The sequence below is a fragment of the uncultured Gimesia sp. genome (assembly GCF_963976445.1).
In the GTDB taxonomy this organism is placed as follows: Bacteria; Planctomycetota; Planctomycetia; order Planctomycetales; family Planctomycetaceae; genus Gimesia.
Genome location: NZ_CAXBKP010000008.1, coordinates 173015 through 230685, shown reverse-complemented (window position 1 = coordinate 230685; position 57671 = coordinate 173015). Strand labels below are relative to the sequence as shown.

General features: G+C 48.8%; 48 protein-coding genes and 1 tRNA gene (2 of these 49 running past the window's edge). 16 read left to right on the top strand and 33 right to left on the bottom strand.

Annotated features, from left to right (window positions below; all coding sequences use genetic code 11):
* Positions 1–850 carry the start of a PQQ-binding-like beta-propeller repeat protein gene (locus AAC022_RS11660; RefSeq protein WP_339731080.1) on the bottom strand. The gene continues 2837 nt to the left of window position 1, outside the view, so 850 of the gene's 3687 nt are visible here — the first part of the coding sequence; its start codon is at positions 848–850; its stop codon lies off the left edge, out of view.
* Between the two features lie 298 nt (positions 851–1148).
* On the opposite strand from AAC022_RS11660, the gene AAC022_RS11655 reads away from it, so the two are divergent.
* The 3 genes from AAC022_RS11655 (at position 1149) to AAC022_RS11645 (ending at position 5306) form a co-directional block, all read left to right on the top strand.
* A complete protein-coding gene (locus AAC022_RS11655; protein WP_339731078.1) occupies positions 1149–2543 on the top strand; it encodes a DUF1501 domain-containing protein in 1395 nt (464 codons plus the stop codon).
* A 175-nt stretch (positions 2544–2718) separates the two neighbouring features.
* Entirely contained in the window at positions 2719–3081 is a 363-nt protein-coding gene (locus tag AAC022_RS11650) for a helix-turn-helix transcriptional regulator (protein ID WP_339731077.1), read from the top strand.
* On the top strand, positions 3078–5306 hold the full coding sequence (locus tag AAC022_RS11645; RefSeq protein ID WP_339731076.1) for a hypothetical protein: 2229 nt from the start codon (positions 3078–3080) through the stop codon (positions 5304–5306). Before AAC022_RS11650 ends, AAC022_RS11645 begins: the two co-directional genes overlap by 4 nt.
* 46 nt (positions 5307–5352) lie before the next feature.
* Here AAC022_RS11645 and AAC022_RS11640 read toward each other — a convergent pair whose 3' ends face one another.
* Positions 5353–7269, bottom strand: coding sequence for a PAS domain S-box protein (locus AAC022_RS11640; RefSeq protein WP_339731075.1), 1917 nt, complete (start codon positions 7267–7269; stop codon positions 5353–5355).
* A 410-nt stretch (positions 7270–7679) separates the two neighbouring features.
* Between AAC022_RS11640 and AAC022_RS11635 the strand changes: the two genes are divergently transcribed.
* Positions 7680–8750, top strand: a complete 1071-nt coding sequence (locus tag AAC022_RS11635) for a hypothetical protein (RefSeq protein WP_339731073.1) — start codon at positions 7680–7682, stop codon at positions 8748–8750.
* Positions 8751–8852: 102 nt separating this feature from the next.
* Entirely contained in the window at positions 8853–9137 is a 285-nt protein-coding gene (locus AAC022_RS11630) for an antibiotic biosynthesis monooxygenase (RefSeq protein ID WP_339731071.1), read from the top strand.
* Positions 9138–9161: 24 nt separating this feature from the next.
* Here the strand turns inward: AAC022_RS11630 and AAC022_RS11625 are convergent, their stop codons facing one another.
* The 3 genes from AAC022_RS11625 to AAC022_RS11615 form a co-directional block, all read right to left on the bottom strand.
* A complete protein-coding gene (locus tag AAC022_RS11625) occupies positions 9162–11384 on the bottom strand; it encodes a right-handed parallel beta-helix repeat-containing protein (RefSeq protein WP_339731070.1) in 2223 nt (740 codons plus the stop codon).
* 77 nt (positions 11385–11461) lie between these two features.
* A complete protein-coding gene (locus AAC022_RS11620; protein ID WP_339731069.1) occupies positions 11462–12661 on the bottom strand; it encodes a hypothetical protein in 1200 nt (399 codons plus the stop codon).
* The gene (locus AAC022_RS11615; RefSeq protein ID WP_339731067.1) at positions 12651–14120 is read right to left on the bottom strand and encodes a hypothetical protein; all 1470 of its coding nucleotides are present in this window, start codon (positions 14118–14120) and stop codon (positions 12651–12653) included. The genes AAC022_RS11620 and AAC022_RS11615 overlap by 11 nt, the downstream gene beginning before the upstream one ends.
* Before the next feature lie 278 nt (positions 14121–14398).
* Between AAC022_RS11615 and AAC022_RS11610 the strand changes: the two genes are divergently transcribed.
* Together AAC022_RS11610 and AAC022_RS11605 are read left to right on the top strand one after the other, a co-directional pair.
* Complete coding sequence (locus AAC022_RS11610) at positions 14399–15484, top strand: SUMF1/EgtB/PvdO family nonheme iron enzyme (RefSeq protein WP_339731066.1); 1086 nt, start codon at positions 14399–14401, stop codon at positions 15482–15484.
* Positions 15485–15665: 181 nt separating this feature from the next.
* Positions 15666–16505 (top strand): SGNH/GDSL hydrolase family protein, encoded by an 840-nt coding sequence (locus AAC022_RS11605; protein WP_339731065.1) that lies wholly within the window; start codon positions 15666–15668, stop codon positions 16503–16505.
* A 53-nt stretch (positions 16506–16558) separates the two neighbouring features.
* Here AAC022_RS11605 and AAC022_RS11600 read toward each other — a convergent pair whose 3' ends face one another.
* From AAC022_RS11600 to AAC022_RS11510, 19 genes are all read right to left on the bottom strand, one after another.
* Positions 16559–17044, bottom strand: coding sequence for a DinB family protein (locus AAC022_RS11600; protein ID WP_339731062.1), 486 nt, complete (start codon positions 17042–17044; stop codon positions 16559–16561).
* Between the two features lie 17 nt (positions 17045–17061).
* The gene (locus tag AAC022_RS11595) at positions 17062–18201 is read right to left on the bottom strand and encodes an FAD-dependent monooxygenase (RefSeq protein ID WP_339731061.1); all 1140 of its coding nucleotides are present in this window, start codon (positions 18199–18201) and stop codon (positions 17062–17064) included.
* A gap of 178 nt (positions 18202–18379) precedes the next feature.
* Positions 18380–22030 carry a carboxypeptidase regulatory-like domain-containing protein gene (locus AAC022_RS11590; RefSeq protein ID WP_339731059.1) on the bottom strand — a complete coding sequence of 1217 codons (3651 nt, stop codon included), beginning with the start codon at positions 22028–22030 and terminating at the stop codon, positions 18380–18382.
* Positions 22027–22425, bottom strand: coding sequence for a BlaI/MecI/CopY family transcriptional regulator (locus tag AAC022_RS11585; RefSeq protein WP_339731056.1), 399 nt, complete (start codon positions 22423–22425; stop codon positions 22027–22029). Before AAC022_RS11585 ends, AAC022_RS11590 begins: the two co-directional genes overlap by 4 nt.
* Positions 22426–22807: 382 nt before the next feature.
* Complete coding sequence (locus AAC022_RS11580; protein ID WP_339731055.1) at positions 22808–24478, bottom strand: J domain-containing protein; 1671 nt, start codon at positions 24476–24478, stop codon at positions 22808–22810.
* Entirely contained in the window at positions 24478–25179 is a 702-nt protein-coding gene (locus tag AAC022_RS11575; RefSeq protein WP_339731054.1) for a hypothetical protein, read from the bottom strand. Before AAC022_RS11575 ends, AAC022_RS11580 begins: the two co-directional genes overlap by 1 nt.
* A 40-nt stretch (positions 25180–25219) precedes the next feature.
* Positions 25220–26065, bottom strand: a complete 846-nt coding sequence (locus tag AAC022_RS11570; protein WP_339731052.1) for a site-2 protease family protein — start codon at positions 26063–26065, stop codon at positions 25220–25222.
* 57 nt (positions 26066–26122) lie between these two features.
* Positions 26123–27796: a hypothetical protein gene (locus tag AAC022_RS11565; protein WP_339731051.1), complete on the bottom strand. Its 1674-nt coding sequence runs from the start codon at positions 27794–27796 to the stop codon at positions 26123–26125.
* 27 nt (positions 27797–27823) lie between these two features.
* On the bottom strand, positions 27824–28501 hold the full coding sequence (locus AAC022_RS11560) for a hypothetical protein (RefSeq protein WP_339731050.1): 678 nt from the start codon (positions 28499–28501) through the stop codon (positions 27824–27826).
* Entirely contained in the window at positions 28498–28704 is a 207-nt protein-coding gene (locus tag AAC022_RS11555) for a hypothetical protein (protein WP_339731048.1), read from the bottom strand. Before AAC022_RS11555 ends, AAC022_RS11560 begins: the two co-directional genes overlap by 4 nt.
* Positions 28705–28707: 3 nt before the next feature.
* Positions 28708–30444: a molecular chaperone HscC gene (locus AAC022_RS11550; RefSeq protein ID WP_339731046.1), complete on the bottom strand. Its 1737-nt coding sequence runs from the start codon at positions 30442–30444 to the stop codon at positions 28708–28710.
* A gap of 347 nt (positions 30445–30791) precedes the next feature.
* On the bottom strand, positions 30792–32054 hold the full coding sequence (locus AAC022_RS11545; protein ID WP_339731044.1) for a hypothetical protein: 1263 nt from the start codon (positions 32052–32054) through the stop codon (positions 30792–30794).
* Between the two features lie 90 nt (positions 32055–32144).
* Entirely contained in the window at positions 32145–33119 is a 975-nt protein-coding gene (locus AAC022_RS11540; protein ID WP_339731043.1) for a carboxypeptidase-like regulatory domain-containing protein, read from the bottom strand.
* A gap of 1 nt (position 33120) precedes the next feature.
* The gene (locus AAC022_RS11535; RefSeq protein WP_339731042.1) at positions 33121–33468 is read right to left on the bottom strand and encodes a PadR family transcriptional regulator; all 348 of its coding nucleotides are present in this window, start codon (positions 33466–33468) and stop codon (positions 33121–33123) included.
* Between the two features lie 84 nt (positions 33469–33552).
* Positions 33553–36534 carry a thioredoxin-like domain-containing protein gene (locus AAC022_RS11530; protein WP_339731041.1) on the bottom strand — a complete coding sequence of 994 codons (2982 nt, stop codon included), beginning with the start codon at positions 36532–36534 and terminating at the stop codon, positions 33553–33555.
* Positions 36535–36631: 97 nt separating this feature from the next.
* Positions 36632–37012, bottom strand: coding sequence for a hypothetical protein (locus tag AAC022_RS11525; RefSeq protein WP_339731040.1), 381 nt, complete (start codon positions 37010–37012; stop codon positions 36632–36634).
* 146 nt (positions 37013–37158) lie between these two features.
* Positions 37159–37587, bottom strand: coding sequence for a contact-dependent growth inhibition system immunity protein (locus AAC022_RS11520; RefSeq protein WP_339731039.1), 429 nt, complete (start codon positions 37585–37587; stop codon positions 37159–37161).
* Between the two features lie 3 nt (positions 37588–37590).
* Positions 37591–37953 (bottom strand): secondary thiamine-phosphate synthase enzyme YjbQ, encoded by a 363-nt coding sequence (locus tag AAC022_RS11515; RefSeq protein WP_339731038.1) that lies wholly within the window; start codon positions 37951–37953, stop codon positions 37591–37593.
* A 424-nt stretch (positions 37954–38377) separates the two neighbouring features.
* On the bottom strand, positions 38378–38812 hold the full coding sequence (locus tag AAC022_RS11510; protein ID WP_339731037.1) for a secondary thiamine-phosphate synthase enzyme YjbQ: 435 nt from the start codon (positions 38810–38812) through the stop codon (positions 38378–38380).
* A 268-nt stretch (positions 38813–39080) separates the two neighbouring features.
* Between AAC022_RS11510 and AAC022_RS11505 the strand changes: the two genes are divergently transcribed.
* Entirely contained in the window at positions 39081–39785 is a 705-nt protein-coding gene (locus AAC022_RS11505; RefSeq protein WP_339731036.1) for a recombinase family protein, read from the top strand.
* A gap of 141 nt (positions 39786–39926) precedes the next feature.
* On the opposite strand, the gene AAC022_RS11500 is transcribed toward AAC022_RS11505, so the two are convergent.
* Positions 39927–41279, bottom strand: coding sequence for a protein kinase (locus tag AAC022_RS11500; protein ID WP_339731033.1), 1353 nt, complete (start codon positions 41277–41279; stop codon positions 39927–39929).
* A 435-nt stretch (positions 41280–41714) separates the two neighbouring features.
* Here AAC022_RS11500 and AAC022_RS11495 point away from each other — a divergent pair, with 435 nt between their 5' ends.
* Positions 41715–42413 carry a hypothetical protein gene (locus AAC022_RS11495; RefSeq protein ID WP_339731032.1) on the top strand — a complete coding sequence of 233 codons (699 nt, stop codon included), beginning with the start codon at positions 41715–41717 and terminating at the stop codon, positions 42411–42413.
* Between the two features lie 57 nt (positions 42414–42470).
* Here the strand turns inward: AAC022_RS11495 and AAC022_RS11490 are convergent, their stop codons facing one another.
* The 3 genes from AAC022_RS11490 to AAC022_RS11480 form a co-directional block, all read right to left on the bottom strand.
* A complete protein-coding gene (locus AAC022_RS11490; RefSeq protein ID WP_339731031.1) occupies positions 42471–43064 on the bottom strand; it encodes a recombinase family protein in 594 nt (197 codons plus the stop codon).
* A 3-nt stretch (positions 43065–43067) separates the two neighbouring features.
* Positions 43068–43235, bottom strand: coding sequence for a hypothetical protein (locus tag AAC022_RS11485; RefSeq protein ID WP_339731030.1), 168 nt, complete (start codon positions 43233–43235; stop codon positions 43068–43070).
* Positions 43236–43401: 166 nt separating this feature from the next.
* Positions 43402–43659: a hypothetical protein gene (locus AAC022_RS11480; protein ID WP_339731029.1), complete on the bottom strand. Its 258-nt coding sequence runs from the start codon at positions 43657–43659 to the stop codon at positions 43402–43404.
* A gap of 565 nt (positions 43660–44224) precedes the next feature.
* Between AAC022_RS11480 and AAC022_RS11475 the strand changes: the two genes are divergently transcribed.
* The 4 genes from AAC022_RS11475 to AAC022_RS11460 are packed head-to-tail and all read left to right on the top strand — an operon-like array spanning position 44225 to position 48977.
* Complete coding sequence (locus tag AAC022_RS11475; protein ID WP_339731028.1) at positions 44225–45139, top strand: hypothetical protein; 915 nt, start codon at positions 44225–44227, stop codon at positions 45137–45139.
* A 4-nt stretch (positions 45140–45143) separates the two neighbouring features.
* Positions 45144–47009, top strand: a complete 1866-nt coding sequence (locus AAC022_RS11470; RefSeq protein WP_339731026.1) for a hypothetical protein — start codon at positions 45144–45146, stop codon at positions 47007–47009.
* Positions 46993–47934: a hypothetical protein gene (locus AAC022_RS11465; RefSeq protein ID WP_339731025.1), complete on the top strand. Its 942-nt coding sequence runs from the start codon at positions 46993–46995 to the stop codon at positions 47932–47934. The genes AAC022_RS11470 and AAC022_RS11465 overlap by 17 nt, the downstream gene beginning before the upstream one ends.
* Positions 47931–48977 (top strand): methyltransferase, encoded by a 1047-nt coding sequence (locus AAC022_RS11460; RefSeq protein WP_339731024.1) that lies wholly within the window; start codon positions 47931–47933, stop codon positions 48975–48977. Before AAC022_RS11465 ends, AAC022_RS11460 begins: the two co-directional genes overlap by 4 nt.
* 58 nt (positions 48978–49035) lie before the next feature.
* Here the strand turns inward: AAC022_RS11460 and AAC022_RS11455 are convergent, their stop codons facing one another.
* The 3 genes from AAC022_RS11455 to AAC022_RS11445 all read right to left on the bottom strand — a co-directional run bounded on the left by AAC022_RS11455 (position 49036) and on the right by AAC022_RS11445 (position 50852).
* Positions 49036–49719 (bottom strand): hypothetical protein, encoded by a 684-nt coding sequence (locus AAC022_RS11455; RefSeq protein ID WP_339731023.1) that lies wholly within the window; start codon positions 49717–49719, stop codon positions 49036–49038.
* Between the two features lie 311 nt (positions 49720–50030).
* Positions 50031–50135, bottom strand: a tRNA-OTHER gene (locus AAC022_RS11450).
* On the bottom strand, positions 50127–50852 hold the full coding sequence (locus tag AAC022_RS11445; protein ID WP_339731021.1) for a hypothetical protein: 726 nt from the start codon (positions 50850–50852) through the stop codon (positions 50127–50129). Before AAC022_RS11445 ends, AAC022_RS11450 begins: the two co-directional genes overlap by 9 nt.
* A 751-nt stretch (positions 50853–51603) precedes the next feature.
* Here AAC022_RS11445 and AAC022_RS11440 point away from each other — a divergent pair.
* Together AAC022_RS11440 and AAC022_RS11435 are read left to right on the top strand one after the other, a co-directional pair.
* On the top strand, positions 51604–52233 hold the full coding sequence (locus tag AAC022_RS11440) for a hypothetical protein (RefSeq protein ID WP_339731019.1): 630 nt from the start codon (positions 51604–51606) through the stop codon (positions 52231–52233).
* A gap of 247 nt (positions 52234–52480) precedes the next feature.
* Complete coding sequence (locus tag AAC022_RS11435) at positions 52481–54064, top strand: recombinase family protein (protein ID WP_339731017.1); 1584 nt, start codon at positions 52481–52483, stop codon at positions 54062–54064.
* 274 nt (positions 54065–54338) lie between these two features.
* Here AAC022_RS11435 and AAC022_RS11430 read toward each other — a convergent pair whose 3' ends face one another.
* Together AAC022_RS11430 and AAC022_RS11425 are read right to left on the bottom strand one after the other, a co-directional pair.
* Entirely contained in the window at positions 54339–55181 is an 843-nt protein-coding gene (locus AAC022_RS11430) for a class I SAM-dependent methyltransferase (protein WP_339731016.1), read from the bottom strand.
* Positions 55182–55713: 532 nt separating this feature from the next.
* Positions 55714–56685 carry a hypothetical protein gene (locus AAC022_RS11425; RefSeq protein ID WP_339731015.1) on the bottom strand — a complete coding sequence of 324 codons (972 nt, stop codon included), beginning with the start codon at positions 56683–56685 and terminating at the stop codon, positions 55714–55716.
* A gap of 316 nt (positions 56686–57001) precedes the next feature.
* Between AAC022_RS11425 and AAC022_RS11420 the strand changes: the two genes are divergently transcribed.
* Positions 57002–57671, top strand: partial view of a DUF1559 domain-containing protein gene (locus tag AAC022_RS11420; protein ID WP_339731014.1) — the 5' portion only. Its footprint extends 209 nt past the window's final position; the window shows 670 of its 879 coding nt (coding positions 1–670); it begins with the start codon at positions 57002–57004; its stop codon lies beyond the right edge, outside the window.

Sequence of the window (57671 nt, the reverse complement as noted above, 5' to 3'; positions counted from 1 at the left end):
TCCGGAAAGTCGAGCCGCCGTGAAAAATGTAGGGGCCCACGGAGGAGACATGATAATTCGTCGCCCGGTTTCCATATTTATGTGTGATGAATTGATCGGTCTTGAGATCGAGGCAGGCGGCGACCGAGCGGCCGCAGGGAATCAACAGTCGGTCGCCATTCTTGACGAGATAACCTTGTGGTGTGATATCTTTGAGCGTTTTGATTTCGTGTTTCGGTGGCGCGAGTGCGGCGCCGGTTTCGGCATCCAGTGTGTAAAGGAAAGTCCCTTCGAACGGCCAGACGCCACAAGTGAAATAGATCTTGCTATCCGAGAGGACCGCGCCGCCTCGAATGGGCCAGACCGAAGCGAGCCGTTCGTTCGCCAGCGCTTTGCGGTGATTGGGAGCCGCCTGAAATTTCCAGCGCAGACTGCCATCGTCTGAATTGAGGCAATAAAAATGACCATCGTCGGCTGAGAAGTACACATTCTTTCCGGAAACAAGGGGCGCAAAACGGACGGGGCCGTTCGCATGAAAACGCCACTTTTGCGCACCGGTGGAAAGATCAAAGGCGGTCACGCTATCGTTGCGGGAAGAGCCGACGAACAAGGTTTGCCCGGCGATCACCGGTTCATAGTGTGCGTCGAATTGAATCCGCGGGTCTTCAGGCCAGGCCGGCTTGAGCGGTCCCAGTTGGCGTGACCATTGTAACTGCAACTCATTTGGAAGCTGTTCGGCAGTCACCGCCGTCCGCTGTGCATTGTTTCGCCAGGTCGGCCAGTCGGCGGCTGACGCAGAGGAAGAGAGGATGATACCACTCAGAAAACAGAAGCAGAAAGAACCAGCCAAACGTACCACGAAGGAAGACATGCACAAACCCCTGAATGAAACATATTAATGTCTGACAGCCGACGATCAATCAGCAATCGCTGATCTATTAAACTAACGGAGTGAGAATCGTTTTAACAGGCACGTTTGTCGGCTTCATCATAAATTCACTCGTGTTTCATCTTGTAATCTCGATTCACTCGGAGTGAATCAAAGCGATTGAATCCCTTTAACGGCAGTGATTTATCGCAATCCCCTCTTTTCTCTGGATAGCATAAACAAATATTGATATATTGGTCGATAACTAAAGCAGGCGATTTCCATTGGCTCAGGCAAAATCATGCTTTCTTTCTACGAAAACAACGGAATTTCTGGACGACGTGAATTTCTCCGCGTGGGAGGTCTGGCGTTAGGCGGCTTGACGCTGCCTGGCTTATTGTCAGCGAAAGCGCAGGCGGCCGGTTCGGGGAGACTGCTGAAAAATAAGTCAGTCATCTTTCTGTTTATGCACGGCGGCCCCAGCCAGATTGAAACTTTCGATCCCAAGATGGATGCGCCCGCAGGCATCCGCAGTGCCACAGGCGAAGTCACCACCAAAATTCCTGGGGTGACCTTTGGTGGCACGTTCCAAAAACTGGCACCACTGGCCGATCGGATGTCCGTCGTGCGTTCGTACCGTACAGGCGACAGTCGCCACGATATCAAACCGATTGTGCACAAGGACACGCTTGATGCGAATCTGGGCGCACTCTATTCGCGCGTGGTGGGTGCAAATCATCCTGAGAATGGCATGCCAACGAACGCCGTTCTATTCCCGCAGGCCATCGACGACAAAATGATGCCGGCCATTACGAAGTTTGGCAAGTTCGATTCGCACGGCTTGATGGGCAGTGCGTATGCACCGTTTGTGCCTGGTGCCGGCGGCGATATGCAGTCGAATATGTCATTGTCGATTCCCCAGAATCGGCTCGATGATCGTCGGCTGTTACTCTCGAAGCTCGATCGTGCTCGCTGGGCGGCGGATAAAAGCGAATCGTTCGCCGCGTCGTCGCATCTGCAGCAGCAGGCCTTTGATGTTATTCTGGGTGGCGTTTCGGAAGCCTTTGATTTATCAAAAGAAGATACCAACATTGTAGCGCGGTACGATACAGCGCCCCTCGTCAAGCCGGAACAGATCAGCACGCGCTGGAAAAACTACAAACGCTATATCGACAATGCACAGTCATTGGGGAAACTGTTGTTGATGGCCCGCCGCCTCTGCGAAGCTGGCTGTGGATTTGTGACGATCACGACGAACTTTGTGTGGGACATGCACGGCGACAAAAATAATGCCGGCGTTGAAGAGGGCATGGACTACATGGGCGTTCCCTTCGATCATGCGGTTTCAGCCTTTATGGAAGATGTACGAGACCGCGGACTCAGTGATGATATTCTGCTGGTCTGTTCGGGAGAGATGGGCCGCACACCGAAAATGAACACTCGCGGCGGCCGCGATCACTGGGGCAATTTATCGCCGTTGATGCTGACTGGCGGCGGCTTAAACATGGGACAGGTCATCGGCCAGTCCACTCGCCACGCCAGCGAACCACAGACCGAACCCATCGAACGCAAAGATCTGGTCACCAGCATCATGCACACGCTGTTCGATCTGGGCGAACTCCGCATCACCCGCGGCGTCCCCAGCGAACTCGTGCAGGTCGCCACCGCGGGTAACATCATTCCCGGCTTGTTCTAAGCGGTTTTCCATATCTGCGATGCATTCATAAAGCATTCTCAGTAACGCACTTTCCGCTGCGCGTCCCTTCGAGTTTTTCTCTTGTGAAATTAAACCTTGACTTACATACTATGTCACGCATAGTATGTGCTTAGCTGAGTCGAGCCAAGGGTTCAATCGATTGAAAGGAACTGCCATGCGAGTCGAACGGGAACTGATGCGCGGCGCCGGTCCGGTGGCTGTATTAAAGCTGCTGGAAGAGGGTGCCAAATACGGTTACGAACTAGTCGAAGCCCTGTCCGAACAGACGGGTGGCGTACTCGACATGGGACAGTCGACACTCTATCCCTTGCTCTATAATCTACAATCGCAGGGACTGATTCGACCAAGCTGGCAGGAATCCGACAGCGGCCGGAAACGCAAATATTATTCGTTGACCCCGAAAGGTAAAAAGCGGCTGGCAAGTGATACAGCCCAGTGGCAGGCGGTGGCAACCGCGATGCAGAGCCTGGGAATTCTGCCGGAGGCACTCCCCAAATTGAGAGGGGGTGAGGCATGAATACTCCCAAATCTGGCAATCAACGTTGGCGTAAAATACTACAGACTCCCATTTCAGATCTGCTTTGTGGTCGCATCACTGGCGCACAAACTCCGCTGGAGCGACAGGATACCGCGTCGTTACCCGACAGTGTTGTCGATGCCATTCGCGCGATCACGACGCGACTGAGCGGACGCCGTCGCTCAAAGACAGCGCAACAACTTGTGAAGTCTTGCAAAGGACTTCTGCTGGAAGGCTGTGCTGAAACACAACTGGTCGATCAACTCAGTGAACCAGAAAGCATTGCGGCACTCATTCAAGTGACGGGAAAAACAGACTGGATTCTGCAGACACCGCTACCCGCCCGCTTGTGGCCGACAGTCCATGCGCTCGTTGGTCAAAAGCGCGTTCGTAAAACTGCTGCGCGTCAGATGCTCAGTCGAGTTTGCCGCAGCCTGCAGTGGCAGCTGGAAGCAGGGCGGACTCCCGAAACATTGATACAGACCAACGGCGATGTGATCTCGCTGGGTGGATTGATGTATGAGACGCAATCATTGGCGCCGCTGTTGGATTTTAGTCTGCCTGAGAGTCTCGGTTCTGTCGTACTCGATGTCGTAAAACGGACGCGTCTCTGGCGAGGCGAGAAATTGGATACGGCCCGCGAACTCTGTGCGCATTTTGCCGATGGTTTGGAAAAAGGCGAAACGGAGGCAGCGCTGATCAAGTCGTTTGGTTCTCCCAAAACTGCGGCGCGACTGATCCGTCGCGCCTGTCTCAGGAACCGTCCCTTTGTGTGGCGCGCCTGGAGAAGAACGTGGCAGGCGGCGGCTACCATGCCTGCTGTTGTGCTGGTGCTATGGACGATTCTGACAATGCGATTCATGGTCGCACAACCGACTGTCAATTTCGATATCATTCAAGAAGTGGATGATCTGAGCCGCTCCATTCCAAAGCAGGACCGAGCGTGGCCCCTCTATCGTCAAGGTCTGACAAAGCTGACGCCGAAAGCAAGAGAAAATTTCTACGACATTCGGAAGGCATTGGACGAAGGCCCTGCGAGTGAGCACTGGCCTGAAGCAAAAACCTTTCTAACGAAACATTCAGACGCACTCGCGCTCTTTTTGGCAGCAACAAGCCGACCGAAACTGGGATTCATCAATCGAGATCCGGAAAACAGCCCCTGGTTGCAGAATCAACATCATGAAGCATCATATGTACTGAACTCTCCAGATCCGACGAAGACGAATATGTCAATTCTCTTACCGCAGATGCAGGACTTGGGGTTTCATGTGTTGCCAATGCTGACTGGTGCGACTCACCTGGCCGTGGAGCAGGGAGACAAAGATCGTTGTCTGCAACTTCAGCTTGCGCGTTTTGCGCTATTGAATCATTATAGCCAGGCCGGGCCCTATCCAATCTGTCAGATTGGTACGAATGGACTCACTGGGAGAATAGCGCAAGACATCGCAAAACGAGTGATAGAATCGCCTGAGTTTTTTGATGACCAACAGTTGGAGGCACTTTTTCAGAAGCTGCTTATGACACAGATAAAACAGCCTGATTTCAGGAGGGCTGATGAGCGGCTATTCATCGATGACTTCCTGCAGAAAATTTATACTGATGATGGAAATGGCAACGGACGATTTACCCCACGTGGTTTCCAGGTTCTACAAAATCTGGTGCATTTTTCGCCTGAAAGGCAGGCACTGTTCGAGTCGATTTTTGTGGTTCCCGCTGACCCCAGGAAACAAGAAACTCATGTGACAGAGACTGCGACGTTTGATGTGCTGTCCGCTCCCGTGGCGGCGATGATTGCAGACAGAAAAGAGATGCAGAATGAGCTGCTCTATTTGAATGAACTGGTGTGGAAAGCAAGAATCAATCTCAACGCTGATGATTTGTCAGCAAAGACTGCGTACCTTACTGAGTATCAGCGGTTAATGGATTCGCCGCATTTGCGACTGAAGTATCTTCCGGCATTAATCTTGATGCCGGATGAACTCCCCTCAGACTATTGGACTCACACAGGAAGGTATCAAGTCCAACGTGATGCAGCGCTGGTCCTGATCGCAGCCGAACGCTATCGAAGAGGGCATGGTCAGTTTCCTCAAACGATTGAAGAACTGGTTCCCAAGTACTTGCCTGATGTCCCCATCGATCACTACACCGGCAAGCCGCTTCAGTATTCTGTCAAAGACGGGCGACCGGTGATTGATTCCGTCGGGCTGAAGCCGGACGAAAATTGAATAAAGTGATCGCGTTCGCATAGTGGCGCTCAGAATGTGAAGTCGATCAGTCCTGTTCGATGATCTGGCGAACTTTGACGGCGAGTTCATTTCTTGAGAATGGCTTCTGCAGGAAAAAGATGTCATCATTGATCACGCCATGATCGGCGATGATATTGACCGTGTAGCCGGACATAAACAAGACTTTCAGGTTGGCTATGATGGCTTTCAGGTTGTGATATAAGTCTCTGCCATTCATTTCCGGCATCACGACATCGGTGACGAGCAGGTCAATCGTACCCTGAAATTCCTGGGCGATATGAATTGCTTCACGCGGGCTGCTTGCGACTAATACTTCGTAGCCAAGTGATTCCAGAATTTCTTTGCTGACCTTGGAAAGCATCGGTTCGTCATCAATCAGCAAGATGACTTCATCAATTCCATGGGGCGGCTGAGAAGTACGTCTGGTGGCTTTCGATTTTATGCCGGATTGTTGCCGTGGGATAAATAGCTGGAACGTAGAACCTGTACCGGGTTCGCTGTCGACGTGAATAAATCCGTTGTTTTGTTTAATGATGCCATATACGGTTGCCAGGCCCAGGCCGGTCCCTTTGCCGTTTTTTTTTGTCGTGAAGAAAGGTTCAAAAATATTGAGCAGCGTAGTTTCGTCCATTCCGGCTCCGGTATCACTCACGGCGAGCATGATATATTTTCCAGGAAGGTAACCCGGATGCGCGGCGCAGAACGCTTCATCAAATTCAATATTTTTCGTCTCAAGCGTAATTTTGCCGATCCCGGAAATGGCATCACTGGCATTAACACACAGGTTTGCCAAAATTTGGTCTACTTGTGACGGGTCCATCTTTACCAGACCCAGTCCCGCTCCCGGATGCCAGACGAATTCGATGTCTTCGCCGATCAGCCGTCGCAACATTTTAATCATGTCTTCGATGGTCTCGTTCAAGTCCAGCAACTTAGGAGCAATCACCTGTCGGCTGGCAAAGGCCAACAACTGTTGAGTGAGCTCGGCCGACCGCTCGGCCGCGTTGTGAATTTCCGTCAAATGTTCATAGAGAGGGTTCGTTGAGTCGATGTCCAGTAGCGTCAAGCTGACGTGGCCTAAAATGACATTCAGCATATTGTTGAAATCATGTGCCACTCCGCCGGCCAGTCGGCCGATCGATTCCATCTTCTGTGCTGCCGCAAACTGTTCCAGCAATTGTTTATTTTCTACCTCAAGTTCTTTTCGTTCTGTGATATCCTCGGTGAGAATCACAATACCGCCAATGGAGCCATTGGATTCATGCCATGGCTGGATCACCCAGTGTATCCATTGCACCGAACCATCATCGCGTACGAATTGTTCCTCGTCATGTAAGACGGCGCCGGCCAGCCCCTGTTGATGTGCGATTTTCCAGTGCTGGGGGATTTCGGGAAAGATATCATAATGCGATTTACCCAGCAGGCAGTCACTACTGATTTTGTAATCTTCGAGCCAGCGCCGACTCGTTGCCAGATAGCGCATATTACGATCAAACAGCGCGATGGCGACAGGCGCGTTTTCAATAAACAGCTGCAAATCTTCCTGGCTGAGTCCGAGTTTGGGCTGATTGGATTGCGTATAAATCATAAAGAGGGCACCGATGATGGCCCCTTTGTCATCTTGAATGGGCGATACATTTCCAGTGATGAGTTGCGCCGCACCATCGCGCGTCAGGAGCGAACTGTGGTTGCCGATGCTCACACAATCGCCTGTTTGCAGCACCAGCTCCAGCAGTGGTTTGAGATCCATGTCTGCCTGTTCGTTCGCCAGCCGTAAGACCTGAGACACTGGCTTGCCTTCCGATTCTGCCTGCTTCCAGCCTGTCAGTCGTTCGGCCGCCTTGTTGATTAAAATCACCTGGGCTCCGGCATCGACGGCTATGACCGCATCGACCATATTGAGCAGCGCAGCACGATTCCAATCCAGGTTATGGTGATTCATAAAACAATTCCATTTTATAACGAACCTTCTGCCAGATGAGGAAGTAAATTAGTGACGGTCCCCGATCTGCACTGTAGGTATGCATTCTAGGTATCTAGTGAAGCGGATTGTGAAGGGTATGCTGAAGTTAGTACGGCAGTACCAATGAAAACGCGAACTATCAATATAACGCGCAACTCCTGGTTCGAAAAATAAAAAAGAACGGTATTAGAAATAACAGACAGAATATCACGAAAAACACAGACTTGCCGGTCCAGCAGATTTAGAGAGAGTAACCAAAAATGGTGTCTCAAACTTCGATCAATTACTGTATGCGAAATTCATGCTGCATGGTAGCCGCCTTCGTACTGAGTTCTGTTAATCCGGTATCGGGGTGGATATATCGACCAGTATTTGCAGACGCTCCTAATGTGAAAACGATCATCAGGGAATGGGAAACGGCAGCGAATTCCGTGCGTTCACTTCACATTCGAATGGAAGGCGTCAATTCCCAACGTGCCTTCGAACTGGCGGGTGGTGTTCCCGTGGCGGGCGGCCAGCAAATGACCGACATGCCGCGAGAGATTGAATATTGGTTGCACGCCGCTGACAACCGGGAACGATATCATAAAATCTATATCGGCCCCTCTTCCGACGGCTTAATCCCTTTAGAGTTTACGGTTGTGAATACAAAACGGGAACAGCGGTTATTAAATCCTGGCGGAGTCGGGTTGAATCCGTACGACGAACTTAAAATCAAAGCGCCGGCTGGTGTGCGGGACTTTGAAATCAATGCACTGCGAATCCTTCTCAACAGAACAGGCTCCGGTGAGCCTTACTTTTCTCAATACGAGTTTGCTCTTCTGAAAGAGACGACACAGGAAATCAATGGCATCAAACATCAGGCCATCGAATGTCCTGAGAAACGCGGGGTCCGAATCTGGTTCCAGGCAGCCGCGCCGTTTCGCATCTCCCAAATCGAACTCGGACTGCGCGACCGCAAAGGCTTTGGACATACTGAGTATCGTTATGATTATCAAGATCCCCGACAGCAGCAAGACGTTCCTGATTTCCCAATACTGAAGGCGGTTGAGATCAGCGGCTATGATCCCTCTGGTAAACTTCGGCAACATTTACGGTCTACAATTGCCGAGTGGAATTTGAATCCGCAACTCAGCGATGAGCAGTTTCAAATCGAACCCGACACAGGCGCGATGATCGCCGATAACACGACCACTCCTGAAACGAACTATATCCGTCTCGCCGATGGCACGAACCGACGACTGGAACGCCACGAATTAAGTCGTGATGCATTTCTTCAACTTTCTGCTGATGCGAAGCGGAGTCCGATTAGAGCAGAAGTTCTCCTGGTAGAAGAAAAAATCCGAACAGCAGTGAAATCAAGTTACTGGCAACACATCGTTCTGGTGATTTTAGTCATGAGTCTCTTGCTGTACTTGTTTCTCTTCTGGCGTCGCCGTGCCAATCGATGTCAGCACTAGCAAACGACTCCTGCATCGTACTATTGCGTCCTCAGCGGTCCTGCATTACTATTGGACCACCATCCTTACCAATTATCAATATCTATAGAGGGGCTACGAACCATGATCACTGTCGGCATGAACTATCACGTACTCGAAGGCAAGCAGCAATCATTCGAAGACAAATTTGCCGCTGTAATCGAGGCACTTGAGGCCGCTGAAGGGCATGAAAATTCGAACTTGTGGAAAGACGTCAGCGACGACGCCTCGTATATGATCACCAGCGAATGGTCCGACGAGCAGGCATTTAAAGACTTCATCCAGAGCGACGCCTTCCGCGACGTGACCAACTGGGGCAAAGAGCAGATCCTCTCCGACCGACCCCGGCACAAGATTTACAAGCACTAAATTGAAGACGGTCTAAAAGCCCCATCAGTTGATGGGGCTTTTTTCAGGCAACTTTCGCCGAAATTCATCTTGAAACAGCCCGATCTTGTCGAAAGGAATCGGTTCGAAAGATGCTTTCTGTTTCAGCAAAGTTGTATCCTGCTGTAAGGTCAGCTTGCCGTTTGATTCTTGTACGATGCCCAGTGGAATCGGTTTGCCTGACGTACCTGCCAGATTGGAAAATCCTTTCAGATCCTTGGTCATGGCGACTCCGCTGGAAGCGCCACTCGTATTCACGGCAAGGTTGTTCTCGATCTCGAATTTATCCAGCAGCTCTTTGACATGGCCGCCGAAGTTACAGACTTGTTGCGTGCAGTTCACAAACACATTCCGCTGGATCGGGTTATACAACGGCTCCCGCGGCGAGTCGGTCATGATCTTTGCCAGATGGGGGTAGCGCGTGCTCCAGGGGGGATTCTTATAATTCATCTTTTCCGCTTTGGCTTCCAGATTCCAGCCAGCAGACTGGGGGTTGTTCCACTGTTTCCAGGTCATGCCTCGTGAATCGATATGCAGACCAATCGCACAGTCGATCACCAGGTTATTGAGAATCGGATTATCGCGGCCCCCGCCGATCATGATCGCCCGCCCCGAGCGATAGAACACGTTTCCTTCCACCGTGTCGCCGCTGTCACAGTCGTCCAGGTAGACGCCCATTGTATTCACATGCGTGGCATCGCCGCCGCCCAGATTGTGGATGAAGTTGTGACGCAAAATATTCCCCTGACTGGTCCAGTCACGTCCGGCATAAAACGCACCAGAGTCGCCGGTCTCCATCACGACGCGATAGATTTCGTTTCGCTCAAACCGATTTTCGTTCCCGCCATACAAAATCGCATTATGCGGCGCGTCATGAATACAGTTGTTTTCCACAATCTGACCGCAGCCATGCACGCCAATGCCCGGTGCATACGTGCGCTGAAACAGACCATAATCGTGAATGTGATTATTAATCGCACGGTTGTTGGCGGGGATCAGCTGTTTGCGATCGCCGCCCGAGAGTGAGATGCCCCTGGTTCCCAGATGATACAGGTCACAGCTGCGGATGGTATTATTTTGACCGGTCACAGAAATTCCGCTGCTTCCTAGATTCGCGACGACACAGCCGACCACTTCGACCTGTTCTGTATTACGCAGGTCAATACCCATGCCATGACTATATTCGATGTTCAGCCCCTCAAACCGCATGTGATGGGCACCGTTAATTTTTAATAACGGATCAGTCAGCCGAGCCAGTACAATGGTCGCGCCGTCCAGTTTCTTTGCGGGATAAAAATAGAGCTGCATCTGCTTTCGATCCAGATACCATTCGCCCGGCGAATCCAGTTCTTCTAGCGCGTTGAGCGCGAAGAAACGTCGCTCTTTGGACCCCCAAGTGCCTCCCATGATGCCGTAAGTGTGAGGCGCTGCCAACTTGATCACGTTCTGTTTCGGATCGTAATCGGCGACTCGAATCACCTCATCGCTCCAGTCGTGCGTCCAGTATCCCAAGAGCCAGACCCCATCTTCCAATTTCCAGCGGGCCGGTCGCGGATCATCGAATACAAACGAACCGGGGTGCAGTTTGTGTTTTGCCGGGTCTTTCGCTTTCGAATCAGGCAGGCCTTTGTCGATGACTTTGATAAACGTCGCCCAGCCTGCATTCTTTGCATTCACGTTCGGCCAGCGGGCCAAAGTCATCGGCGCTCCGTCCATGTACAACCAGGGACCGACGGGCACCCCCCGATAAGAGGGCTTGAACTCCGCAAAGGCACCACGCGACACAGGCGTCAGGTTATAGACACGCACATGGTTTCGTGCAGATTCTGGTATCCGTTTTAAAATCGTTTCATCGCTCACAGTCTGAAATAACGCAGGGTCAAGTGTCACACCCCCCTGAATGCGAACTTTGCCGGGTTGAGTGGCCCGATAGACAACAGGTGCGTCTTTTGTGCCGCCATCGTTCTTTTCAAATGTCAGAGACTTTTGAAATTCATACACGCCGGGTTCAATATGCACGGTGACCGCGTCACCCGGTTTCGCCTGCCCATTATTACGTGCTTCACGAATCAGATCGCGCGCCTGCGGAATCAACCGCAGCGGCTTTTCCTTGCTGCCGTCCCCGTTCAGAGGGGCATCGGCTCTGACATAGAGATTCAGCTCCGCCTCGCTACGATATGTCATACTGAGAACAAGCAGACCAGCCAGAATGATGGGAAACGTTTTCATAAGTGTTACCTGAATTCCAGTCAAAGTAAAAATTTAATTGAGCTTGGAATATAGGTAGACAGACTCTCAACGTCAAACTACTTTCCTTTGCGGATTTCACTGTGAACTTGGTCCAGAACATGCCGATGAAACAGATGACCGAAACCGGCTTTTTCCAAGCGGTATATGAGTTCATTCTTGGCACAGGCCAGTTTCTCAGCACAGGCGTCGAGAGACCAGTTGCTGTCTGCCAGTTGCATCAACAGGTAGGCACGTCGGCACTGTGCCGCAGACAGACGATACGATTTCAAATACTCCAGCGTCCCGTTTTTTCTCACAATGGCTTCGCCGATATGGTTTTCTGCTTTCGGGTTCAGTTCCGTCATAAAACGCTGCAGATGAAATGGTCCCATGCGGTAAACCATCTCGTTCCGAACCGGACAGCCTAGCAGATTATTTGACATCAGCGAATGCAGTTTCGACCAGTCAGACCGCACGCGCGCGACTTCGTTACGCAGGTCTTTCAACGACTGAACGTTGCGGGCATCGATTGCATCCGGATGAAGTCGATTCTCTTCTGCGTACAGCCCGTAGAAATAGAGTAATTCACCATACTCATCGGTCAACAGCGTCTCATGCAACGCACGATAATCATCGGGGTGAGGCACGATGAATGCCGAGGCCAGCGCGTCGCCGACAAAGACCAGTGAACCCACCTGGTTTGTATGAATTTCGAACACGCGCAGTGCATCTTCCAACCCTTTGAGCCAGCGACCCGGGATCGAGGTTTCACAGCGCGGACTCAATCCATCGCGGATCGCTTCCCGAGAGTACTCTTCCCAAATAATCTGGGGGCCACCAAAATGCAGAGAGAGAAAACCTTCCAGGGAAACATCCATCGGCAAAAACCGCAGGCGGTTCCGATTTTCACGGGCGCGCATTTTTTTCATGACGCGTGCCGTCATAAAACCCAAGTCGTGAGCTTTACCATCACTGGTTTTCGTCGATTTATTGGATCGGATCTGCGTACCGTAGGCGACCGCCGGCGAACCATCGTCCGACCAGTCTGCGATAAAGGCATGCGGGATGTAAGAATAATACGCCGTTTTATTGTCGATTTGGACAGCGGCGATGTCTTCATAATAGGGACGTTTCGTCAGACGCAGATCTTCGCGCAGCTGTTTGCGCAGCACGGGTACCAGCCGCACGCCTCCCAGCACCTGAGACGGTGCGAGTGTCAGGCCTTTGAGAGAAATCGTCTCCAGACAGTCTGTTGCTTTTGATTTGTTATGTTCCATCTGAGTGAAGCATTCTATTGACACGAAATGCCAGATACTCTTCGAGTTCATCCAGCGTTGCAGCCCCGGCGGTAAATTTGGCAAAACCTAGCATGGTGGGTATGTCTTCCGCATCGCGCAGGCCGACTGTCGGGATCGTTGCTCCCAAACGACGGGGTGCGTAATGATCGGCATCGAATACCGGATTCATGTGTACGATCTCCGGCGTCTCTGCTTTCCCAATCGCGTTTCGGTACACGCAGGCAACCTGATCGACGAGTTGAGGCGGATCGTTTTCGTATCCGTCAGACACAATCACAATCAAATCCGGCTGCCATTCCAGTGCATCGAGCAGCGGTTCCGCGAGGGCCGTCTGACCTGCTGCATGCGTCAGAATTTCAAACGATTGGTCTTCCCATGCGGGTGTCCAGAAAGCCCGATATTCGGTGGCCGCACTGCGCAGCAGATAACTGGCGGCCAATGAGACAGCCAGAGGCCGATTGCGTTTTTCACGGCTCCCCGCTGCAGAACGACTGCGGTCAAGAATCGTTGCTACGCGACCCAGCGACAGCGGCGCGCGAGTCAACGTTTTCTCGGCAGCAGATTCCAGAGCAGCCTGCAGTTCATCGGCTCGCTGCACACGTTCACTCTGCTTTAAAGAGAGTATATACAGAGCCAGCTTCGTCAGGCCAGCACGACTCAGATCGAACTCGATCTGGGCACCTTTTGTCCGCGCAGCAGTTGCCTGAAAACGCAGTTTCTCCGTGGCTGTCATTTTCGGTTCGATTTTATTCAGGAACACATCACGGGGGACTTTGTGTTTTTGAGCAAGTGATTCTGCCACGGTAAACGGTAACTCATAAATGGCGGCCGCACTGTATTGTGCCTGGCGATACTGGTTAAGTAACGGCATCGTGTACGGCTTTTGATTGGACCGATCAAACAGGAAACGTCCGACTTCCTCATTTAGACGAGAATGGACGTGCGTCGCAGCGGCCCGATATTTGTTGCGATATTTAATTGCGTCAAATTCGGGGTCACGCCGCCAGTTTAGATAGGCTTTAATCACGGCCCGTGTCCGTCGGTTGTTCACACGATTTTTCTGCAGACGCGCAAACAGAGCGTAAACTCGGTTGGCGGGCAACCCGTGCAGCGCAACAGCAATCAACGCACCTTCTTCAGTACGCTGTTTGAGATCAGCGGGCGCACCAGCCTGGAGTAGGTTGAAAATGATCTGCAACTGGTTGAAATGATTGATGCCCGCTGCCAGCGTCCGTGAATAAAGCAGCCGATAGTTAATTAGGACGTATTGATGCAGAAACTCAATCGATACAGACATTCTGTATTGGTCCGTGTAAAACTCATTCTGACGCGTGGCTGCGAAACAGGCGTTGATAAACATCACCAGGTCTTCCCGCTCGCACTGTTCGCGCAGTTGCTCTCGTTCCGTAGACGTTGATTGAAATTTCCCGTCTGTCACAACAACATTTTCCAGATAAAGAAAAAAGTCCGTTCGGGGAATAAACGCAGTGACGGGCTGTTAAGCTTCAAAAACTCATGCGGAAGTCACTCCAAAGTCCCACGAACGGATGTATGAGTATCCCGCACCAACGCGGGAGATACAAGCTTAGATTATATGACAGTTAAGAGAGAAACAAAGTTCGCCAAATTCTAACAGGCAGTTGACAGCCCGCTTCAGTCTGGTACGATTTTTCTTATACCCACTGCTTGAGCATCCCCATAAAAGGAACCCACCCGATGAGAATCTCAAAGCCCTTTCGTCTGCTGTTGTCGGTCTGCTTCATGATGTCTGCTTCTAGTGCGATGAGTAGTGAAGTAACGGCCGCCGATGCTCCGAAACAGGGGACAGCAAAACAGGTGGACCTGGGTAGTGACGTCTCTCTGGAAGTCGTTTACATTCCGTCGGGCAAATTCAAAATGGGCAGCACGCCAGAAGAGAAAGCCTGGGCGACCGGCATTGAAGGGGGCGCGACGCCGGGCACCGTGCGGGAATCGTACGAAGGGGAGCAGCCGCGGCCGATGCAGGTCAAGGATGGGTTCTGGATGGGCCGCACGGAAGTCAGCGTGGGGCAGTTTAAACGTTTCATCGAGGAATCCGGTTATGTGACTGACGCTGAAAAACCGGACGGCGAGACACAAGTCTTTGATCCCGAATGGAAGATCACCGCCAAAGCGCCGCCGCATCCCTGGATCTCTGTGAAAGACAAAAGCTGGCGCGATCCGAATTTCGGGTTCCCGCTGCGAAACAGTTATCCAGTCGTCTGTGTGAGCTGGAATGACGGTCGCGCGTTTTGCAAATGGCTCACGGAACGCGAACGCAAAGCAGGCCGACTGCCGAAGGGGCTGGAATATCGCCTGCCGACCGAAGCCGAGTGGGCCTATGCCTGTCGGGGTGGTAGTAGCGAGAGCCATTACTTCTGGTGGGGCAATGATCTGCGCGACGGCGAAGGCCGCTTGAACATTTCCGCTGTCGACTTTCTGCCCGGCCGCAACAAAATCTGGCCACTGGCGAATGCACCGTGGAGCGACGGCTTCGCCTTTGTTTCGCCAGTCAATCAGTACGGAGAAAAAGGTCGCAACAGTTTCGGACTGGCCGACATGTGCGGCGGCGTCTGGGAGATTGTCCTTGATGACTTCGATCCCCAAGGGGGACACGAAGAACTGTATGTCGTCAAGCAGAACCCGCGTCCCGTCTGTCGCGGCGGTAACTACTTCGATGTTCCGGGCAACGCCCGCTGCGCCGTGCGGTTAGGTCTTCAGGGGCCCGGTTATTCCGATTCCCGTGACGGCTTTCGGATCTGCCTGGGTGTGCCCCGCCGGTAAAGGTTGTTTCCGTCGGTGAGTGACGAATTGAATTACTGAGCGTTCCGATCTCACCACAGACCTCGTGTGTTTTCTCAAGAAATCGTCTTGGAAATTGAATTCACCCCACCGGTAGAGCATAATGAAATGCATGCTCCCCATTTGAGACCTTCCCAAACTTCCTTTGAACAGGACTGCTCTGATGAACTTACTGCGAAACCCGTTGATGAAAACTGCTTTCTCTCTACTCATTCTGACAACGTTCTTTTTGTGGCAGCCTTTGCTGGCGCAAGCCGAGCATGAGGGAAAAGTTCAGATTCTCTTACTGGGGGACAGCACGGCGGAAGGCAGTATTCCCCGACGACTCAAGCCGGAAGGCCCGCATCTGGAAAAAGTTCTCGAACAACTCCTGGCGGCGGAAGGGGATCTGCCGGCCTGTCATGTGGTCAATTCCAGTCTGAGTGGCGAATATATTCGGCGGCTGTTCGATTCGGGTCGCTATGATCGCGATGCCGCCAAGCTCCCGGGGCTGGATTATATCTTCATCCGTTACGGCTTGAACGACCGGGCGCGGCGGGAGAACTTCACCGAAAACTTCCCGAAAGACTTTCACGAATTACTCGCACGATTGCGCAAAGATCATCCCAACGCCGTACTGGTTCCGATGACCGTGATCCCTTTTGCCAATGAAGAGGACAGCAAGAAAATTAACGACCTGGTGTTCCAGGTTGCCAAAGAAGAAAACCTGGAAGTGTTTGACATCTATCCGCGTTATGCCGCCGAACTGAAGAAGGGACATAACATGCTCAACTATCGTCGATATCCGCTGGCGAAAGTACCTGAAAAATATCACGCGCTGGTCAAGCCGTTCGTCTCAGGCGATCGGGTGGTAGTGATGGCCAACGAACTCGATCCGATTCTGGGAGACCTGCCGGGCTGGTACGGCGATCGACATCCAAATCTCGCAGGCTACAATGTAATCGCCGACGAAACTGCGAAGTACCTTGCGACAAAACTGCGAAAACAAAAGACGGCTGAATAATAGAACTTTGTGTGACGAACCGGGAGGCAGATATCGAAAGTGGAAATCTTTTATCATCCCCGTTTCGTATTGTTTTCCCAGCTGAAAACGTCGCCCTCGGGCAGTTCTTGAACACCCGAAAGCCGCAGCATATAGAGCACCTGGGCGCGGTGGTGCATGCTGTGGGTGATGATGTGGGCGAGGGCGGTGCCGAAGGTTTTTTCGCGGGGTGGATCGTCGAGGTGGTCGGTCCAGAGATGGTCCCAGCCATTTTCTGCCTGGACTTTGACGGCGATGGACTGCAGTCGGTTTTCGGCGACGGATAAGCGTCCGCGCATGCCCTGAATCGTTTGATCTGTTTGTCGTTCAATGGGATCGCCGGCCATGAGTGCCGACCAGATTTCCATGTTGCTGATGATATGGTTCAGCGTCGCGCGGAGCGTGCGGTGGCCGATATCGAATTGTTGATCGAGTTGTTCGTCTGTGAGCGTGGCGCAGATCTCGAGCAGTTGGCGTGTGGTCCAGGCATCGTGACCTAATAATCGATCAAGTAAGTCCATGGTGATGTTGGTTTCTATTAAATCGGTTCGTCAAAGGCTTTCGCAATGGAACTGGCGAGTTGTTCCAGCGAATAAAATTTCGTCGCGACGTCGCGGATGTGGGCGACAGTGGCGGATTTGATGAACATCATTTTGGCTAAATGACGCGAATCACTTTGCGTGCTTTCCACCCGATGCTTGCGGCGTTTGACATAAAGCGACAGGGCGTGTTCCAGAAACTGGTTGTTCGTACGCGAAAGTTCATCGGCGAGGACGGCCGCGGACTCCATCGCCATCGAAGCGCCGATGCCCGCGGTGGGCAGGAAGCCGGCGGCGGCATCGCCCAGCAACACCACGCGGCCGCGAGCCCATTCTTTCGAACGGACGTCGGAGAGTTTCCAGAAGAACAGGTCTTTGCTGTCGTCGGGCAGAGCAGACAGGCAGATGTCAACGAGTTCTCCCATGCCGGAGAACTGTTCGCGGATGCGTTTTTGTCGTCCTGGTCCCGGCTCTGCAAATGCGCCGTCGATGGGTGCGCCGGCGTAGACGCCTGCGCCGTTGATTGTGGGATAGATGCCGAAGAAGCGGCCTGCACCCCAGTGTTCGACGAAGGTCTCTTTCGGAACCGCATTCACGTCGACCCACCAGACCCAGCCGCCCCAGTTCGTGTGGTAGTAGGGCTGTTCGCCGAAGGCGAGGCTGCGAACTTTCGAATGCAGTCCGTCTGCACCGACGACAAGGTCGAAGGTTTCATTTGAGCCATCGCTGAAGGTGACGTCGACTGCTTCTCCCCTCTGGTTGATCGCTTCGATGGCGGTATTAAAGCGGATGTCGGCGTCTCCGAGTGCGGTTTGCAGCAGTTTGATCAGTTGTGGCCGCGTGCAGCTCAGGTTGGGACCAAAGCGGTCGGCGATGGGCTGCATTGACCAGTTCTTAACGAGCGTGCCGTGATTGTCACGAACTTCGTAATGTTTGCATTCGATGGACGTGGCGGCGAACTGTTCATAGAGACCCAGGCCATGCAAGACCCGATAGCCGAGCGGCCAGAGGCCCAGCATGTAACCAGCGTGGTCAAAGTTGGCCGCTCGTTCGATGAGTGTCGCCTGCATGCCTCGCTGTTTGAGTAAAGCGGCGAGCGTCATGCCCCCAATGCCGGCACCAACGATCAGAATGCGCATGATCCTTTTCTCCGTAAAAGGGGATGTGTTTTATCCGTTCGACTTACTGTAGCAAATAGGAGTGACTTAATGCGAGGTGAAAGGCGAAAACAATCTGCGCGGTTTATTTTTTCTACCACGAAAGGCACGAAAAACACGAAATGAAAGCAGAGTCCAAAGCGGCGTGAGGACACGAGAACTATTTTTGCAGTGTCAGCGTGCCGAGATCCACGGGGGCTGCTGTATCATTTATTTTACTGGCAGGTACGGAGATCTGAACCTCTTTTAATTTACCGGCAAGATTTTTAGAGTGCCACATCTTTAACACATAGTCTCCTGCAGGGACATCGTCGATATGAAACGAACCATCGATGTCAATGCTGACCGTGAAGTACGTGTTTTCTGACTGCAGTTGTAGATACGCTTCATACGCAATTCGCCAGGCATTGTACCGTTCGGGATCTTCGAAATCCTGTTTTGTCGTCAACGGGGCCGGTGGTGGCGGAAGAGCGCCTTCGAGTGTGAGCAACTCCATATTCCAGAAGACCTTTCCGGAATAACTGGCAGGCGGCGCCAGTTTGCCGATGATGCGCCGCCCCGTGCCTCCGAGTTCGAGTGTGGTGGTTTTATCAGGGAAACAATCTACCTTCGTTCTGCGTGACGATGTGACCTCGCTCGTCCCTTCATTAACCATGAATGTGATCTCACGCCCCACACGGCATTTGCCGGGAAAGACGCGGTCAAAAACGAAATGCCCGTTTTCATCGGTTGTGACTTCATTGCCAGTGAAGATGTGCGGCCCCTCGTCGTTGAATGTATTGATGCCGTTGTAAAATAGTGTCAGTCTAACATGGGGGGCGACCTGCTTCCCCACGCGGAATGTTCCTTCAAGTCGTGCCCAGGGAGTCAGTTCCACGGGATTGGGAATCGGGCTTTCGTCGGACTTAAGGTGCGCGAATCCGGCGGAATGCAGGATGACCAATTGAAACGGATCATTTCGTGGTGGGATATGAAAATAGCCGGCCGCATCGCTCTTGAGCCGCGTGGCATATGTCTGACTGTTACCGAACTTGCCTTCCTTGATACTAATTTGCGAACCTGTGACACCGACGACAATTTCAGCATCCGCGGCGGGCTCGCCTGTCGCGGTCAGAATCGTTGCAGCAATGTCTTTGGCAGGTGCGAGTGAAAAGTCGAAGTGCACATTTTCCTCGTCTGGCTTGAAAGCACGTGAGGTCGTGACTTCATAGCCGTCTGCTTCGATGCGTACGAAATTCGCTGGCTTATCGCGTGTCACACGAAGTTGATATTTACCATCAAGCGACTCGAAGCTGTCTGACGTGTTCCAGGACATGCGGGGCTGAGGAATGTTAGTCTGATAACCGGGTGTGACGTGGAATATTTTGATGGGCTGCTTCGTCTTTGCGTCCACGACGCTTCCCGATATGACCAAGGCTTTAGGTGGTTTGAACACATATTCTGCTTCGCGGGCCAGCAGTGTCTGATAGGTGAGTTGCATACCGCCAGGACGGCAGATGTCGGCCTGGAATTTATCCAGTGGCGCTTCGTTCCATTCCCAGACGCCGTTTTCGTCTGCGTATGGATGAACGGTGTCAAACTCAAAAGAGTCGATGTTGCCCCGCCACTGCTGGAAGAAAATCCGTGCTTTAGGGATGCCGTTTCCGTTTTTATCGACGACGCGCACGCGAATCTTTCCTCCTGGCTTGAGGACAAAATCAACGGGGGTCATCTCGGGGGCGACGCGGACTTCCTGCATTTCCAGAGCCCGGCCTTTGGCGGAAACCACAACGCGAGTCATGCGGGATTCGCATCCGGGGATGAGATAGACGCCCAGTTCGTCTGTGGTTGCTTTGCGAATGTCGTTCATGAATTTTGTTCTGACCAGAGCGCCAGAGATCGGTTTACCTTGCTCGTCGGTCACACTGCCGGTGATGATGAGTCCCCGGTTGAGAACAATACGGGCGGTGGGGGGGGGATTTTCTTTGACTTCAAATTTGCTGCGCGAGACGCGGTCTCTCCAGGGGCTATAATCAGGATGATTCACGGCGATCTGAACTTCCGGTTTTGACGCAGGAACATGTTGATAACGCCATTGACCTTTTGCATCGGTGGTGATTTTTGTGCCGGCACCTAGTTGACTGGTATCGCCGGGGCGTTTTTGAAAATTGACGCTGGGTGAAACCTTGGCGCCGGCGATTGGTTTCCCTGCTCCGTCAACGATGATGCCTCCAACCGTCCAGGCGGTCTCAAGCTGAGCCGTAAATTCGTCCGGGATGGTTTCCGGATGCTCGCTGGAATTCCAGCCGGCCCAGTAGGGGGCATAGCCGGGTTGTTTAATGCTGAGATTAAATCGCATGGGATGAGCGGGGATTGTCAGTTGGAGCACGCCTTTCTCGTCGGTTTTTACGAAGGGGCCATAGGTGCTCTTGCGGACGTATTCGCCGCGATGAATCTGTTCGGCGGTGACAGCGGGGCTGGTGCGGGCTTCAATTAAAGCGTGCGGCACCGGTTTGTCAGCGGGGCCGACGACGTTGAGTTGAAATGTGCGTGAACCATCTTTTTCTTTTGATGGGTTGCTGGTGGAATGTGGAGTTTTCTGAAGGGGCGTTTTTTTCTCTGGAGCTTCTTTTTTTGTTACTGTTTGTGCTGTGGAAGTTGATACGAGCGAGACCAGCGGCAGCGCTAATGCCAGGGCCAGCAGTACGAATACGCCGGTTCGTGAGACACGTAACGGTTCGCGCAGTGGTTCACCAAACAAACGGGCCACGCGGCGGCGCATTTCGGAGGGTGACTTTCCACTGGCAGCAAGGGACGCCAGATCGCTGCTGGATGCCGTTGTTCGTTTTGCCAGTTCCGCGACACGTAGCAGTGTTGTTGCATATTGCACACGCGATTCGAACGCTGACGTAGAATTGGAAGCGGGTTGCACCCGGCACGTCATTTCATCACAACAGTACTCGCGGAGCGTGCTGATGCGGCGGCTGAGATACCACAGGGCCGGATTGAAAAACAGGACCGCTTCGGCAAAACGCTGCAGTAGATTGACCCACATATCGTAACGGCGGACGTGGGCCAGCTCGTGTGCGAGAATCAGTTCGAGTTCCTCTATTGAGAGTCCGCTGATGGCCGAGGTGGGCAACAGGATTATCGGTCGTACAATGCCGACTACTTTGGGCACGACGATCTGTTCTGCGCGGGCCAGGGCAGGCACGACGTTCATCGACCATTGCTGCGCCAGAGATCGCAGCGTTTCAACAAGAGGACCTTCAGTGACTAAGACGGCGTGCGCACCAAGTCGGTTGGCACGGATGCTGGCGACGATCAGTCGCGTGAGCATCAGAACAACCCCTACGGCGTAGAAGGCCATAATCCAAGGTGCCAGCCACAACCACTGTGATGGCGGACTGACGGTTAGGGGAGTCACTATCGGAGCGCTGGCGGCTTTGGTTGACTGGGTTTGAGTGTTTCGTTGTCTCTGTGGATCACTGGACCGGGTTTTCCGTGAAGCAACCAGTTCTGTTTTGATGGGAGTGTTTGAGCTTAAAATGGGCAGTGGTTCGACCACTTTTGTGCGTGTTGCCGCCTGGTTGGTGGCGTTGATTCCCGGTTTGGTAACGTCCAGCAGTTGATACGTAATCGGGATGGCGACGATCGCCGTCACGAGAGCGGCGACATTCAGAAGATAACGCCGTTCAACGGAGGCGTTGCGCCAAAATCGGTCAATGCACCATACAACCAGCGCCAGCAGTGAGACCTGCCAGATTGAGTGTATGAGTGTCAGGCAAAGGCGCCCGCTGAATTCCGGGTCAATGAGTGCGTGCCAGTTCATTGCTTTTGCTCCTTTGCCTTGCGGGTGATCAGCTTGCGGATTTCGGCGAGTTCGTCCTGATCCAGGTCGACCGTTTCGAGCAGGTTGAGTACCAGATCAGAGGAGGAACCATCGAATACGCGGGTGAGCACGTCTCCCATGATGCCGCCCGCCACCGTTTTTTTCATCAGCTTCGGGGAAAACAAAAACGACTTGCCTTCCTTCTTCCGAGACACAAAACCCTTACGGTGCATAATGTTGAGCATGGTGATCACAGAGCTGTGGGTCAGGGGGCGGTTTGCCTTGGTTTCGAGCCGCGCTCTGACTTCGCGAACGGGCAACGGCGCGTCATCCCACAATATTTTGAGGAGTTCGAGTTCCAGCTCGGTAGGGTGTTCGGATCCCGGACGTGCCATGGAAGCGGTTCCTTATGATCAGAAAAGGGACAGTTGCCAGATCGGCGATATCTTTTAATTCTTTAAAAGATCGTAGTGAGAGATATGTGGTCTGTCAAGAGGATCATTTAATTCTTTAAAAGATTGTTCTGGCCAAGCGGTGACATCACCTTTTCCTGCGGATTCAGCAACCGCACAGGTGGCGGCTGAGATGGGCGAACGTACCAAGATCGAAAACGTGTATTGTTTTAACGTTGGTTGTGGTGACGGTGCATTGGCTTATGAACTGGAGAACTGCGCAGTTGCAGCTATCTGAATAAATCCTGGTTCGCGTTGGAAACACAGACCACGAAGTAACCGGGACGCATTTGATCCTCTCAGCGGCCAGTTGATAGCATTAATGTTAATGGCAGGCGGCTAAGAGTCGTTGTGCGGTGGCATAGAACCAGAGGCCGACGTCTTTGCTGACGAGATTGGCGATTTCGTCGAGATTACGAATTTGCTTTTTGCCGTGCCGCGTTTTGTTGATTTGTTTGAGTTCGGTCGCGACCTGGATCAGCGGAAACCAGGCTGTCTGATAGAAGTCCATGAGTTTGAATCGCCACCAGGAGCGGTAGAATTCAGCAGTCGCCAGGTCCGCAGCCAGGTCACTTACGATAAATACAATCCCATTCAAGATTAATAAGCAGCCGATGATGAGCAAGGAACCTGAAATGGATTCCCCTTTGAAAATCAGACAAAGCAGGGCAATCATTGCTGAAATGACGAAGATCAACGCGAATGAAAGCCACGGGATTTGAACCGCCATTCTGTATTCTGCTCCCGCTCCCTTTTCAAACACCTGGTCGACCAGTTGGCGGGTACGTTGTTCCAGATCTTCCTGATCGAAGCGAGTGAATTCCGAATCGATCCTAGTAAAGACGTCGTCCGCGATTGTATCCCACAGTCCCAGAATCGCTTCAATTCCCCCTGAAGAAATGTCGAATTCCTCCAGCAATTCCTCCCGCTGTGCAACCAGCGAATGCTGACATTCCAGAAAGCTTCGGTCGGCGTCCTGTTCATTGAGCGTACAATAATCAACAATGGTCCGGTCGATCATGGCTCGTAGTGGGCCGCCCGATACGAATTCGTTACGCTGCTCCTGATAGCCTTTGATGACGTACAGAAACTCATATTCCTGTTCCAGCCAGAACGGCATCCGGTCGATGTGTTCTTCAATCTGCGCAAAGGTGTTTTTGATCCAGGTTTTACCGGCTTTCCAGAGCGCCGCCTTCAGAATATGGATGTAAAATACCAGCAGATGATCGACTTGATGATCCAGCAGATTCATTTCACAAGACTCAAGCGTGCGCATAAAAACGGCGAACGGCTTTTCTCGGAGCAGTCGATCCCAGGCGGCTTCGGTCAGATAATAGTATCGATCTGATCGAATCACGCGCGAGGTTGCTTCTAATAATTCTTCGATCCCATCGATGGACCGGCTGGAGACAAAGAACTGGTGTAACAATTCGAAGAGCGCTGGTTCTTCCGGATGTGCCTTCAGTCCTTCCAGCAGCCATTGGGGAAAGGAATATTCGGCTTCCAGTAGCAGGTCAGAGAGCACAGCGAGGGCATAAAAATCGTAGGGTGTTTTCAGCGGTTTGGATTTCAGCTCTGTATAGAGGTCCTGCAGTGACTCCTGTTTCAGCCGCTCTCGAAGGGACAGTGGTTCGACGGGGGGCGTCGGTTTTGCGCCGGTGCTTTCGGAATCGTCATTGAACACCGGTGTCTCGAATGCCTGCTGCTCCGAAGTCGGGTTTTCCTTTGGCGTTTCCAGGTCACTCCATTCAAACTGCAGCCCGGATGTCAGTGTTTCGGAGTGTGGGGTTTCTCCATAGCGCAACGCATCATTGAGCCGTTCATAGGCGGCTCGGATTCGCTGGAATTCTTCCGGAAACTTTTCCGGTTTGAACTTACGAATTAGCGCGTTGTAGCTGCGTTTCAGATCGCGGACATCATACTCGCCCGAGAGCGAGAAAAACTGTTCGGGCTGATCGGGCAGCAGGTGCCATTGTGGCTCAGTCGGATCACTCATCAATGGCTCCCGAATGAGATATCGAAAGCACTAAACACGTAGATCAGGCTGAGCAGAATCGTGATGCCTAAGGTGGACGCGATTAAAAAATAGAGGATTTTGATTGTACGACGGATCGATTTTCCCTGCTTTGTGGTCCGGGCTATCTGGTTCAACCAATATGTTTCCAGTTGGTATAATTCCGGAAATTCCCGCTGAATGATACTGGCAGCGCGATCATAGTCTTCCGGGCCCACGAAATCAAAGTCGGCTGATTCCCGGCGTGATGCCTCGAGCAGCGTCGTGCGCAGTTCGTCTGCCGTTCCCGGTGGTGCGACAACCAGAGAGCAAAATGGCTCATAAAATTCATCAAAGCAGGCATGGTGCTGTTTGAGCCTCTGAAAGGAATCTTTGAGTTCCGCAATCATTCTCAGACGGCTTAACCCCAAAGCGAGGTCTGGAAACTCCGTAACATCGATTTGTTCCAGTTGCTGTAAGAGCATTGGCTGTTTCAGTGACCAGAACACGTTTCTGAGTGATTGGATTTGCTGGACGGCCTGTTCCCGCCGTTCAAAGTGATCAGAGTGTGTATCGAATATTTGTGCAGAATGTGCCTGAGGGTGCAGGAACGCGTGGCGCTGCGCAAGAATCTCTGTCGACTGCTCCAGCGGATTCAGATCCAGGATTCGATCAACGTATTCCGTTTCGGGAGAATTTGTCATGGTTGTCGTATCTGAATGTCGGTCAGGACAGAGCATTAATTTAAAAGAACTGAGAATAGCACCAGGTGATATCACAATAGAGTAATCGGAGCATCACAAAGAGTACAATGACGATTCCAGCATAATTACATTTAGTAATAAGCCGTATCATCTCTTTTTTACCAGCGACAGCTTCCATTAACAGAAAGACGAAGTAGCCTCCATTAAGAATAGGGATAGGAAGCAGGTTCAAACAGCCTGTTCCCAGGCAGATAATCCCAAAACAGGTTAACCAGGCTGGAGGGGACTGAGACAATGCCGCAGCGCATGTAACCATACACCCCATTATGCCTCCCCAGCCTGTTAGGGATTGGAACGTAAAAAAACGATACCAGTAAGTCAGAAAGCTCTTTTTTATCAGTGTGTTCTGAGAATCCCAGTTTGCTTTTTCATTTTTCCAAGCCAATTCCGGTACCGCGGAAGGGGAAATCAATGTTCCTGCATCGGGAGCTACGACCACTTTACTGCCATTAAAAAATGTGGCAGACCACAACAGGATCAGCCCTAAAACAATATTGCTACAGGGGCCGACTAGCAGAATCAGGGCGCGTGAGAAGACTGGCAAAGAATACAATGGTTGAATCGGGTCTTCTTCTGTAAGAAAGAACGAATTTTCTAAAAGCGATTCTTCGTTGACAAATTTTGTACTTCCTCCAAGAGGTAGCAGGCCAACTCTCCATTCTGTCCCATTGAGATAAATTTGAAATAGAGTTGGTCCCATACCAATTGAATTGGTGATAATTGCTGTCCCGGCCAATCTGCCCGTAACTGATTGACTCAGAACATAAAGAAACTGAATGAACTGAAACGCCAAAATGGTGAGCAGAGTGAGCAAGAAAAGGTACATACGATAGGTTCTTTTTCAAAGAAGTGAGAGGATCAAAAGGATGTTCGGAGAAAATAATTACTGGCAGGCGGTTAATAGTCGTTGTGCGGTGGTATAGAACCAAAGTCCCAGATCAATGCGCGTGATGGCGGCAATTTTATCCAGCCCCAGCAGTTTTGTTTTCCCGAATTCTTTGCCGTTAAGGTGTTTGAGTTCCTGCGCCACATCCTGGATGGGGTAACGAGCTGTCTGATAAAAACGCATGATTTCAAGCCGCCACCAGAACTGGGAATAATTGAACGTCGTCTGTTCCCACAAGCGATATCCAAAATAGACCGCGAAGGGGTCGAGCAACACGAGGATGGCGAGTTGGAGTATATCTAACCAGAGCTTTTCCCCCCAGAACGTCGTGCAGTGCAGGATGATAAACACATTGAGTAGCAGGACGTTTGATAAAACTATTTTGAAGATGATATCGGCTCGCTCATTCTCAGGAGTAATTCCCTCTTCGACGAGTCGGCAGGCCAGTTCTTGCGTTTTTTGTTTGAACAATTCTGGATCTTCAGAAGCAAGATCCTCATCAAGGCCCATCAGAATTTCTTCAGAAATATGATTCCAGATGATGCGAACGACGGCGAGTTCCTCTGTCACGGTATTAAATTCAGAGAGGATTTCTTCCTGGGTAGTGACCAGTTCCATTTGCAACTCAAGAAACCGCTTTGTGCCTGCCAGTTCTCCTTTCCAAAAGTATTCGATGATCGCCTGATCGATCACGGAGCGCAGGTGACCCCCGGAGAGAAATCGTCGCCTGTTTTGACGATAATCTACCAGATGTTCCAGGAAATCCAGTTCTTCTTCGATCCAGTGGGGCATTTGGGCCGGCAGTCCAATCTGTGAGAACACTTCGTCAATCCAGGCGATATCGGCTTTCATGATCGCCGGTCTGAGGATGTGCAGGTAAAAGACCAGTTTATGTTCAATGCGATAGTCCAGCAGGTTGGCTTCACATTCGCTGAGTGTTTCGCGGAACAGCATAAACGAAGCGTTTTTTAACAGCTTATCCCAACCTCGCTCTGTCAGGTAATAAAAGCGATCCGAACGCACGACCCGGGAAATCGCTTCCAGCAGCCCTGCTAGGTTTTCTGGGATTTCATCCAGCGCGAGATATTCTCTGAGCAGTTCAAACAGCACCGGATCACTTGGATATTCTTTCAAACCTTCCAGGAGCCAGTTGGGGAAGGTGCGCCCTACGTCTATCACCAAGTCGGATAAGAGGGCCATGAGATAAAACTCATAAGGAGATTTATCTGGCTTGGCATCCAGTTCATGATAAATTTTCTCAGGCGGTTCGGTGGTCAATCGCTCTTTTAAAGTGAGGGGATGGGGGGAATTTACTGAAGACATTTGAGCCTGCCTTGAGTCGACTCGTTCGGAACTGGTATCTATTTCTGGCTTGTCAGATTCCTCCGGTTCGAATGGTGGCAGGGTTTCCCCTGGATCATCCCAATCTGTCAGCAGGTTCGTGTTGTCGATTGGTCGGGGGGGCTCATCATAGCGCAAGGCATCATTCAGCACCTCGAAGGCAGCCCGGATTTTCTGAAATTCTGCGGGATACTTTTCCGGTTTAAACTTTCGGATCAGCGCGTTGTAGCTGCGTTTCAAATCGCGCAGGTCATACTCGCCGGGAAGCGAAAAAAAGGCCTCCGGGTTTGCGGGCAACAGATTCCAGTCGGGTTGGTCGGGGGAACTCATGAGGACGATCCTGAAGAAACGACGATGTTACTGAATAGCAAGAATGAGAAGCAAAAAGCTAGCCAGGATTGAAGCAGCGAAGCAAAAGATCGAACCCAAGAATAAAATTTCCAATGTTTCACTGCGCATTTTTCTGGGTTTGGGTCTCATGGTGATCTGGTTGAGCAAGAGCCGTTCCATCGCTTTCAATTCGGGGTATTCCAGTTCGATTGCTGAGATCACCCGCCGATAGGACTTGAGGGAAGGTGCGTTGGGATTTGTCGGATGACGTATTTCGTCCAGATAACGCGCCCGCAATTCTCCGGCTGTTCGCGGCGGCGCGATGACCAGACTGCAGAATTGTTCATAAAAATCAGGGAAGCAAGCTGGATTCTGTTCCAGTCTTTGGAATGATTTCCGCAGTGAGGCGACCTGCTGCATTCGTGTGATCGAAACCGCTAGATCGGGATAAGCGGAGACATCAATGGTCTCGAGTTGCTGCTGCAGACCTGTCTTATCAAGGGACCAGAACTGAGCTCTGATCTGCTCGATCTGTTTCAGAATCCGGTTTCTCTCTTCGCTTTCGTTTATTTGCGCTGCTGATTCGACAGGTTGTGTATTTCTCCGAAGAAATCGCTGGCGTGTGGCAATGATGTCCTGTGCCTGATCCAGAGGATTCAACAGAAGTTGCTGCTGCAGGTAATTCGATTCAATAGAAGCTGTCATGGTTGATATTCCCAGTCGGAATTAACTGGCAGGCGGTTAACTGTCGTTGTGAGGTGGTGTAGAACCGGCGTCACTGATCTTTTCGTAGAATTTTCCTGAGGGTGCAGGAAATCACGGCGGAGTGTCAGGATTTCTGTTGTTTGTTCGAGAGGATTCATCTGCAACAATCGGCGGACGTATTCCACTTCGCGTGATGTTGTCATACCTTAGTTTTCCAGATCTTCGCGGTAATCAAAGTTCAAAGCGGACAGAGCGAACAGCAGGCTCTCTCGGGCGGATTCAAACCACTCGCGCTCACCGGATGCCATGGATTGTTCGAAGAAATCGATGGCAGCTTCGAGTTCCTCGCGCTGGAACGGGCTGACTTCTCCAATGACGCGTTCAGCGTAGCGCACCAGATGCTGGTTTTTCACGTCATCGCGGGGATAAAACTTCAGCTTCTGCAGTTTTTGAACAGCCGATTTGATCTCTTTGTCTGAAGATAGATTCGCATGCTGCGTCAAAACGAGTGAATATTTCTTGCCAGTCTCGGGCAGATAGGCTTCGACTTCCAAGATGCCATTCATGTCATAGGTGAATCGCAGATGCACGTGTTTTCCGGCGGGGCCCGGCGGGAGACCTTTGATTTCCAGTTTTCCCAGAAAGAGATTGTCTTCTACTTTACGGGCTTCCCCCTGATACACGTTGACCGTGACATGCCGTTGATTGGGGTGTGCCGTACAAACAACTTCTTCGCGCGAAACAGGAATGGTCGTGTTTCGATGGATGATCGGTAAGTAGTATCCATCGGCGTGGCGCGAGCCGAAATCTTTGCTGATTTCCGTTCCCAAAGTGAAAGGGCAGATGTCAGTCATGACCATGTCTTCGACGGCCCGATCGTCTTGGATTAGAGCCGCCTGCACTGCTGCTCCCAGTGCAACAACCTCGTCGGGGTTGAAGGAACACTTTGGTTCGACGCCGAAGAACGTGCGGACAAACGACTGAACGATATCCATGCGTGTGGCACCACCCACGAGAATCACATCGGTAAATTCCTCAGGCGGAATTCGGGAATCGCGTACGGCTCGGGCAATCGGACGTGCCAGACGTTTGAGTAAGGGGTCAACCAATTCTTTAAACTTGTCACGGGTGATCGTCAGTGTGATGGAATTTTGATCAATCTCTCCCTGCTGATTGGGGATGCGGATCGTGGCTTCGGTCTCGGACGAAAGGGCACATTTCGCTGCCTCACATTCCTGTCTGAGCCGAGAGAACAGCAGGGGCTGCTTGACTTCGGTCTGTTCCAGTTGCAGGTTTTGTGAACTAAGCGCCCAGCTTAGCAGCCGGTCGTTAAAGTCTTCGCCCCCCAGCATGCTTTCGCCGGCGGTCGAAATGATTTCCAGTGTGCCTTCGAAAATATCCATGGCGGTAACATCGAATGTGCCGCCACCCAGGTCGATGACGATCAGTTTTTTCTCCGCTCCGCGATCATGGAAACCATAGGTGAGGGCGGCAGCCGTGGGTTCGTTGATGATGCGTCTGACTTTGAGACCAGCGAGCTCGCCCGCCTGCTTGGTGGCGTTACGCTGATGATCGTTGAAATAAGCGGGAACCGTGATGATGGCGTCGCTCACTTCCTGGCCGAGGTAGGTTTCCGCGTCTTCTTTGAGCGATTTGAGTACCAGGCTCGACATTTCGACGGGGCTGAAAGTCTGGCCTTCAATTTCCACTTTTCGCTCGGTGCCCATCAGCCGTTTGAAGACCCAGGCGCAGCGCTCGGGTTGTGTAATGCGACATTCTTTTGCCGCGGCTCCGACGAGCACGCGGTCATCTTCCGAAATACTCACGATCGAGGGGGTGAGGTAAGATCCGTGTGCGTTCGGAATAAGCTTGGGTTGTCCTTCTTCGAAGACGGCGCAAAGCGAATTCGAGGTGCCAAGGTCGATGCCAATGATGGGGGCCATAACTAATCTAATCTATATTCAACTGAGAGCAGGACTCGGGCAGGTTTCCGTGGGGCGTCGTAACGCATGACCCGATTGTAGTCTTCTGTTCAGGCTATTTCCACAGACAATTGATTCAACACAACAAAGATTTCGATGAAGCGATTTAACGATGCGATGTGTCTGTTTGCGTCTGAGGATCATGTCAGTCAGAACGCGCGGATGATCACGTTCAGGATCAATCAGGAGAGGGGAGAGAAGATTGCGGTGGGCGTGAGAGGAGCAAGACATGAGATGTGTTGCAGAAATGTCGAATCAAGTCTGCGCAAGGGATAAAATGGTTTCGTTCGCGCGACGTATGATTCAAATCATTTTGTTTTCTGCAGCCATTCGATGCCCTCACGAATGTTGCCGTAGACGTTTCCTTTCCAGCCGTGACCGCCGGGGTAGTCGACCAGATTCGTGCGCACGCCTGCATTCGTGAGTGACTCCCGGGCAGCTTTCGCCATCCAGTAAGGGCAAATTTTGTCTTCCGGTGAGTGTAGTACGTAAATGCTGCGATCTTTGGCGTTTTTCGGGTCAGGGAGTTGTTTTGGTTTAAATACGGACATCGCGATTAGAGCACCGTTGACCAGAGTCTCTTTCTGCATCACGGTGGCGTAGGCGGCGGGGCCTCCAGAGGACCAGGCCAGCAGGTAGATTCGGCGGGGATCGATTTTGTGCTGCTTACTGATATCTTCAATAACCGCCTCGATGAGTTCTTCGGTAGAGTACTTCATCGCGTCTGACTTGCTGTCTGTCGTAGGCCAGACAATTTTCTGATTTGATGACCACTGTCTGGCGAGCGGTTGTGCCAACAGGAATTCCTTGCTGAGCGCGTTTTCGTGAATGCGTTTCACGAACGGATGAAAGTCTGCCGAGCCATCGCCGCCGGGCAGGACGATCAGCAGCGGCTGGGCTTTGTCGGAGACCGTTTTATCTGAAGAAGGGATCAACAGATACTGACCGACCCCTTTTCCGGCTTTGACTTCGATGCCTTTCTCTTTCGTTTCTTTCGCGGCTGGGGTTGAGCCAGCGAAGGTTACTTCGAGATCATCAAACCAGACTTTTCCAGGTCCGTAGATTTGCAGTGCGATGGCGATCTGTTTCGTTTTCTCAGGAACCGAGACCTTGCCGGAATATTCTTTCCAGTTATGATTCGCGGCAGAATCACCGGCTTGTTTGATTCCGATATAGCTGACCCATTCGTGGCCGAGGTTGTTTTGGTTTTCGTCGAAAAACTGCACGTCGATGATGGCTTTGGTTGCCCGTTCGGCGCGAACCTGACACTTGACCTGCAATGTTTTTGACTCGCCGTTATAAGGCAGAATCCGATACCACTGTGCGATGGGAAAATATCGTTTTGCTGTTTTTTGAAGAGATAGGCTGCGTTTGCCCGTTTTTCCGCGGCCCTTGTCGTAAACGTATCTGACTCCCGGCAGGTTGGCGCCGCGTTTCCAGCCATCGGGATCTTTTTTCCCCTCTTCAAAACTGTCTTTCAGCAGCACGTCCGGCTCTGTAGCGGATGCGCCCCCTGTTGTTAACAAAGCGAGGACGATCAGTGATGTCATATATCGAAACAGGTAATTCATAACGCATTCCTTTCAAAAGATCAGATGATGTGCGCGTACCTTTGACGCGATACAGTCAGAAAGTTCATTCTTATTGAGAGCCCGGAGCGGTTATCCGTCGTCGAGTTCGTCGTTCGCAGCGGGAGTCAGCACGAGTTCGTTTTTTCCCTTTGGAATTACCAGTTTCCGTGCCTGCCAGTCGCTATCGGGAAAGCGGACATAAACGGTGACATGTTCGCCTGGCAGGAAGTGAGGCATCGAAATTGTTCCTGTCTGATTCGACTTTTGAACAATCGGTTGGGCACTACAGAAATAGACGCAGTGCTGATCGCCATTCTGGTCAATTCGTTTGAAGGGAAACGCGCTAACTCCTGCGATCGGAGTGCCGTCATGGGATTCAAATCGCAGCACAAACGGCGCGGTTTCTTTTAACTGGAAGCGAAACGGTTCCAGGGTTCCTTGACGCATCGAAATATATTCAGACTGCAGCAGATGACCGTCGGCAATCGCTGCGATTTGTACCTCATAATCCTGCTCTGGTGGATAGGCGTGTTTGATCAAAAATGTTCCATCGGCACGCGTGGTTGCCGTAAAGGAATTTTGCCGGAATCCATTGGGTGGCCAAGTTTTAACGACTGCCAATACATTCGCGGCACTCACCGGTTCGCCACGATCGGTAACGATGGTGCCTCTGATCTCACCACCGGTTTCTGCCAGCGAATACCCTGAGGGGGCGAGTGCAGCAGGATCGGGATTCGCAGATTTACTTCGAGTGTAAAACCAGAATAAGAAACCGACGGCACAGATCAATCCCAGAGTGAGGATCTGATGGATCCGATGCCAGAAAACGTGCCGCGAGAGGGAGACATTGCAACAATCCTGAACGACAGAATTGACGTCGCCAAACTGTTCCAGAGCCGTTTGCTGTGACTTCTGTTGATCCATTCCGGCATCAAGATTTTCTTCCGCGCTGGACGACAGATGAAAGGCGATCTCCTCGCGAATGTCATTCATCTCTCGATCCGCGTGTGCAATGAGTGGCAAATGCAGATAAGAAAATAGAGTGTGAATCCAGTTTCGAATCATATCAGGCCTCCGCGAGATTTGAGTTTAAAACCAGACTGATGGCATCTACTAAATGGGACCATGCCTGAACTTCGGATTTGAGCTGTGCCCGGCCCGCGGTCGTGAGTTCATAATATTTCGCACGGCGATTATTTTCGGAGAGGCCCCATTCCGACTTGATCCAGCCACGTTTCTGCATCCGATGCAAGGCGGGATACAACGAACCTTCTTCAATTTGCACCGCGTTTTTGGTCGTAACCTGAATCCACTTGGCGACGCCGTATCCATGTCGCGGGCCATTAATCAGGCTTTTCAAGACCAGCATATCCAGCGTGCCTTGCAGCAAATCGGCTTTTCGTTTTTCTGCCATTTCAGTCTCCCCATGAATGTCTAGGGAAGAGTATCGCGAGGCTCCCCTAGAATGTCAAGGGAAAACTTTGATTTCCATTTATCACTATTTATTCAGTGCCGCTTCGATTTCTTTTTTCATTTCAGGCCACTCGTTTGTGGAAGCGACGAGGCGCCCGTCCGGGCCGATCAGGTAGTAGATCGGGATCGAACTGATGGCAAGCTGCCGGGCCATATCAGATTGATCGCCGAGGTAGTTTTGTGCCCAACTCCAGTGATTATTCTCTACAAGGATTTCGCCATCGGCAGGACGTTTATCAAGATTCAAGCCGACGAATGTGATGGGTTTATCGGCGAATTGTGCCGCCGTCGCTTTGATGTCGGGCATGCTTTTGAGGCAGGGAACGCACCAGCTGGCCCAGACGTGCATCAGGATATAGCGGCCTTTCATGTCATAGATGGTATGCTCCTGCCCGGTGGTGTCAGTGAATTTATAGGCATACATATTCTCGCCCACACGAGGACCGACACGACAAACAACTTCGATCGAACCCAGGTCTTTGTTGCCCGACTTGGTCTCGTCTTCGGTAACTATGACGGGAACCACTTTCTCGCCGATGGTTTCGACCAGACAACCGGCGGGTTGTTCGTACAATCGCAATACCAGATCATATTCTCCCGCAGGCACGCCACCGATCTGAAGCTGGCCTTCGGGGCTGAGTTTGACAAAATAGAACTGGCGCGTTTTGAGCCAACTGAAATTGTTCGGATCGAGAAACCAAGATGATTGAACGGGGGCTGTGGGATCAAAGCTCAATTCCGGAAAATCGTCGGGCAGCGGAATGCCGTCATCGCGGCGGATCAGATAATTGAGCGACCAGTTTTTATTCAGAGCGGCTTCGCCTCTGCCTGTGGCAACGACGGTCCCTTTTAATGTGGTTCCCGTCTCGCCGAGAGAGATTGTTTTGTGATCGCCCGGCTGGAGATCAAGGGGAACTGATTGACTGGATGTCAGTGGTGAATCGCGCCAGGGTCCTAGATGAGCTTGTACGGTACCCGCGATGGGGGGCAGACGCGGAAATTCAAAGCGACCATCAGCATCGGTTTGTGCGCTAAAGGAATCCTGGAATCGTGGCTCCCCCAGCTTTCTGTCTTGAATTGACCTGAAACGAATCCTTTCGTTCGCGATCGGTTTTCCTGCCTGGAATAGCGTTCCGGAAACTTGAGCCCAGGGTTGTACTGTGATCGTACCAATGTCTTCGTTTGGTTGCCGCACCACTTCCGCTAAGCCGGATTTATGAATGACGCGGATACGGGTCGGTTCAAAAGTCGCAGCGATTTCAAACTGGCCTCCTGCAGTCGTTTGAATTGAGATATCGTCCCTGTCCAGAGTTATATTATTTATCATGGGAACGATACTGGGAGTTCCAACAACAACCGTTGCACCTGAGGCCGGTTTACCGGAACCATCTATGACCATTCCTGTGCGAGGCTTTGCCGGTTCCAGAGAAAAGTGCTGAGTGATCGGCTCTTCACCGAGTCCGTACGATTTTTCACTGATCGCTGATCGATAACCGTCGGCTTCAATACGGATCAAATGGCGACGGTCGTACATACCTCCATTCAAAGTAATTTTATATTGGCCCTCTTTACCGGATACCGTCTCGTTAAACGAGGTCGACAAAAACTCGGGACGAAATTCGATGACGGGGATGACGCGAAAATTATTCACTGGTTTTCCCGTCTGCGCGTCAGTCACTTTTCCTGTTGCTATTAGGGGATGATCCAGTTTGACGACGTGTTCTGTTTTGGTTGCGGTCAGTGTTACTTCTTTTGAAGCAAAGGGCCGAGCAGAAATTGCATAAGTGACCGCATCATCGGGAGCCCAGTCCCAGACGTAGAAACCGTTTTCGTCGGCATAGGTGGGGATCCGGGAATTGAGCACATTGGGATGCCGCCAGTTATACAATGACTCTACGCCGCGCCAGCCCCTCAAACCGACGTGGGCTTTGGGAACAGGTTGACCACTGGAATCAACAATTTTCAGTGTGAGCGTTTTTCCGGGCTTCATCGTAAACGATAGTTCGTCCATCGATTTACCGACGTCGACCATTTGCCGTATCGGTTTAAAGCCCGGTGTGACAACCGTGATGGGGTGTTTTCCCGGCGGGAGTGAAATTGTTTCAAAGTGTCCCGAATCGTCGATTTCTACTTCATGCACTGTGGAGCCAAAGTACGGTTCGTCGTGCCAGACGATGATGCCTTTCGTGACGGGATCGCCGGCCGTGTTGAAAACAGTCCCTTTGATGGGAAATCCTTGATGCAGCACCATTTTAGCACTGCCGCCTCTAAGCATGGCGGTCGTCAGATTTTGCTGAGTCTGAAGTTCTCCCCATTCGGAGTCACTGATATAGTCGGGATGCGTAAACTTGAGGCGGAATTGAATATCGTCGCCAGGTTGCTTTGCTGGTGCGGTCGTGATGTGCCAGCGTCCCGCTTTGTCAGTGACTGCTTGTGTATTCAAGCTCATCCTGGGTTTCGGAATGACGGTCCAGGCTGGCTCGTTCTCGTTCGCATTGATGTTGACTGTCACATTGGGAATGGGTTTTCCAGATTCGTCGACAACAATCCCGCTCAGCTTTGTTCCTCGTGCGAGTTGAAATTCAAATGAATCGGGGATCTTTCTTTCTTTGTCCCGTGTGCGTTTATCGAAATTTACGAATTCGGGAACAAAATCGGCTTTACTGACCCACAGCCGCAGACCAGAGACCTGACGGGGGAGCTTGTATTTGGCGATGCCAGCGGAATTCGTAAGGAGATCGGAATTAGAGATCTTGGATCTCTTAGAACGATCGAGATAAGCGAGATTCGCAAACAATTTTGCGCCTTCGAGGGGCTTGCCGTTTTCGTCGCACACATGAATTTCCATGTTGCGGGTATCAAGATCCGCGTCGTTTTTCGTTGTGGATCTTTCCTGCGCCGGCAGATGCGGTGTACCCCATAACGCAACACCAACAGTCAATAATACGAGAAGGGTGCGTGATAGAGAGGCTGGCATCCGAACTGTTTTCAACAGACAGACTCGCATGGGATCGCTCCACGAAACAGGGAAGAGAAGCAGGGTATGCACTGGAAATGTGCCGAAATGTCGATAAACGTTACTGTATGAACGTCTGCTTTGTATGTCAAACAGATTCTGACGATCGTTCGTTTTTCTCGCCGAACGTCACCCAGTAGGCCCAGTCGATTTGATTTTGTTTGCCTTCCAGGCGGCGTAGTTGTTTATCAAATGCACGATTCGGCCAGCGCTGCATTCCGTGCGGACCTTTCGCGCCAACACGGCATTCGAGCCAGTTCACACGGTCTTTTGTTTGATCGATTTGCAATTGGATCAAAGTCGGTACGAGTTTCTGGTCGGTGATTAAATAGCTCAGGCCAAAAAACAACGCTTCTCGCACACCGATTTTTTGCGCCACCAGAGGTACCACGCCATCAAAACTTTCGTACTTCCATTCCGGATGGAGTTCAAACAGAACTTCCGGAATAAAATACTCAAAGCCACTCATGAGTTTCCAATAGTCCTGACAGACCTGAATGCGTTCGGCGATGTCGGTCTGGCTCAGTAGTACCCGCAGCGAACGAGCGACGATGATTTCCGCTACAGAACGCGCTCGGTTGTATTGTTCCTGATTATTGAACGAAGAGTCTCCTGTTATTGGTCGGTCAGTGAGTCCGATGCTTTCACCAAGGCCTCACGGAGAATGTGTGCGTCGTCTTCATCCAGCGAGATCGGTGTCTGTTTTGCCTGGGTGATGACTCGGCAAAGTACTTCCTGCATGTCGGTGTGCAAGTTCCAGAATGACTCGGGAATGCCCAATATGGCGTTCAGCAAATCCCCGTGAAAACAGTGCCCTTCTGCTAGTGGGTCTTCTTCGAGTTTTTCAAGAGCCAGCGGAACAAGAAAAAACAAGCTGATCTGCTGGCCGATCATAATTCGCAGATCTTCTGTTGTGAAGTCCATAAGAGGAATCCGCCGTAAACGATGACAGGTTATGACAAGAGATGAATCGAAGTCTGGTTCTCCCCAGTCTTTTCTCTCCAAGTCCTGCAGACTTTTCCGACGATCAAAATTGGTTTTCACTTTTCACTCCCCAATAATCTTCACGAGGATCCGCTTCCGCCTGCGGCCGTCGAACTCGTAATAAAAAATATGTTCCCACGGTCCGAGGTGCAGTTTACCATCTGTGATGGCAACGACAACCTCGCGTCCCATGATCTGGCGTTTGTGGTGGGCGTCGGCGTTGTCTTCACCCGTGCGGTTGTGGTGGTAGCGTTCAGGTGACGGATCAAAGGGCGCCAGCTGCTCCAGCCAGCGATCATAGTCGGCATGCAGCCCCGATTCGTTGTCGTTAATGAAAACGGATGCCGTGATGTGCATTGCGTTTCCCAAACACATTGTGTTACACACTGTCTTTTGTTGTTCTTGGGAGAACGAGGGATAAATCATGTTAAGTCTATTCCTCTTTCCGGGCTTCTTTGTTCGATGCTCTCCAAAACTCCTGCCACTTAGGAAATACCTCAGCCCATTCTTCCGTGTCGTGTTGCGTTTTGAACCAACATCGTTTGTCTTTAAGTATGCGACTAATGACCTCTGGATGGTATGCGACTTTCGGTCGAAATTTTTCAAGGTGTATAACATTGACAATACTAGTAATGAATTTTCGACTGTTACGATGTAGTCCGATACACACTATGCCATCACAAGTTCCAGCGTAACAGCCTGCAATATAGACTTTCGTCCCACCTCGAAACTGCCGCGTGCCGACCCTAGTTTCTTTCCCATCTTCACCAAAAAGATGGTCTCGTTTGACATTCGCTACGACGCACCATGCTCCTTCTATGGTTTCGATTGTATCATCGTTCATGTGGTTTCATTCCCCAAGAATCTTCACCAGAATCCGCTTCCGCCTACGACCATCGAACTCGTAATAAAAAATATGCTCCCACGGTCCCAGGTGCAGTTTACCATCGGTGATGGCAACCACAACTTCGCGGCCCATGATCTGGCGTTTGTGGTGGGCATCGGCGTTGTCTTCGCCCGTGCGGTTGTGCAGATACCCGCCGGAAGCAGGATCACTGCCCGCATCGAAAGGAGCCAGCTGTTCCAGCCAGCGATCATAGTCGGCATGCAGCCCCGACTCGTTGTCGTTGATAAAGACCGACGCGGTAATGTGCATTGCGTTGATGAGTACTAAGCCGTCTTGTACGCCGCTTTCTGCGACCAGTTGTTCGACATCGTCGTGAATCGATACGATCTGTCGGCGATTGGGGATATCCATCCAGAGCTCTTTGGTGAGTGTTTTCATATCTTCCTCCAAATAAAATTGATCTTACCAAACCCAAACAAAAGTGCCATTGCACACGCCCCTGTCACAGGCTCTGAACCTTACATTGGTTTGTGTACCAAATTAACGCCAGACGCCCCGTAGAACGGCGTACAGAGGCTGGAGTACGTTCTATTTGTTACTCCGACAATAAGTAATACAGGGGGCTAGGGTATGCAGCCCGAACAGCGGAAATCCCTGCCGCTTGCCCCTCTGTTTTTACTTTAGGGACCGTTCAAGGGAAACGATTATGAAAAGAAAAGTCTCAGCCTGGGTAATGCTCAATCGAAAGTACCCACCATCAGAACCAGGTAAAGCCAGTGATTACTTTGCTCACTTTGAAACGCTTAATGCAAAAGACGTTGTTTTGTATTGCCGGGTATCAAGCAGTAGACAACATCAAAACACCAACCTGGCTGATCAGGAAAGAAGCCTAAAAAGATTATTGGAACGATTAGGCGTTACAGTGCATGCAACATACGGTTGTATTGAATCGGGTTGGGATAATGATCATTGGATGGATCGAGCAACCCTAGCCTACGCTGCCGCTGAAGCAGAAAAACTTGGAGCAGTGCTGGTATTTGAATCCACGAGCAGGGCGATACGAAGTATTTGGTATCACCCCAGCCGAAACAACCATGCACAGCCAACGAAGGCAGAGTATGAGAAGTTTTTGCAAATCACCAAAGGCGCGAAACTGGCAACCATTGCCCACCCCGACATCACACCAGAAGCTGAAAGAGGTTTGCAATCACGCCGGGGGATGACTGAGAAAAACAGGAAGGGGGGACGCCCCCGGAAACGGACGGTAACTAAATGGCCCCAAGAAACGATCAGCCGAGCCATTGATTTAAGGCAGGCCGGTAACTCACTTGGTGAAATCGCCAAGACGCTGAACGTGCCACGACCAACGGTGCAGAGTTGGGCAAAACGGTATATGACGCGGGGTGTATGAGAGAGCCAGTAAATTAAGCCCCTGATATTTGTGAAACCCCTGTAATACTAATACCAAAGCGATGTGTGACGCCATGTCAGCCACAGCCAAAAGGGTTACGTAGCAACACAGGTACCAGCTTCTAAAAACTACATCAATCACCTAGTTATCAGAAATCGAAGACAATGAGCGGATAGTCGAGCTGATTATATCATTTTTACAACTAATAGGCTCTATATTAGCCACAAAGGATTTTGGATACCTTTGCAATACGTCTCTAATAGCAATCGCATCATTCTCTGACATCTCATTAGTAATCCATCTTTTGCAGGTCTCCATCGCAGCAAATCGATTCTGATCCACTGCAGCTTGCATTGCGATGTTTAGTGCTTCTGCTTTTATATTCGGTGTTGAATCGTCTGAATCTATCATGGCAGACATGCAGTCAGCAATATGTTCTGCAAAGGACCAGCCATAGCTGCCATTTTGTGACATCCTGCTGTAGATTGAGAGAATTTCAAGGTGTCGATTAACAAATGGTTCTTGGGCTAAGACATAAAACATACGCGGAGTAAGTTCCTTACATACCATCTCCTGATCATCATGTTCAAGTCGACCAAGTAAATCTATAAACTCATCAACCTCACTACCGACATATCCCTTATTAGCCTCAAGTTTTGTCTTAATATCTTCGAGTATACGTTTGCATTTAGTTAAACCTTCGACACGATTTAAAATGACATCATAGGCACCAACGATAGCTTGCTGAACTTCGTGTATTTGTTGGTATCTTAATTCCTTTGTGATCCTACAGCATCGCTCGATTACGGTGAGAATAGCTGGATGTACATTGTCAGGATGAAGATAGTGTGGATCAATATTAGTAAGAAGCTTATAAAAACTCTTGCCGAGCATGAATATGTCATAAGGTGGATCGGCGTTCTTGAAGCCACCAATACTGGCCTCTGGAGGCCAGTATTCTGGAGTCCCCCTATATTCTGTTGTCGCCGTTATTCCCGTCAAAGATAAAGTCGATACGCTGAGTCCTAAGTCTGAAACAACAAGTGATTCTCCATCCATTAGAAAATTCTGTGGTTTAATGTCACGATGATAGATATCCTTCGCATGCAGTTCTGCAATGCACTCACACATTTTAAGAAATGTGGCTTCCTGGTTCTCAGGGCTCGAGATAAGTTTTGGAATTATTTTACTTAGATCCCCTTCCTCATAAAATCGCATTACGAAGTAGGGTGGATCATGCTCAGGATTAAGTGAAATCATCTGTGCGACTTTATTATTGTCGCGAAACTCATCCAATAACCGAGTTTCTCGTTTAAATCTACTTATGGAATTTTCATCAGTCTTTTTGCAACATTTTAGAACAAGCCTCATATCATGAGAATCGTCTTGGTCATCAACAAAAAATAAGATTCCCATCCCACCTTCATTGCTACAGATCTCCGTAATCTTGTACCGGTTATCAATAATTTCTCCGATTTGGGGTTGAATAGTCATATCCTTATACTTTTTTTAGAGTGAGTTTTTAATTTCAAAGTTGACAGTGCAGTCATATGATTAAACTGGAAGAGCTATCGCACAGCTACCTTTGAACTCCAAACATCAAGGAAATTGGTAATCGCTTACAAGACCCGTACAAACAGGTTTCTGAGTTTACCATTGTTTTAGACTCAGAATAGAAAAGAACGAACAAATATATGCATGCGATATATTTTAGTGTACATTGCGTGTTACCATTTAAAAATGCCTATCTACATACTCTTTGTTGATTAATTCATGGGAAAATATTTAAATAACCCACCGTCTGTAAGATCCAATGATTGAGCTGTAATCTGAGAAGAAATAGATTCTAAATTTATGACGTATTCAGACTTATTTCCCAAAACGGTAGAGCTCTACCGTTAACTCAAAATAAAATCAGGATCATAACTCATGGCACGCATACGCAAGAAGGACGGAAAACCGTTTTATGAAGGGGCAGCCAAAGCAGACAAACTGCAAGAGTTAGAAAAGCAAGCTGTATCCCATCACTTCGAGGCAAAAAAAGCATGGCGTGGGGCCCTCGACCATGCACGCCAGGCTGGAGAAGCATTGAACGAAGCAAAGCGGATCAATGGTGGTCGAGGCACTTGGACGCAATGGCTGGACAAACATTTTTGCGAACGGGCATTGGCATCGAGAGAGACTGCTCGTGTTTATATGCGAATCGCTCGTCAGTGGAATGATCCACGATTGGAAGATGCACGAGCTAGAGGGCTCACGAAGAATAGCATCCAAACAGTTTTAAAAATCCTCCGAGGGGAAAAGGATCGTGACTACCCTAAGCCAACAGAACAGGAATGGCAAAAGGAAGAGATGATAAATGATCTCCGAAAACAATTTGCAAAAAAACTAAAAGAACTTGACTACCAAGAGATCGAAATTTTAAGTGAAGGTTTTGAATACTATTTTTGGCCTAAGATGTATAAAGATCTCCGCGATACTCTCTGCAGTATACTCGAATACGACTATTACTACGAAAACCGAGATACCATGGAAGAGCGACGTGCTAAGCGTGAAGATAAACGCAAGGTCAGACGGAAGGTAATAAATGCCTTGAACAAGGGACGCAAGAAAGCTGGGCGAGGTTGAAGTATCGAAAATTTGAGAGGATGGACGAACTACATTTAGTTGCAATAACCGAGTTATTTAGATCTGCTCCAGTACTCCATAGATTGTGGGACGAGATAGCCCAACCGCTTTGGAGATTGCAGTGATTGGTTTCCCTTTCTCTTTCATGTGGCGGATGATCTCTATCTTGTCGTCCGTTACCTTAGTTCGTGTTCCTTTCATAGAGCCTCCCCATTTCTTGCCTTGGGCTTTGGCTTTCGCTATACCTGCGGCTTGTCTTTCAGATCGCACTTCATTGTCATACTGAGCGACACTGGCTAGGACGTTCGCCATTAAACGGCCTGCGGCGGTTGAGAGATCGAGGCCGTCTTTGATGCTGACAAGGTTTATTTTGCGAATTTGCAGCTCATCAAACAGAGAAGTGAGCCCCGATGCCGTGCGTCCTAAACGATCAAGCCGCCATACAACCACCTGGGAAACTTTCCCTGATCGGATATTGGATTCAAGTTCATTCCAGCTTGGGCGATTCATCGTTTTACCGCTGGCTTTGTCCTTGTACCACTTGATACGTTCATCCTGAGATTCTGCCCATCTTTCCAGATCGGGTAACTGGCTACGATGATCCTGGGTCTTGCTCGATACACGAACGTAAATTGAAATATGCTTAGGCATGATTCACTCTCCCTTGATCAGTTTGGGGTTCTTATTGGCTTTGGTTTTGTTGAAGTAAAAACGGCGTGCTTCGTACACACAGGCAAAATCCTTGGTTGTACGCTTTCCGCGGCAGTCGTACTCAATGGTGATTGTGGGGTTGTTGGCGTATCTGCTCCGGTCTGGCATCATTGGTTTGATCTCCTGTTTGTCCTGTCTACGAACCAAGGCCACGGGGTGGTGTCCCGTGGCCTTGGTGGTATTAGCCGTTGTACGCCTATTGTCAGCGTCTCAGTGGTTTGAGCCGTCTCAGTTGTTGTCCCATACCGAGGAGACGCTAAGACAGGCGGCAAAATGGTTACTTGGATGCTTTACGCTTTGCTTTAACCTTGTAACCATTTTCAGTCTTGGAGATGTGGTCCCGGTCCAATAACCATTTCATATGATTACGGACCCGGCTTGTGTTCAATCCAGTTGTCTTTGCCAGATCTTCAATCGATTGGGGTTTGGTAGTCAGGGCCGCGTTGATCTTGGCACTACCTGTGCTTTTGCGTGAGCCAAACTGATCCTTGGATGATTTGGTGGTTTTCTTAGCGGTGGGTTTCTTTGTCGCCATGTTTGGGGTTCCTTTGATACGCGTTATGTGTGGTGGACTAACATGCGCGTATGCTGGACTCTATCCCCCGAAGCTGTCAAGCATGAAGTAAACTTGGCGGCTTACATTTTATGGCAAAGGTGAAATATGAAATTCCTAGGGGAATTGACAGATTAAACTGGGCGACATGGTTATTTACAGTAGAAACTCTGAAAGCTAGTGATTCTTCTCAGCAGTATGGATATGACAGACTCAATTGAGTTCATACTGGATTAATAAATATTTGATATCTCGCCACTGATGCCTTTTAATGAGATTTATTGTGACAATGTTGAATCTCTATCGGTACAGCCGGTCCAGAGCAACAGCATCTATAAAAAGCCAAATATAGGTATAAGAGCCTTTCCCCAACTTTTCATTTAAAAATAACTCGTTGCCTACTAACCGCTTCTAGATGATTGTGCCAGGCCCAAGAATAGAGAATAATGAACGCCCATCAGAAGGAGTTACATTTTATATATTTCGGCGATTTCGATTTTCACAATGACGCATCATCTTAGGCTCAGTGCATGATGGGACCCTTTCAATGATTCCTACTATAAATGAAGAAATCATGCGATCTAAGTGCAATTTCTTCGTCTCCACACAGTTATGGCCATTAAGAAATAAACTCGATCCTGATGGGTGGCTGGCTAATTTCGAACTCAGTGATAAGAAGATGGCACTACAGCTGTTGAACAGTTTTATGTATTTCTCAGATGACCTCTTAGACAGAATGTTTGTTTCTGCTGTTCAAGGATTGAGTAGGATCGTAACAACAAGCCATAAGTCGCTTTCTGATCGTCGAGTCGAATGGTGGCAATTTCTGGAGGATTCTATTTTTACATTTCCAACAGGAGAAAATCCTTTTGCCGGTGACAGCGGACACTTATTTGTTAGGCGTGCGAGAGATCTATTGCAGCTAGACGAAGAAAAAATATTAGATCCTAAAAATGCATTGGCAGAGCTATGCAATGGAGCCACTAAAAATATCATATTCGTTGATGACTTTGTTGGGACCGGTCAGCAGTTTTTTAAGACATGGAATCGATTATACTCTGTTGGATCGCGTTCTATATCTTTTGAAAATCTTTCCTCGACGTATTCTTTTCGAGCATTTTATTGTCCGATTTTTTGCACGAAATATGCAATCGAAAACCAATTAAATCAGCTTAAAGATAAAGTTACATTCGCCCCTTCTCACTGGTTAACTCAGGAGCATAATCTTTTTTCGGATGATTCGATATGGTGGCCAAATTCAATGAAATCAGATGCATATGATTTTGTCCGCAACTATAGTATGCAAATAGGACTTCCGGATACAGGCGGATATGACACTAGAGATTGGCAGGCTTTCCACAAGCTTGGATTAGCAATTAGCTTTCGGCATTGTTGTCCAGATGCAACAATCCCATTATTTGACACGACAGAGGGCGGCTGGTGCCCACTTTGGAAACGGTGATTGAATGACCGAAGTTGAAGAAATTAGAAATGATTTAAGCAAATTATTTGCTTACAAGGCTGAGTGGCTTAAGGGGCGCTTGTTTGATCTATTTACTGCTCCTCAATATCTCTCAAAACTAGCAGTGGATGTCCCTTGTGTATTAATGGGTGGAAGGGGTACTGGCAAAACTACTGTGCTACGGGGTCTCTCATATCAGGGACAATATGCTTTGAGTGACAAGGAACCAGAAACTATTCGTAATTGGCCCCATTTTGGATTTTATCTTCGTATCAACACAAATCGTGTGACGGCATTTGATGGTCCAGAGGTCGCAGATGCAAAATGGCAGAAACTTTTTGCTCATTATGTGAACTTAGTGTTTTGTGATCTAGTACTTGAATTTCTTAAGTGGTACGAAGTTCATACAAAGCAGTCAATTGAGATAACTTCCAATTCATTAGATCAATTTGCTAATAGCCTTTCACTTGAGAATGCAAAAACACTTCAGGATGTACATCACAATATTAGCAATGCGCTTGTTACATTCGAATCATACATTAATAACATTGAGGATGAGCCACCTGTCAAACTATCCCTGCAAGGTGTTCCAATTGACTTATTGATCAAATGGTTGCGGACGACACCTTATTTTTGCGATAAGCAATTCAGTTTTTTAATTGACGAATACGAAAACTTGAACATACCTCAACAACAGGTAGTAAATACGCTGATAAAACATGCAAGCGATGCATATACCTTTAAAATTGGTGTCCGAGAACTTGGGTGGCGATGTAAAACAACTCTCAATGTAGACGAACAATTAATAAGCCCTGCTGATTACAATCTGTTTAATATTTCCGATGAATTAAAATCAGATTTTGCTGAATTTGGTGAAAAAGTATGCAACGCTCGACTTAAAGCTCTCCAACAAGTTCATCCAAACGTGCCAGATAGTATTGTTGACTTATTCCCAGGTTTGAGTATCTCTGAGGAGGCGTTGAAATTAGGTGTTGGAGTAATAGCAAAAAAAATCGAAGCGAGTTTGAAAAATTTAAGCGTAAAGGCATCTGATTTTTTTGCGAGCTTGAGCCCACTCGAGGTTTTCTTTCTTCAATTCAAGGCCGAAGCAGATTCAATTCCAATTGAGGATGTTATCGAACAAGCTGCAACTGACAAAGAGTGGAAGACCAAATTCGATAATAATAGTTATGCGTTACTTTTTACTATTAAGAAGGGGAAGCGGGGTATCCGTAAGTTTTACTGCGGTTGGAGAGTTTTCGCCTTACTCGCTAATGGTAATTTACGATACCTAATCGAGTTGGTTGATGCGAGTATATCCAGCCACCTAAGCGATGGTCGAAATTTTTCTCAGCCTGTTTCTCCAGAGACCCAGACAAAAGCGGCACAGCAAGTCGGGAAAAAAAACTTGGCAGAACTTGAAGGGTTGTCAATACATGGCGCAAAACTGACAAAATTATTGCTAGGGCTAGGTCGAGTTTTTGGGATTATGGCAGGAGACGCAGCAGGCCACGCCCCTGAGGTCAATCAGTTTGAAATTTCTGATAACACTAAACTGGAAGAAGTGGATGATCTTCTGAACTATGGAGTCATGCACTTGGCTCTTGTTCGTTTTACAGGAACGAAGGCTGCTGGACTCGACACGAAAGACTATGATTACTCCGTGCATCCCATATTTGCGCCATTCTTTGTTTTCAGCCACAGAAAAAAAAGAAAAATGAAGATTCGTGGAGAAGACTTTCTATCTCTGGTTAATAATACATCCGTTGCTATAGATCGAATATTGTCAAAGAGCCAGCGATCACAAAGTGAATCGCTTCCCGATCAACTTACCCTGTTTGAGAACTATTTTGATGAGCATTCAAAATGAACCTCTTCTTACTAGTATTTACGAAGAGCATAGTGATTTTTGTCCGGTTGATGGAAGCATATACTTGGCTTTAGACGGTATTGAAGAACGAAGTGGGCACTTCACCGAACTACGGCGGGCAGCTTCTAACGTCTTTTATTTTGATGTAGTTCGTGAAGGAAAAAGTGATTTAGATATACAAATACCGGATGAACCGAGTCCGACGACTTTTCGACTCCGAAGCCGTAAACAACTCAATAATATTTGGGAGAGAGCAGAAAATAAAATAGTCTATCTTGATATCACAGGGCTCCGTCATCATATCTGGATCCCATTACTTCGTTCTGCAGTTACGCTTGGATTGGAAGTGCGAGTTATATACGTAGAGCCAAATAAGTATACCCCAAGTCCAAATCCGACAGAGGGGCAGATGTATGATTTAAGTGAGCGAATTGAAGGAATCGCACCCATTCCTGGATGTGCAACATTTGCGAGAACTGGTGATGATTTTTTATTTTTACCTTTACTGGGATTCGAAGGTACACGAGTCGCATATTTAATAGAAAAAATTCAACCGATTGATGATAAAATCATCCCCATTGTTGGTGTCCCAGGTTTTCGTCCCGAGCATCCCTTCAGTACTTACCTGGGTAATCGAATTGCACTTCAAGAATCGAATGCTTGGCAACGAGTTAAATTTGCTGATGCAAACTGTCCTTTCTCACTTTACTATTTACTTGAAGAAATCAGAACCGTGAATTCTGATGCTTACTTCAAAATCGCCGTTGTTGGCACGAAACCTCATGCATTGGGAGCAGTCCTTTACACCTTACAATACCCTGACAAGAGCGAATTGATTTACGATCATCCTATCCGCAAATCTGAAAGAACCTCTGGGATCGGAAAACTTCTTGAGTATGATATTAGTGGATTTAGAAACGGATGAACGATTCTTTTTATACACCTGATGACATAGCAGCATATATGATTGGACAATCTACTTTGGACTCTCCAAAAAGTGTTGCGGATTTTGCTGCTGGTGATGGTATTCTACTTTCACATGCGACTAGGCGATGGAACAATATTCAAGTGTATGCGACTGATATCGACGAGAAAGCTGTTCGCAAGTTGAAAAGAAAGAATTCTGGCTGGACCATTTCCAAATGCGATTTTCTATCACTGCGATCTCGGATTCAATCACATGTAGTTAAAGCTATTGCTCAACGAATTGATCTCATTGCCCTTAATCCACCCTATTCTTGTCGTGGGGGAAGAAAATACGAAGTCGTAGTTGATGGAAATACCATTGCTTGCAGTAAGGCACTAGCATTTGTTCTGATCTCATCAAATTATTTATCTAGTGATGGCCAAATTGTTGCAATACTTCCACAAAGCTCCTTTGCCAGCGAAAAGGATAAACAAGCTTGGGAATTGCTCAATGAGAAATTTGTAATTCGAAAGGGTACAACAGTCGGAAGAGGAGTATTTAGTGGGTGCTTTGCTCGTTGCATGATTGTGCGAATGTCACCACGTAAACGAGAAAAATCGATCAAAACTGTACCGGCTAGACCTCAAGTAAGAACTAGAGTGAAACTCATACGAGGTTCTGTCCCACTCCATATTGACTCCGGAAATGATCGCACACTTGTCCATTCTACGGATCTGATAAATTCCAAAGTTGTATTAAATGGTCATGTTGGATCTAAGCATCGTCCATCAGTGATTGGTCCGAGCGTACTTTTGCCTAGAGTTGGTCAACCGAGAATAGAGAAAGTCGCTTTATATAAGAGAAGAAAGCGAGTTGTACTATCAGATTGTGTGATTGGACTTCAATGTAAGACTTTATCTGAAGCGAGTTGGTTACATAATAGAATTATAGAAAATGGTGATCTCTACATTAAACAGTATTCTGGAACCTGTGCTATGTATACAACGATGAAAAGGCTAATTGAATTTCTGTCGTGTTTAGGATGTGAGGTCGAAATGTGATTATCTAACGTCACTCAATACATTTTTTATATGACCTCTGAAACAGCTTCAGGGGCAATTACAAGTGTCTGATATAAGCTATTCTTTCCAGTACGCCGAATTCCCCCCCACGATTTTCTAGCTCTTCAAGATGGACCAGAGCGATTTTCTCAGTGACTATTGTCGAAATTTTGGGACGCCATAAAGGCACGAATCGGCGATACAGAGATGAGATATTGTGGTGAAATCGAAGGTATGAACTTACGAGTTCTACGAATATCCGAGTGGAGAACTTTAATTCGTCGGTATCCCGACCAAGTTGGTAAACGAGTTCTCTAAATAGTTCCTCGCGTGCGGCGGAACACATAGCAGATTCGGTGAGTTCTTCATCCCGCCTCTCAGAGAGCCATGTGATACAGAAAAGTATTCCAGCGAAGATAAAAGCGATTAAGAAAAAAGTAGAGAATATCTGTTCCCGCTCCGCCAATAATGCAGCATATTTGGCAGTATCAGCTAAATTCGTTTGGGCATGTGAAGAATAAATCCTTGAGAACTTCTCTGGAAACGCAGCTAATAGCCCTGTGATTGCGGCTATCGCGCCTGAACTAATACGTGGAAATCCATAGACTGATTTACGCGACAGCTGTGCTTCGAATCGAGTGTCACGAATTAAACTTTCGACCTTCTCATCATGAGGAGGACGCTGTAAGTCTTGGATTGATTTGATTAACACAGGTAGTTGATCAATCGGGATCAATTCCATTGTTAGCAGGGCCAGAAGATTGGGTTTTTAGCCAATCTGATGCTGCATGAAGCCGAGAGTATTCCTCTTTGTGTAATTCATTAGTGAATTACACACCACTTTTGTATGGATGTGCAGATGTAAGCTTGATGCGAATTTCAGCATCTATTGCTGACGGATCATCAATAGATGCCTCCAAATCGAATTCATCAATAATCTCTTGCAGGGAAGTCCAGCCTAGTTGAAAGTAAATTTTATAATCACCAAACACCATTTTTAGGATCTGATGACTCTAAGGTTTCAAAGAAATCTGAAACCTTAGAATTAGGGAATGGAGCGTTGGGGATTCGAACCTCAGCCTGCCGCAGTAATCAAGAAAGGCCGTTTTTATAGACTTCCCTGATTGTCGCGGCCGCTCTTCCAGTAAGCTAACGCCCTAAAAAGTGATCAATAATTGGGTCCGATTCTGTTTCATTCAAATTATAATTCATATGTAAATATTGACGAAGCGCATTTCGAAATCGCGGTGGATTGTTTTTAAATCGATTTAGTGCCTTAATATCTGGTGTGATTAGTGCCGCGAGTTCAATATCTGATGGACGGTTAGCCCGACAGATGATTGCAGCATATGCCTTTACTGCCTTCGTATACATTAAGAAGTCGCCATAATCGAAACTACCCAGTTGATTTGGGGGCAAATTATTTGCTGTAATTTTCAAAAGCGATCGAAGCTTAGTTCTCTGGTTGTTTGCTCGGACTGTCTTTATTCCTGGATGTGAAATGATGTTTCTTGCTAAGCGATAGTACTCTATGATTTCCCGTTCCTTTGCAGCACTTACTGAATGGGCAAGTCTCAAATTTTTGGTTATATACTCAAACAAACTTGCATCACCACGATCAGGCCATGAACTGGCAGCAACATGAATCTTCAGAAATATTCGTAAGAATTCTTCAAAATGAGCATGCACTAACAGAATAAACATTTCACCGAGTCGTGGAGTCAGAGAGCCATAATCAACGTCGTGAAGCGTAATTCCATGCCCTTTCGAATATCGAGCTAACCAATCAAAAGGTTCTGGGTTTTGGCCAAGTTCTTCGCCTAAGAAATCAACAGCGATTGTAGCGTACCCACAAATTGCGTCGAATCGTCCCAACGATTTGAGGAGGTCGCGATAACACGGATACCGAAACGTCGTCGTAATGATTTATTCCCTCAATTACTATCCGCCTAAATGGAAAATGGACTCATTCAAATTTGTGCCTGAAATGGAACAAACTCGTGCGAAATGATCAGATTCAATTCAGGTATATTACTTTGAAACTTCGTAGCACATAATGCTGATTTACGATCCATAATACCTAACACCACTTACATTTCAATGTGTCAGTTTCCTCATGGCAGTATATGTAAGTTTCGTAAGGGGGAGGGGAAGTAGAATACACAACAAAGTACTTACATCGAAGGAAACTCATTAAGTTCTTCAAGAAGCACTCAAGTATCGATGGACTGACCTTGAACTTTCGAAATATGAAATATATAGCGGTTTGGTTGAGAACTGAGGATAGACCATGAAGCTGCTCAACTAGCCTGTCAGTAGTTTTGCTCAACGCGAGCAATCAACTCGGATGCCTTAATCCCCATTGCATCACACAGACGAAACAACACGTCCAACGTTGGTGATTTCTTATTTCTTTCCAACTGGCTTATGTAGGTGCGGTCTACCCCAGCCTCGAAAGCGAGAGCCTCCTGGGTCATTCCAGCTTCTTCCCGAAAGTGCCTTAATACGTCTCCTAGCATGAGTGGAGACTACCGGACGTCTGTTGACCTGTCTGTGGACTATAGTCTACAATTCTTGGCAGTGTTCACAAGTCCCCTTCTAATGCCTGGAACTAATTGGAGAAACCATGATTACAGAGAAATTTAAGCCATGTAACCCTACTCAGACAAATTTGTTGCGAACCCTGATAATCGTCCTAGGGTTATGCTTCCTTGGAATGATGTATGCGTGCGGAGGCGGTGGAGTAGCTAATAATGATAACCAGACAGAAGAAGTCGCAGAAACAGATCGTAGAGATACAGAAACCGAATCCTCTACCCCAGTTGCCGAGCCCGAAGAAATAAAGGCTGATCCTACCAAAGAAGCAGAAGAAGTGATGGTACGAGCAACATTCTGGGATGATACAGAAACAAGCCCCATCAATGATAAAGCTGAAATCTGGTTTCGAGGGCATGGTTCATGGTGGCTCAAGCCATCAACAAAATTTGGAGGTGACGTAAAGGAATTAGGAAAGAGGAAGATCGGCGAGAAACTGACTGGAGATAATACGATCGTTCTTTATCCGGACGGGCGACAAACCGATGCCACAGGTAAAGAGCGAGGCCAAAGGATCGACATCCCGATAAAGATGTTCCGCTCCGGCGAGGCTTATACAACCATTGAGATCGGAATTGGTGACAGGGAAATTGAAATCTCCGGCTTTCCTGTTAAAGAAGCAATCGGGAAGGCAACCTATAAGGTAAAGCGAAGTGAATAGCCCTACAAGGATTTTGGACTTCTTTCAAGTGCGGTGAGAACTGATACAACTCCTTATCATCACCTGCGCAGAGTTTAAGTAGCCAACAGTAATCCGAACAGCAGCGTCGCTCTCACTAATAAGTCAGGATATAATACTTGAGGGGCAGCACGGTTTGGGATTGATCCCCTGAACCGGGTTTGTTTGCCTTCGACCGGCGAGCCGGCTGCCCCTCTTAATTATTACGGTCGAAGAAAGGTCGAAGATTATGCCAGAGAAGCAGCTCCGCTTTGCCGCCCTTATCAGGGTATCCACAGATAAGCAGGAGAAACAGGGCGAGTCACTACGGACACAGGAAAAGCAGATCACACAAGCCGTTGAGAGTCTCGGGGGCGTGATTACCAAACGATACTCAGGTCAGGAACACGCAACCGAAGGATACGAGCATAAACAACTCGATATGCTCCTGGCAGATGCTGAAAAGAAACGTAAGCTATTTGACGCTGTTATGGTTTTTGATGCTTCCAGATGGTCCCGTGACAATGAGAAATCAAAGGCAGGCTTACGAATTTTACGTGAAAACGGAATTCGGTTTTTCACCCTTACTCAGGAATTTAATCTCACCCAACCTACCTCAATATTGTTTTTGGGTATGTCTGCAGAGATTGGAGAATTTCAAGCCAGGCAGCAGAAACAAAAATCCGTGCTCAGTTGTATCGAACGTGCGAAGCGGCTTGGTGCTCCGACTTCGGGCAGACGGCCATTTGGCAGAACATGGGATAAAGAAGCTCAGAAATGGGGAGTTGATGAGAAGAAGAAAGCCATGATTGAGGATGTTGCCAAACGATACCTGGCTGGTGAATCACTCTCTAAACTCGCCAAGGAATATGCTACGAACCACTCGTTTTTGAATAAAACATTAGCGGAGAGCTGCGGAGACTCATATACCATCACGTGGGATATTAAGGACCTAAGAATCCATGAGACTGTCGCCATAGACATACCACCTCTACTTTCAGCGAAGACAATCAAAGCGATCCGCAAGAAGGCAGTGGCGAACCGCACCTACCAGCATGGGAAACCAAAATATTCGTATTTACTCCAAGGATATGTATTCTGTGAAGAGTGTGGGTATGCGTTGACTGGACAGGCTAACTACCGACAGGTTCTTTATTACAGACATCGGACCATAGCGAGACATTGCAATTGTGAGGTAACACCTCGGCCATATGTACGAGCCGATCAATTAGAGGATTCTGTAATTAGTCTTCTGTTTGATACATTTGGTAATCCCAAAGCTGTTAAGCGTGCAATAGATGAAGCGACACCGAACTTAAAGAAGGTACAAGAATGCCGGCAAAAAATGCAACGAATAAAAACGGACCTCTCAAGTGTTAATCGATCACGCAACTCCATCTTAACTTTAATCGAACGAGAGTCCCTGACGCTGGAACAGGCAGAAACCAAATTGGCTGAGCTGCAGGAACGAGAAGACTTACTGACTACCGAACTGGATCGGATGGCCGCTTCAATTGAAAATGTCCCCACGCCAAAGCAGATCAAAACAACTGCCGAAGAGGTTGTGAAACAGTTTACGAAGCTTAAAGTAAGTGCCAGAAAACGACTGAAGATCAAAGAAGCAAACAAGTTTGATCAGATGACATGGGAAGACAAACGAGGGCTGATTGAGTTGGTTTTTAATGGTGCTTGTTCAGATGGTCGTCCGATGGGCATTTATATTGAGCCAATCGAAGGGCAGGAAAACTACCGCCAGAAGAAATGGGCATTTACTATCCGAGGCATAGCACCCGTAGATGGACAGCAGTGTGTAACGCAATGTGCTTCGGGTTGATGAGTACGAGTCCGTCTTGTACGCCGCTCTCTGCGACCAGTTGTTCGACGTCGTCGTGAATCGAGACAATTTGCCTTCGCTGGGGGATGTCCATCCAGAGTTCTTTAGTGAGTGTTTTCATAACGGGGAACGTCTCCACTTTTTTTATGGCAAATAGCAGTTTTGAAAAACAGATCGCATGAATTGCTCAATCATAACGAAATAACGATGTGTGGCCAGGTTTGTGAACTCCCAAAGTAGTTGTCCCTGCCACCTGCCCCACGAACGGCGCCAATCAGACACGGCTCTCAGAATCAGATGAGAAATATTTTTTCACTCTGCTTTTTGATTTTTGAACAATAAGGTAACTTTTTAGTTTTGCGCCGAACCACCTTACGCCTGGAATATATTTCAGGAAATTAAATTTCTGTGCTAACCCATTGATTGATTGAACTGCATCATTATCGAAATAACGATAGTCCAGTGCAGAATCGTCTTCGCCACCATTATCCGTGTTCTCTGAAACGAGATTCGATGCTGTGCGTTTTATGTGAAACGCAACAAAGGACTCGTATACTTGGATTGTCCAAACACGACGATCAGAGGCCATCTTGTCCAGCTTGCTAAATCTCTGATTGATTTTGTCTATGTAACACTTTACATACTCGATAAAAGAAAATCGCTTGGAACCAAAGCCATTCATGTACGAAGTATGGGTGTCTTCTACGACAAGCATTCCATTGTCATTGATGCTGTCGAGCAACATTTCAGTAGTAATGATTTGCTGTTCGTATGTGTGACCACCATCATCTAATACAACATCGATACAGCCGACTTGTTTTACAAAATCTTGCCAGAAATGTTCGTCAGATTGGCTGCCGATAAATATTTCAAATCCTTCGCCTTCCCATTTCTTTGCATTCGGATTCAAATCGATTCCTATAATTCTTGCATCCGGTCCTAGAAACTCTCTCCACATAAAGAGAGAGCCGCCGCCAAGAACACCAATTTCGACAAACGTGATTTTCTTTCCACGGTAGCGAGAAAAGAGATCATCGTAGACCTCGAAGTAAGTGCTGTGTTTGATACTTTTATGGGGGCTTTTCAAATAAGCTTTGTAACTGAATGTATCTTTCATTTCTTTTTCTTCCTACAGCAAGAGCGCTGACGTACCCCCACAAATGACAACAGTCACACTGTTAAATATGTTGTCATTGAATTTCGTGCAGACAAAGAGACCAGTCAGATCGGAATGCAAAGAACGCCACACCTGATTGCAATTCGCGGCTCAAGTGACATAAATCATCATTCCCATGTCGCATTCTATTCTTGATGCTTCGAATAATGCATCTATCATACAAAACACAAACCAGATAGCTACTTGAAGCAGTGGGGTGTTTTGTTTCTTCAAGCCAGTGATTGATGCGTTTCAAGTGATGCCTGGAGCCGGAAGCGAAGCTGTTCTGCTCGTCTACTTCCGCTCCAACAGGCGAGCAGAATTACGATTGAAACAACGGAACACTAAGCCATATGACTGGTGTCGTTCGTGGGGACAGATCAGACGCCTGTTCTTTGAACCAATTGTCGTCATCGTGAATCGAAAAGTGAGAAATTGCATGGGAAGAAGCAGGAACGGAATGTGTCAGTAGTTTGCCGTTATGAAATCGTTACTAATCATTGCCTTCTGAATAATTCACGCTGAAGTTCACTTCTGATACCGCGGATGCCAGTTGTTTGAAGGCGGGCTTGGTGATTTGAGTATTTTGCAGTTGAACCACTGCCAGGTTTTTGAGCTGCTGCAACGATTTGAGTGACGGAATCGCTGCATTGGTGAGGTTGGTTTCTTTTAGTGATAACCCTCTTAAATTCGGTGTGGACTTGGTCAAGACGGACATTAATTGAGGGATCAGAGAATCATCAATGGTGGTGTTGCCTAGATAGAGTAATTCCAGATTCGGGAACTGTCGCAGAGATTCGATGAGATCTTCGTCAACCTGTATGCCATTTAATTCAAGGTGTGTCAGGTGTGGCATCTCGCCCAGAAATTTTAGTCCCGTTCCAGTGAGCTTTGTTCCACTCAGGTACAGAGACTCCATTTTCTTGAGAGGTGCGAGATGCTTCAGTCCTGCATCAGTGACCTCTGTTTCGTTGAGGTTGAGCAGGTTTAATTCAACGAGTTGGCTGATCGCAGGCATACCTGTATCGCCCACTTTGCATTGAGCCAGTGACAGGTTTTGTAATTGATCAGAGTTCTTCAGCAGTACAAGGCCTGTATCAGTCACTGAGGTTTGGTCGAGAAAGAGTGATTCTAAATATTCCAAACTGGCGATGTGTTGCAATGAAGCGTCGGAGACACTGCTGCGTTCAAGGTGCAGCCGTTGTAATTCGGGTAACTCTTTTAAGGAACGGGCGGCTTCATCATTCATTGTTGATGTGGTTGCTGACAGCTCTATCACATGTCCGGCCTCATTCAATTTGAATCGAATCGGCGTGATGCTCTCCAGTGTGGTAAGAGCCGACTGTTCAGAAGCTGGCGTGAAGTTAAATAAATTGCCGTTTAGTGAAACGACAATCAAGAACAGGATGATCGGAACCGTTACCAACCAGGATACATATTTGATCCGGGATGAATTTTGTGTCATCACAATACCTTTTAATATTCCGCTTCAGGGAGAGAAATCGAAAAGTCGACTGCCGAGAATTGTTTTACTCGCAAATGATAAGGAACGTGCTTGATTAATCAATGGGCAAGCTTATTGCATGTAATGCTGCACTTGTGACAAGTGCCAGAATGCCATGCGATAAAATTCATCTTTCATATTTCCTTTGCGTCAAATTCATACTTCTTCTTTAGAATTGCCGCGACTGTTTGGTTTACATGTTGTTGAATTAAATGGTAAGCGCGCTTCTTATTTCTCATCTTGTTGTCACTTAACTCTGCCCGAAGAAAGATTGAACATGCTAAAGATCTTGAGGAAGCAAAAGGGATTTACGCTGATTGAATTATTGGTCGTCATTTCGATCATCGCCATTCTCATCGCGCTGTTGTTACCCGCAGTTCAGCAGGCTCGAGAAGCGGCTCGACGTTCGACCTGTAAGAACAATTTGAAACAAATTGGCATTGCCTTGCATAATTACCATGATGTCGCTCGTTCTTTCCCGGCGGGCTCATTGTATGGAGACGACGAATATGGCTGGGCCTGTATGATCCTGCCTTATATCGAACAGGCCAATATCTACAACAAGCTGGAATTCACAGGCCAAGGTCCTGATATTACCATTCCCCTGCAGGCAGGTGTAACCGATCAGGTCATTCCCATTTATCTATGCCCTTCAAACTCGATGTCGCTTACGAAAAGTCCTATTCGTGCAGGTGCCGGTCATAGTGGTGTCGACCTGGGAGGGCATGCGAGAAATGACTATAGCGGAAGTTGTGGAACATCTGCGGGCTCGATTACAGGGGTGTTCGGAAAGATCAAAGACACGCTCACACCCACAAAGATTCGGGACGTGCTTGACGGATCGAGTAATACGATCGCCGTTGGTGAAGCATATACTCAATTTATGCGAGAGATTGATGGACCAACACACGCGAACGTGGGTGACTTCAAAGTCTGGGTTGGCACTA

Coding starts and splice junctions, on each gene's coding strand:
- AAC022_RS11625 (WP_339731070.1), bottom strand. CDS start 11,384: ATGAAAACGTTTCCCATCATTCTGGCTGGTCTGCTTGTTCTCAGTATG.
- AAC022_RS11565 (WP_339731051.1), bottom strand. CDS start 27,796: ATGAGTTCCCCCGACCAACCCGACTGGAATCTGTTGCCCGCAAACCCG.
- AAC022_RS11515 (WP_339731038.1), bottom strand. CDS start 37,953: ATGATTTATCCCTCGTTCTCCCAAGAACAACAAAAGACAGTGTGTAAC.
- AAC022_RS11500 (WP_339731033.1), bottom strand. CDS start 41,279: ATGACTATTCAACCCCAAATCGGAGAAATTATTGATAACCGGTACAAG.
- AAC022_RS11580 (WP_339731055.1), bottom strand. CDS start 24,478: ATGAGTGATCCGACTGAGCCACAATGGCACCTGCTGCCCGATCAGCCC.
- AAC022_RS11525 (WP_339731040.1), bottom strand. CDS start 37,012: ATGAGTGGCTTTGAGTATTTTATTCCGGAAGTTCTGTTTGAACTCCAT.
- AAC022_RS11540 (WP_339731043.1), bottom strand. CDS start 33,119: ATGATTCGAAACTGGATTCACACTCTATTTTCTTATCTGCATTTGCCA.
- AAC022_RS11430 (WP_339731016.1), bottom strand. CDS start 55,181: ATGAAAGATACATTCAGTTACAAAGCTTATTTGAAAAGCCCCCATAAA.
- AAC022_RS11455 (WP_339731023.1), bottom strand. CDS start 49,719: ATGGAATTGATCCCGATTGATCAACTACCTGTGTTAATCAAATCAATC.
- AAC022_RS11535 (WP_339731042.1), bottom strand. CDS start 33,468: ATGGCAGAAAAACGAAAAGCCGATTTGCTGCAAGGCACGCTGGATATG.
- AAC022_RS11640 (WP_339731075.1), bottom strand. CDS start 7,269: ATGAATCACCATAACCTGGATTGGAATCGTGCTGCGCTGCTCAATATG.
- AAC022_RS11600 (WP_339731062.1), bottom strand. CDS start 17,044: ATGGACTTACTTGATCGATTATTAGGTCACGATGCCTGGACCACACGC.
- AAC022_RS11490 (WP_339731031.1), bottom strand. CDS start 43,064: ATGCCTAAGCATATTTCAATTTACGTTCGTGTATCGAGCAAGACCCAG.
- AAC022_RS11545 (WP_339731044.1), bottom strand. CDS start 32,054: ATGAATTACCTGTTTCGATATATGACATCACTGATCGTCCTCGCTTTG.
- AAC022_RS11480 (WP_339731029.1), bottom strand. CDS start 43,659: ATGGCGACAAAGAAACCCACCGCTAAGAAAACCACCAAATCATCCAAG.
- AAC022_RS11610 (WP_339731066.1), top strand. CDS start 14,399: ATGAGAATCTCAAAGCCCTTTCGTCTGCTGTTGTCGGTCTGCTTCATG.
- AAC022_RS11435 (WP_339731017.1), top strand. CDS start 52,481: ATGCCAGAGAAGCAGCTCCGCTTTGCCGCCCTTATCAGGGTATCCACA.
- AAC022_RS11605 (WP_339731065.1), top strand. CDS start 15,666: ATGAACTTACTGCGAAACCCGTTGATGAAAACTGCTTTCTCTCTACTC.
- AAC022_RS11495 (WP_339731032.1), top strand. CDS start 41,715: ATGGCACGCATACGCAAGAAGGACGGAAAACCGTTTTATGAAGGGGCA.
- AAC022_RS11485 (WP_339731030.1), bottom strand. CDS start 43,235: ATGATGCCAGACCGGAGCAGATACGCCAACAACCCCACAATCACCATT.
- AAC022_RS11440 (WP_339731019.1), top strand. CDS start 51,604: ATGATTACAGAGAAATTTAAGCCATGTAACCCTACTCAGACAAATTTG.
- AAC022_RS11590 (WP_339731059.1), bottom strand. CDS start 22,030: ATGAACTGGCACGCACTCATTGACCCGGAATTCAGCGGGCGCCTTTGC.
- AAC022_RS11460 (WP_339731024.1), top strand. CDS start 47,931: ATGAACGATTCTTTTTATACACCTGATGACATAGCAGCATATATGATT.
- AAC022_RS11505 (WP_339731036.1), top strand. CDS start 39,081: ATGAAAAGAAAAGTCTCAGCCTGGGTAATGCTCAATCGAAAGTACCCA.
- AAC022_RS11470 (WP_339731026.1), top strand. CDS start 45,144: ATGACCGAAGTTGAAGAAATTAGAAATGATTTAAGCAAATTATTTGCT.
- AAC022_RS11530 (WP_339731041.1), bottom strand. CDS start 36,534: ATGCGAGTCTGTCTGTTGAAAACAGTTCGGATGCCAGCCTCTCTATCA.
- AAC022_RS11510 (WP_339731037.1), bottom strand. CDS start 38,812: ATGAAAACACTCACCAAAGAGCTCTGGATGGATATCCCCAATCGCCGA.
- AAC022_RS11575 (WP_339731054.1), bottom strand. CDS start 25,179: ATGACAAATTCTCCCGAAACGGAATACGTTGATCGAATCCTGGATCTG.
- AAC022_RS11475 (WP_339731028.1), top strand. CDS start 44,225: ATGATTCCTACTATAAATGAAGAAATCATGCGATCTAAGTGCAATTTC.
- AAC022_RS11595 (WP_339731061.1), bottom strand. CDS start 18,201: ATGCGCATTCTGATCGTTGGTGCCGGCATTGGGGGCATGACGCTCGCC.
- AAC022_RS11465 (WP_339731025.1), top strand. CDS start 46,993: ATGAGCATTCAAAATGAACCTCTTCTTACTAGTATTTACGAAGAGCAT.
- AAC022_RS11645 (WP_339731076.1), top strand. CDS start 3,078: ATGAATACTCCCAAATCTGGCAATCAACGTTGGCGTAAAATACTACAG.
- AAC022_RS11620 (WP_339731069.1), bottom strand. CDS start 12,661: ATGGAACATAACAAATCAAAAGCAACAGACTGTCTGGAGACGATTTCT.
- AAC022_RS11630 (WP_339731071.1), top strand. CDS start 8,853: ATGATCACTGTCGGCATGAACTATCACGTACTCGAAGGCAAGCAGCAA.
- AAC022_RS11650 (WP_339731077.1), top strand. CDS start 2,719: ATGCGAGTCGAACGGGAACTGATGCGCGGCGCCGGTCCGGTGGCTGTA.
- AAC022_RS11560 (WP_339731050.1), bottom strand. CDS start 28,501: ATGACAGCTTCTATTGAATCGAATTACCTGCAGCAGCAACTTCTGTTG.
- AAC022_RS11425 (WP_339731015.1), bottom strand. CDS start 56,685: ATGACACAAAATTCATCCCGGATCAAATATGTATCCTGGTTGGTAACG.
- AAC022_RS11585 (WP_339731056.1), bottom strand. CDS start 22,425: ATGGCACGTCCGGGATCCGAACACCCTACCGAGCTGGAACTCGAACTC.
- AAC022_RS11555 (WP_339731048.1), bottom strand. CDS start 28,704: ATGACAACATCACGCGAAGTGGAATACGTCCGCCGATTGTTGCAGATG.
- AAC022_RS11655 (WP_339731078.1), top strand. CDS start 1,149: ATGCTTTCTTTCTACGAAAACAACGGAATTTCTGGACGACGTGAATTT.
- AAC022_RS11550 (WP_339731046.1), bottom strand. CDS start 30,444: ATGGCCCCCATCATTGGCATCGACCTTGGCACCTCGAATTCGCTTTGC.
- AAC022_RS11570 (WP_339731052.1), bottom strand. CDS start 26,065: ATGTACCTTTTCTTGCTCACTCTGCTCACCATTTTGGCGTTTCAGTTC.